Raw genomic sequence first — 57,671 nt, forward strand, 5'->3', positions numbered from 1 at the left:
ACCGGCTGGACGACGACGCGACGAACACGAACCGCAAGTTCGAGGAGATGTTCGGCACCGGTGGGGAGAAGAAGATCCACGGAGCGTCCTTCCCGTCCACCATCTGGCGCGACTACATGATGGAAGCCATGAAGGGCAAGAAGTCCCTGCCCTTCCCCAAGCCCGAGCCCTTCGGCGAGGCCTGGTACGGCGGCGGCGCCAGCCCCAGCCCCACACCGAGCAAGACCCCCTCGCCGAGCGAGACCCCCTCCGAGACGCCCAGCGAAACCCCCTCGGAGACCCCCAGCGAGACCCCCTCCGAGGACCCCACCCCGTCCGAGACCTGCACCAGGCTCTTCGGATGCGGTGACAACAACGGCGGGCAGAACGGCGGCGGGCAGAACGGCGGCAACAACAACGGCGGGCAGAACGGCGGCGGGCAGAACGGCGGCAACACCGGGACCCCCTCCACCACCACCTCACCCCCCGGTGACCCCGGTGGCGGCGCCGGCGACGGAGGCATCTTCGGCGGCCAGCAAGGCTGACCGCCCGGCCGACAGGGCCCGCCCTTCACCGCGGACCCCCGCAGCGCCCACGAGGGCCGCCGCACCCCGCGTACCCACCCGGTACGCGCGGGTACGGCGGCCCTCGCCGCGTCACAGGGCCGTACGGCAGGATGGGCGCCATGCCCAGCGCAGAAGAGACAGCCGTGCCCCAGGACCGACCGGTCGTCGCCCCCACCCGGCAGGACGAGATCGCCGCCGCCGGCAGCGAACTGATCGGCGGCCCCGCCGGGCGCTGGGCCTGGCACGGCAGCAGCCGCCTCACCCCCGTGCGCGTCATCGCCCTCGTCGCGATCGGCATGTTCGCCCTCGGCATGGCCCAGAAGATGCCCTGCTACGACTGGGCGTGGTTCCGCGGCGCCACCTCGCAGTACACCCACGCCTGCTACTCGGACATCCCGCACCTCTACGTAGGACGCGGCTTCGCCGACAACCTCGTCCCGTACTTCGACCGCCTCAACGGCGACATGCAGTACCTGGAGTACCCCGTCCTGACGGGCCTCTTCATGGAGGTCGCCTCCTGGCTCACCCCCGGCGGCTCCATGCAGTACCGCGAGCAGATGTACTGGATGGTCAACGCGGGCATGCTCATGATCTGCGCGGCCGTCATCGCCGTCTGCACCGCGCGCGTCCACCGCCGCCGCCCCTGGGACGCCCTGCTCGTCGCCCTCGCGCCCGCCTTCGCGCTCACCGCGACCATCAACTGGGACCTGCTCGCCGTCGCCCTCACCGCCGCCGCGATGCTCATGTGGTCCCGCTCCAGGCCCCTGGCCTTCGGCATCCTCATCGGCCTCGCGACCGCCGCGAAGCTCTACCCCGTCCTGCTCCTGTGCCCCCTGCTCTTCCTCTGCTGGCGCGCCGGGAAGTTCCGGGAGTACGCCATCGCCGTCCTCGGCGCGGCCGGCGCGTGGCTCGCGGTGAACCTCCCCGTGATGCTCCTCGCCCCCCAGGGGTGGGAGAAGTTCTACACGTTCAGCCAGGAACGGGGCATCGACTTCGGGTCCTTCTGGCTCGTCATCACCCAGCGCACCGGCCGCCCCATCAACATCGAGACCGTCAACACCGCCGCGACCCTCCTCGTCGCCCTCGGCTGCGCCGGCATCGGGGCCCTGGCGATGATGGCGCCCCGGCGGCCGCGCTTCGCGCAGCTCGCCTTCCTCGTCGTCGCCGTCTTCATCCTCACCAACAAGGTCTACTCACCGCAGTACGTCCTGTGGCTCGTCCCGCTCGCCGCGCTGGCCCGCCCCCGCTGGCGCGACTTCCTCGTCTGGCAGGCCTGCGAGGTCATGTACTTCCTGGGCATCTGGATGTACCTCGCGTACACGATGAGCGGCGACAGCCACAAAGGCCTCCCCACCGAGGGCTACCAGCTCGCCATCGCCCTGCACATCGCCGGGACCCTGTACCTGTGCGCGATGGTCGTACGCGACATCCTGCTCCCCGAACGGGACGGCGTACGGGCCGACGGCTCCGACGACCCCTCGGGCGGGGTCCTGGACGGGGCGGAGGACGTCCACGCCCTCGGGCTCACGGCGGGGTCGCCGTACGGCGACGAGCCGCCCGGGGACGGCCCGCGGGTCGACTGGGGAGCTCCGCCGCCCGACGCGGAGCCGGCGGGACGGCCGTCAGGGGCCGTCTGAGGCGGTACGGAGGCCCCGTACCGCTCCCTGGGTCGTACGAGCGCCTCTGGGCCGTACGAGCGCTCGTAGCGGCTCTCCGAGCCGTCTGACGGCTCGGAGAGGCCACGGCCCCCGCCCCCAGGACGGCAAAAAGGCGCCCGGAGGCTGTGAAAGCCCCTGGGCGCCCTCCGGGAACAGGCCGGATCAGCGCCTGCCGAGAACCGCCGGGATCAGCGGTCGACGATCCGGTCGAACTGCGTCGTCGTGTGGCGCAGATGCGCCACCAGCTCCGCCCCCACCTGCGGCTCCTGCGCGTCCGACGGCACGAACAGGATCGACACCTGCATGTGCGGCGGCTCCGCGAACCACCGCTGCTTGCCGTCCCACACGAACGGCGACAGGTTCCGGTTCACCGTCGCCAGACCCGCCCGCGCCACACCCTTGGCCCGCGGCATCACCCCGTGCAACGCCTTCGGGGCCTCCAGGCCCACCCCGTGCGACGTCCCGCCGGCCACCACGACCAGCCAGCCGTCCGACGCCGCCTTCTGCTGCCGGTAACCGAACCGGTCACCCTTCGAGACACGCGTCACGTCCAGGACCGCGCCCCGGTACTCCGTGGCCTCGTGATCACCCAGCCACAGCCGCGTCCCGATGCGGGCCCGGAAACGCGTCTGCGGGAACTGCTGCTGCAAGCGCGTCAGCTCCTGCGCCCGCAGGTGGCTCACGAACATCGTGTGCAACGGCAACCGCGCCGCACGCAACCGGTCCATCCAGCCGATGACCTCCTCGACCGCGTCGGAACCGTCCGTACGGTCCAGCGGGAGGTGCAGGGCGAAGCCCTCCAGCCGTACGTCCTCGATGGCCGCGTGCAACTGGCCGAGCTCCTCCTCCTTCACCCCGTGCCGCTTCATCGAACTCATGCACTCGATGACCACACGGGCGCCCACCAGGGCGAACACGCCGTCCACGGAGGAGACCGACCGCACCACGCGGTCCGGCAGCGGAACCGGCTCCTCCCCCCGCCGGAACGGCGTCAGGACGAGCAGGTCGCCACTGAACCAGTCCTTGATCCGGGCGGCCTCGTAAATGGTGCCGACAGCGAGCATGTCGGAACCGAAGCGGGTCGTCTCGTCCGCGAGACGTTCATGACCGAAGCCGTAGCCATTGCCCTTGCACACCGGGACGAGCCCGGGGAACTGATCGATGACCGACTTCTGATGCGCCCGCCAGCGCGCGGTGTCGACGTAGAGAGAGAGCGCCATGCCGGGCCGGAACCTTTCTCGTGGCAGCGGTGTGATGAAGGAAAGGATGTGATGAGGGAAAGGATAGGAACAAACTTGGCAATCCCGGCGGCATCACGGAAACTCCGCCCGCCCGCCGGTACGGTCAGCGCCGCGACATGTACATGTCGAGCGCCTTGTGCAACAACTTGTTCAGCGGGAAGTCCCACTCCCCGATGTACTCGACGGCCTCGCCACCGGTACCCACCTTGAACTGGATCAGACCGAAGAGATGATCCGTCTCGTCCAGCGAATCCGAGATGCCCCGCAGGTCGTAGACCGTCGCACCCATCGCGTACGCGTCACGCAACATCCGCCACTGCATCGCGTTCGACGGCCGTACCTCACGCTTGTGATTCGCCGACGCCCCGTACGAGTACCAGACATGGCCACCGACGATCAGCATCGTCGCCGCCGCCACGTTCTCACCCTCGTGACGCGCGAAATACAACCGCATACGATTCGGGTCCTCGGTGTTCAGGACACTCCACATACGCTGGAAGTACGAAAGCGGCCGCGGCCGGAAATGATCACGCTCCGCGGTGATCTCGTACAGCCGCTGCCACTCCTCCAGGTCCTCGTAACCGCCCTGGACCACATCGACACCGGCCTTCTCGGCCTTCTTGATGTTCCGCCGCCACAACTGGTTGAAGCCCTTGAGGACATCGTCCAGCGAACGATTCGCCAGCGGCACCTGGAACACGTAACGGGGCTGCACGTCACCGAAACCGGCGCCGCCGTCCTCCGCCTGCTGCCAGCCCATCTTCCGCAACCGGTCCGACACTTCGAACGCACGCGGCTCGATGTGCGTCGCCTCGACATCACGCAGCCGCTTCACATCCGGGTCCTGGATCCCCGACTTGATCGCACCCGCGTCCCACCGGCGGATCACCACCGGCGGCCCCATCTTCACCGAGAACGCGCCCTGGTGCTTGAGGTGCGCCAGCATCGGCTGCATCCACTCGTCCAGGTTCGGCGCGTGCCAGTTCAGCACCGGACCCTCCGGCAGGTACGCCAGATACCTCTTGATCTTCGGCAGCTGCCGATACAACACCAGCCCGACACCGACGAGTTGACCGTCCTTGTCGAACCAGCCCAGGTTCTCCGAACGCCACTCCGTCTTCACGTCGGCCCAAGCCGGGACCTGGCAATGACTCGCCGCGGGCAGACTCTGGATGTACGCCAGATGCTGCTCACGACTGATGGTCCTCAGGGTCAGGCTCATGCGGGGCGCTCCTCGGCAGGTGTGTCCCCATGGATACAGGGGCTCCGGCTCTCGCGCCGAAGCCTACTGCGCCCGTGAAGCGCCCCGACTGGCCGTGCGGCGCAGTGACCCGCCGGCTCCCGTCACCCCGACCCTTCGGCTCCTCGTCACCCCGACCCGTCGACCCCCGTCACCATCACCCGACCCGACCGACCCGTCAGCCGATCACCCCGCCGAACAGACCGCCGTGCGCCATGCCGATGAAGAACCCGACCCCCGAGGCCCCCAGACCCAGGACCGCCAGGAACCGCTCACGTGTCGTGATCGAGATGAACTGCGCGTAACCACCCGCCAGGATCCCCACCAGCCCCGCCCACGACGTGAGCAGATGCAGGTTGTGGAAGAACGCCGTCGTCACGGCCAGCACGCCCAGCACCCACGCCAAGGCGATCAGACTGTCCTGGAGCGGATGAACCTTTCCGTCCGAAGCGAAGAGGGACCTGCCCGCGTTCGGTCGCATTGCCTGTGCCATGAGGCACCTCCTGGCGTTGCCGGAAGGCGGCGCATCCTAGCGCCGCACACACCCGATGTGTACAGATTGTCCCCGCCCGGGGCCGGATTTCAACCGGAAGCCGCTCTACGGGTAGTCTGTACGGTCTGCACCGGTGTCTGCCCAGGCCAGAACACGATCCCCCGCTCACCGCGGCGGATTGTCAGTGGCGGCCGATACCGTTGCTACGCATCACGACCCTCCTGCCACGGAACGACCGTGGCCGCTGAGTCCAAAGGAGGTGGGTTCCACATGCGTCACTACGAAGTGATGGTCATCCTCGACCCCGATCTCGAGGAGCGCGCTGTCTCCCCGCTGATCGAGAACTTCCTCTCCGTCGTCCGCGAGGGCAACGGAAAGGTCGAGAAGGTCGACACCTGGGGCCGTCGTCGTCTCTCTTACGAGATCAAGAAGAAGCCCGAGGGCATCTACTCGGTCATCGATCTGCAGGCAGAGCCCGCGATCGTCAAGGAGCTCGACCGACAGATGAACCTGAACGAGTCGGTCCTCCGGACCAAGGTCCTCCGCCCCGAGACCCACTGAGCACCTAGCTCACACGTCATCGGGTTCGAGTAGCAGCAGCAAGCAGCCAGAAGCAATCCCCGCCGAGAGGTTCACCCATGGCAGGCGAGACCGTCATCACGGTCGTCGGCAATCTCGTCGACGACCCCGAGCTGCGCTTCACCCCGTCCGGTGCGGCGGTCGCGAAGTTCCGTGTCGCGTCCACACCCCGCATCTTCGACCGGCAGACCAACGAGTGGAAGGACGGCGAAGGCCTGTTCCTCACCTGCTCGGTCTGGCGTCAGGCGGCGGAGAACGTCGCGGAGTCGCTCCAGCGCGGCATGCGCGTCGTCGTGCAGGGCCGGCTGAAGCAGCGGTCCTACGAGGACAACCAGGGCGTCAAGCGCACGGTCTACGAACTGGACGTCGAAGAAGTCGGCCCCAGCCTCAAGACCGCCACGGCCAAGGTCACCAAGACCACCGGTCGCGGCGGCCAGGGCCAGGGCCAGGGCGGCTACGGCGGCGGTGGCGGCGGCGGCCAGCAGGGCGGCGGCAGCTGGGGCGGCGGCTCCGGCGGCGGCAGCCAGGGCGGTGGCGGGGCTCCCGACGCCGACCCGTGGGCCACCAGCGCACCGGCGGGCGGCAGCCAGCCGCCCAGCGGCGGCGGGGGCAACGGCGGAGGCAGCTGGGGCGGAAGCTCCGGCGGCGGCTACTCGGACGAGCCCCCCTTCTAAGGGCCCGGCTCGTTACCCCACTTCTTGATCAAAACAGGAGATACACATGGCGAAGCCGCCTGTGCGCAAGCCCAAGAAAAAGGTCTGCGCATTCTGCAAGGACAAGACCCAGTACGTGGACTACAAGGACACGAACATGCTGCGGAAGTTCATTTCCGACCGCGGCAAGATCCGTGCCCGCCGCGTCACCGGCAACTGCACGCAGCACCAGCGTGACGTCGCCACGGCCGTCAAGAACAGCCGTGAGATGGCGCTGCTGCCCTACACGTCCACCGCGCGATAAGGGGAGGGTGACCGAATCATGAAGATCATCCTCACTCACGAGGTCACCGGCCTCGGTGCCGCAGGCGACGTCGTCGAGGTCAAGGACGGCTACGCCCGCAACTACCTGGTCCCGCGCGGTTTCGCGATCCGCTGGACCAAGGGTGGCGAGAAGGACGTCGCGCAGATCCGGCGCGCACGCAAGATCCACGAAATCGCGACCATCGAGCAGGCCAACGAGATCAAGGCCCGCCTCGAAGGCGTCAAGGTGCGTCTGGCCGTCCGCTCCGGCGACGCCGGCCGCCTCTTCGGCTCCGTCACCCCCGCCGACCTCGCCTCGGCGATCAAGTCGGCCGGCGGCCCGGACGTCGACAAGCGCCGCATCGAACTCGGAGCGCCGATCAAGACCCTGGGCTCGCACCAGGTGTCCGTGCGTCTGCACCCCGAGGTCGCCGCGAAGCTCGGCATCGAGGTCATCGCCGCGTAACCGCAGCGCTCGACCGAGCACGCTCCACCACGCAACAAGAGGGCCGCATCCCACCCGGGGATGCGGCCCTCTCGCCATTCCACGACCCCACGCGATGTTTCACGTGAAACCGGACATCTCGCAGCCGTACGTCAGCGCCTTGCCTCACTGCGGCACGTCACCGCGTCGCACCCGCCACCTCGTACACCCGTCACCGCGTCGCGCCCGTCACCAACCACCGGCCCGACCGCGCCCGCACCCACAACGTCACCAACCGCACCGCCATCATCAGACCCATCGCCCACCACAACGCCGTCAACCCCCCACCCCACGACGGCACCCCCCACGCCACCGGCGCGAACACCGCCAACGTCACCACCATCGCCCCCGCCAGATACCGACCGTCCCCCGCCCCCATCAACACCCCGTCCAACACGAACACCACCCCCGAGACCGGCTGCGACACCGCCACCACCAACAACGCCGGCACCAACGCGTCACGCACCACCTGATCCCCCGTGAACAACGGAACGAACAACGGACGCGCCAACACGAGCACCACCCCGAACACCACCCCCGACACCACACCCCACTGCACCATCCGACGGCACGCCTCCCGCGCCCCCCGGACATCACCCGCCCCCAGATACCGGCCGATGATCGCCTGCCCCGCGATCGCGATCGCGTCCAACGCGAAAGCCGTCAGACTCCACAGCGACAGAATGATCTGGTGCGCCGCGATGTCGGCATCACCCAGCCGCGCCGCCACCGCCGTGGCGATCAGCAACACCGCCCGGATCGACAACGTACGGACCAGCAACGGCACTCCGGCCTGCGCACCCGCCCGTATCCCCGCGGGATCGGGACGCAACGACGCGCCGTGCCGGCGCGCTCCCCGTACGACCACCACCAGGTAGACGGCCGCCATGCCGCACTGCGCGATCACCGTGCCCCACGCGGACCCGGCGATCCCGAGCCCGAAGCCGTAGACGAACACCGCGTTGAGCGCCGCGTTGACGCCGAAGCCGCCGACGGCCACGTACAGCGGCGTCCTGGTGTCCTGGAGCCCCCGCAGCACCCCGGTGGCCGCCAGCACCACCAGCATGGCCGGGATGCCGAGGCTGGAGATGCGCAGATACGTGACGGCGTACGGCGCCGCGGTGTCGGAGGCCCCGAACAGGCCGACGAGCCACGGGGCGGTCGGCAGGGTGACGGCGATGACCGCGACGCCGAGGAGGAGCGCCAACCAGATGCCGTCCAGGCCCTGCTGGATCGCGGCCCGGAAATCGCCCGCGCCCACCCGCCGGGCGACGGCCGCGGTGGTGGCGTAGGCGAGGAAGACGAAGACGCTCACGGCGGTCGTCAGGAGGGCCGCCGCGATCGCCAGTCCGGCGAGCTGACTCGTGCCCAGATGGCCGATGATCGCGCTGTCGACCATCACGAAGAGCGGTTCGGCGACGAGCGCGCCGAACGCGGGGACGGCGAGGGCGACGATCTCGCGGTCGTGCCGGCGGCGGGTCGCCTTGGCTGCCAGGGGGGCCTGTGTCATGCGCTCAATCTAATCTTCCACAGGTAAGAGACGCAAAGGATCTGCGATCCTTACTTCGCGCGGGTTCCGGGGCGCGGTCCTGCGTCGTTTGTTCTGATCTTGGTCCAGTCGGGAAAGTTTTTCTCCCCCACAGCCGGTGGACGGAAAAAGCCCAGGTCAGGGTGGTCGCCAAAGGGTCTTTATGATTTTGTCCACAGCGCTGTCCCCCGGTCCGTACACAGGATCGGGGGAGTTCTCCACAGCATCTGGTCTCTCGTCCACATGGCCTGTGGATAACAAGATTGGCTGACGTCGCCGGCGGGCCTACCGTGGACCGGCGTCCGACGCGCCGGAACCGGAGTCAGGCCTCTCGTTTTGTCAGTGTCGTGCCGTAGAAAGAGTGGCACGGCGAGGTCCGCTGAGCGGACGTGAGGAGGTGGCCGGTGTCCATTCCCGAGCCATTGGACGACCCCTGGACCGATACCGGTCCCAGTGACCGTCTGCCTGTCTCCCGGCAGCGCCGTAGCGAGGGCCGGGGCCGTGAGGAGCAGCACGAGCGCGGTCGCGACGACAGCGCGTGGGACGGCGGATCGACCGGGTTCGAGCGGGTGCCCCCGCAGGATCTGGATGCCGAGCAGTCGGTCCTGGGCGGCATGTTGCTGTCCAAGGACGCGATCGCGGATGTCGTGGAGATCATCAAGGGGCACGACTTCTACCGGCCGGCGCACGAGACGGTCTTCCAGGCGATCCTCGACCTGTACGCGAAGGGGGAGCCGGCCGACCCGATCACGGTGGCGGCGGAGCTCACCAAGCGGGGTGAGATCACGCGGGTCGGCGGTGCGTCGTATCTTCACACGCTCGTCCAGTCGGTGCCGAGCGCGGCGAACGCCTCGTACTACGCGGAGATCGTCCATGAGCGGGCGGTGCTGCGGCGGCTCGTCGAGGCGGGCACGAAGATCACGCAGATGGGATACGCGGCGGACGGGGATGTCGACGAGATCGTGAACTCCGCGCAGGCGGAGATCTACGCGGTCACCGAGCAGCGGACGAGTGAGGACTATCTGCCGCTGGGCGACATCATGGAGGGCGCGCTCGACGAGATCGAGGCGATCGGTTCGCGCAGCGGTGAGATGACGGGGGTGCCGACGGGGTTCACGGACTTCGATTCGCTGACGAACGGTCTGCATCCGGGTCAGATGATCGTCATCGCGGCTCGTCCCGCGATGGGTAAGTCGACGCTGGCGCTGGACTTCGCGCGGGCGGCGTCGATCAAGAACAATCTGCCGAGTGTGATCTTCTCGCTGGAGATGGGGCGGAACGAGATCGCGATGCGTCTGTTGTCGGCGGAGGCGCGGGTGGCGTTGCACCACATGCGGTCGGGGACGATGACGGACGAGGACTGGACGCGGTTGGCGCGGCGGATGCCGGACGTGTCGCAGGCACCGCTGTACATCGATGATTCGCCGAACCTGTCGATGATGGAGATCCGGGCGAAGTGCCGCCGTCTGAAGCAGCGCAACGATCTGCGCCTGGTGGTGATCGACTATTTGCAGCTGATGCAGTCGGGCGGTTCGAAGCGGGCGGAGAGCCGCCAGCAGGAGGTCTCGGACATGTCGCGAAACCTGAAGCTGCTGGCGAAGGAGCTGGCGGTGCCGGTGATCGCGTTGTCGCAGCTGAACCGTGGTCCCGAGCAGCGGACGGACAAGAAGCCGATGGTGTCGGACCTGCGTGAGTCGGGGTCGATCGAGCAGGACGCGGACATGGTGATCCTGTTGCACAGGGAGGACGCGTACGAGAAGGAGTCACCCCGCGCGGGCGAGGCGGACCTGATCGTGGCGAAGCACCGTAACGGCCCGACGGCAACGATCACGGTGGCGTTCCAGGGCCACTACTCGCGCTTCGTGGACATGGCCCAGACCTGAGCCGGCTCGCCCTTCCGAGCTATTGGCCGGTCTTGTTTGATCGGTTGGATCGTGGCGCGGGGTGTTGATCCTGTCCGGGCGCGCTTTGCCGGGACGCATGCCTCGTGGACCTCGGAGGAGGCCGGGACGGAGGACCTATTGGTCAGCCTGGCCGACAAGATCTGGAAGAACAGGCGGGTCGCCGAGCTCGAGGATCTTGTGGTGGCCAGGCTCGCGGCGGCGAGTGGGAGGCCGGGTTGGGAGGAGTTCCTGGACCTGGACAGCGTGCTCGCGCGCATCGGTGACCAGGCCGATGAGCGCCTCGCGTTCCAGATGTCCTACTCGACGGCCGCGAGCGGCCCCGTGACGAACGGTTGATCGGTCGGGGTGGGGCGCGCGTTCGCCGTCAGTCCTGGGCGCGTTCCGCCGCGCTGCGTTCCACGTCGAATTCGTTGCCTTCGATGTCGGCGAGGGTGACCCAGCCTTTGCCGTCGGGGCGGCGGTGGTCGGCGAGGAGGGTGGCGCCGAGGGCGAGGAGGCGGTCGACCTCTTCGTCGCGGGTGCGGTCCTGGGGCTGGATGTCGAGGTGGACGCGGTTCTTGGTGGTCTTGGGGTCGGGGACCTGGATGAAGAGGATTCCGGTGCCTGGGGTGGTGACGAGTACTTCGGGGTCGCCGGGGTGGTCGTCCTCGCCGACGGTGCTGCCGAGGATCTGGGCCCAGAAGGTGGCGAGGGTGTAGGGGTCGGCGCTGTCGACGGTGATGTGGCGTACGAGTGAGGTCATGGGCGTCACTCTCTTCATGGTGGTGGCGGGTGTCCACCGGGTTTTCGGAGTAACGCCAGGGCTGTGGGCGGGAGTCGCGGGGGAATGAGGTCGACCGGGCGGCCCGGTGCAGGTAGATGTGGTCCATGACCTCTCCTGCTGAAGATCAGTTGCCCGAAGATCTGCTGCCCGCCACGCGGCGTGCCTTGTTCCGTCGTATCGCTGTCGCCCAGGCCGAGGGGCGGGTGCCGTCGGTGGTCGGGGCCGTGGTGCGGGACGGGCGGCTGGTGTGGACGGGTGCGCGTAGCTGTGTGGACGGGCATGCGCCGGACGCGGACACGCAGTACCGGATCGGGTCGATCACCAAGACGTTCACGGCGGTGCTGGTGATGCGGCTGCGGGACGAGGGGTTGCTCGATCTCGCGGACCCGCTGGAGAGGCATCTTCCGGGTACGGGGGTGGGCGACTCCACGATCTTCCAGTTGTTGGGGCACAGCGCGGGTCTCGCCGCCGAGGCGCCGGGCCTGTGGTGGGAGCGGACGCCGGGGACGCTTCGTCCGACGCTCGCCGACGTGCTGGGCGAGGGGCCGCTGTTGCACACGCCGGGGCGGCGTCATCACTACTCCAACCCCGGTTACACGCTGCTCGGTTCGCTCATCGAGGCGAAGCGGGGCGCGCCGTGGGAGGAGGTGTTGCGGCGTGAGGTCCTGGAGCCGTTGTCGCTGGACCGTACGACCGCTCAGCCGGTCGCTCCCCATGCGGGTGCCTGGGCGGTGCATCCCTGGGCGGACGTGATGCTTCCCGAGCCGGCGGTGGACCTCGGGCTGATGGCGTCGGCGGGTCAGCTGTGGTCGACCGCGGCGGACCTCTGCCGGTTCGCGGTGTTCCTCGCGGAGGGGGACGACCGGGTGCTGTGCGCGGCGTCGGTACGGGAGATGGCGGTGCCGGCCGCGCCGCCGGACCCGCAGGACGCTGTCGGTGGTTACGGTCTCGGGCTCCAGTTGGTCCGCAGGGACGGCCGGGCTCTGGTGGGGCACACGGGCTCGCTGCCGGGCTTCCTGGCCGGTCTGTGGGTGAGTGTGGCGGACGGGGTGGCCGCGGTCGCGTTGGGCAATGCCACCGGGGCGCCGTCGATCGGCTGGCTGGGGGCCGAACTCATCGCGATCGTGGCGGATGCCGAGCCCCGGATCCCGGAGCCGTGGCGGCCGCTTCCTGAGGTCGACCCGGCGCTGCTGGAGCTGACCGGGCCCTGGTACTGGGGGACCCAGGCGATGACGCTGAAGCTGGCGGCGGACGGCGGGGTGGAGTTGCATCCGCTGCGCGGCCCCGGCCGAGGTTCCCGCTTCGAGGCCCGGCCGGGCGGCGGTTGGACGGGGCTCGACGGGTACTACGCGGGCGAGATCCTGCGGGTGGTGCGGCGGGCCGACGGGTCGGTGCGCCACCTCGACCTCGGGTCGTTCGTCTTCACCCGGGAGCCGTACGACCCGGAGGGGGACGTGCCGGGCGGTGTGGACGCGGAGGGGTGGCGTGGCCTCGCACCGTGAGGCGGCCGATCGGATGTTTCACGTGAAACCGGACATGCCGCCCGTTTGATCGGGCGCGTGCCCGACGGGCCCGGAGCCGCCTGGGTCGCTGGCGGCTTCGGGCCCGATCCCGTAGTGCCGTGTACCGCGCCGGGCAGGCCTGGGGCGTGTCCGGCGCTAGTTCCGGAGCACTTGGAGTGCCGCCCCGGTGTTCCATGACTCCAGCAGACCGCGGTGGACCGCCGTCACGTCGTGCCGGGTCGCCAGGAGCAGTGCGTCCCGGGTGAACGGGCAGGTGGCGACCAGGAGCGCGATGTCGGCCTTGTACTCCAGCTTGGCCATGCCGACGAACTGCTGCACGTCGCCGCTCGTGATGGTCGCGGCGGGCGTACGGGACTTGCACTGCACGACGACGCGGCGGCCGTCCGGCGTATAGGCGACGATGTCGGCGCCCGTGTCGCCGTGGCCGCCGGTCACCGTGACGCGGTCGCAGCCGTCGCGCCGGCACAGCCACGCGATGTGCTGTTCGAATTGCCGGGGGTTCATCGCGTCGAGCGCGCCCATCGACCCGGCGGCCTCCCGTTCCCGCAGGACGCGGCGGAGCCGGGTGACTTCGGCGTCGAGCGCTTCGATGCGGCCGCGGTGTTCGCTGTCGTTCCGGATGGCGACGTCGAGGAGCGGGACCACCGTCCGGCCGATCGTGGTGCGGACCGCGTCCTCGGCGATCCGTGTCACGTCCGCGTCGACGCGCGTGGCCAGGTGGCGGACGAGGGCCTCGGAGATCCGCTCGTCGACCCACTCGGTCAGCCTGTGGAAAAGGTTGTCCACAGGTTCGCGGCGGCCGCTTTCCTCGTGGTCGAGGAGGTACGTACGCACCTGACGTGCGACAACGCTCTCGCGCAGGAGCATCGCGGTGTTGAGGACGGCCCGCCGGGAGAAGACTCCGAGGGACCGGCTGCGGGACTTGATCCCACAGACTTGCTTGAAGCAATGCAGTTGCTCGCCCTTGAGGACGCGGTATCCGTTGGACTCGATCTCTTCGCGGTGATCATGGATGACGGCCCAGATCACGGTCTCCCCGACCTCGAAGTAGGTGGCGACGTCCTTCGTGGTGGCGTGGAGGCCGTCCGGGGAGAGGGTCAGTTGTTTGACCTTGTCGAGGACTTCGTCGCGTTCCGCGACGCTCGCGCGCAGGGTCTTCGATTCGGTCAGCGCTATCTCGTCGAGCATGTGGGGGTCCGTCTCCTCCTGGGCCGGGTGGCCCGTTCGAGTCGGGGGACCTCGTCCGTACACATGACCGTCCCCCTTGCCGGGGGCAACGAGACGAATCGGAAAAGGGTGCGGTTTTCAGATACTCAGCTTGAATCCGACATGGGACGCGGTGAAGCCGAGGCGCTCGTAGAAGCGGTGGGCGTCGGTGCGGGTGGTGTCGGAGGTGAGTTGGACGAGTTGGCAGCCCTGGCGGCGGGATTCGTCGACGGCCCATTCGATGAAGCGGGTGCCGAGGCCGCTGCCGCGTTCGTCGGCGTGGACGCGGACTCCCTCGATGATCGAGCGGGTGGCGCCGCGCCGGGAGAGGCCGGGGACGATCGTGAGCTGGAGGGTGCCGACGACGCGTCCGTCGCGTACGGCGACGACGGCGTGCTGGTTTGGGTCCTGGATGAGCCGGTCGAGGGCCTCGGTGTACGGGGTGAGGTCGTCGGGGGATTCGCGCCGGGCGCCGAGGGGGTCGTCGGCGAGGAGCGCCACGATGGCGGGGAGGTCGTCGTGGCCGGCGGGGCGTATCTCCAGGTCGTCGCTCATGATCCGCAGCCTACGCGGGGGCGTGGGGTGTGCTACGCGGGGATGCGGAGGTCTTCGAGGGTTTGGACGAGGGGGGCGAGTTCGGGGTTCTTGACGGCTTCGTCGAGGGCTTCGCGCAGGGCGGTGTCGTTGGTGGGGCGGGCGCGGGTGACGAGGGCGAGGCCGGTTTCGGTGACGTCGGTGTAGATGCCGCGGCGGTCGGTGTCGCAGAGGTAGCGGCGGAGGAGGCCGCGGTCCTCTAGGCGGGTGACGAGGCGGGTGGTGGCGCTCTGGCTGAGGACGACGGCGTCGGCGACCTGTTTCATCTGGAGGTGGCCGCCGGGTCCGTCGTGCTGGCGGCTGAGGACGTCGAGGAGGGAGTACTCGCGGACGCTGAGGTCGTGCGCGGACTGGAGGGCGCGTTCGATGTGGGCCTCGATCTTCCCGTGGAGGAGGGAGAGGGCCACCCAGCCTTGGGCGAGCGCGGTGAGGGCGGGGTCCGTGGCTGTCATGCGGCTGTCCTCCGTCGTCGGTTCTCGCCTGTCCTGTGCCCAGGATAGGGGACCGGCGCAATATTCCGCGTCTGCAACTACTTTCTGGTCAGCCCATGGCCAGGTTCAGCGGGGCGTAGCGGCGGGTCGGGTCGCCGGGCAGGTCGGGGATGCCGCGGGTCATGGTGCTGGTGGTGGAGACGAGTTCGACGCCGCTGTGCTTGAGCCGGTCCAGGAGGTCGGTGTGGCGGGCGTCGATGTCGAGGCGGACGGGCCGGTCGGTCCCGGTAGCGAGCGCGTGGATCAGGGTGTGGGCGGTGTCGGTGTCGTGGGCGATGAGGGGGGCGATGACGTCGCAGGTGGTGGAGGGCCAGATGCCGGCGTATCCGGTGATGGTGGTGCCGGTCTCGGTGATCAGGAGGCGGTCGGTGAAGGAGGGGAGCCGGGCGAGGAGGTGGGTGCGGTCGATGCCGAACACCTCGTTGTCGAGCCGTACGAGGCCGGGGAGGTCGTCGGCGGTCGCGGGCCGGACGGTGGTGTTGCCGTTGGCGGGTGCGGGGCGGTCGTGGTCCGGGGGGTTGAAGTGTCCGCGGACGGTGTGGGTGTCGCCCACCGCGGTGAAGCCGAGTTGTTCGTAGAGGGGGCGGCCCTGGGCGGTGGCGTAGAGGGCGAAGGGGGTGTCCCCGGCTTCGTGCATCGCGTGGGTCAGGAGCCGGCGGCCGAGGCCTTGGCGGCCGAACCGTCCGGCGACGACCATCATGCCGAAGGTGCTGAGTGCGGGGCCGTACGAGGTGGTCACGCACATGGCGGCGAGGCCTTTGCCGTCCGGTGCGTCGATGCCGTGACCGGTGCCGGCTGCCAGGAGGAGACCCCATTTGTGTTCTTCGCGTGCCCAGCCGCGTTCCTCGGCGAGGTCGGCGCAGACGGTGAGGTCGGCGAGGGTCAGGCGGCGGATCGGCAGGGCGGCGTGCGGTGTCGGCATGGGAGTCAGCGTGTCCGAGCGGGTGATCGTCCGTCCACCGCTTTGTGGGAACTGCCCAGGTTCCGCAGGCGTCGGCCGCGCCGGGTGAGGCCCCAGGGTTTGAGGACGGAGAGGGCTGTCATGAAGAAGTAGGCGGAGCTGGCGACGGAGGGGGCGGCGACCAGGCTGATGTCGGGGGTTCCGGCGTCCGCGGCGGCGTTGATGGTGGGGCGCAGCGCGAAGGTGGTGGCGGTGAGGGTGACGAGGGTGAGCCAGAACTTGATCCAGATCCAGCGGTGCCTGGCCAGGCCCCAGGGGGTGCCGAGGGAGAGGATCACGCCGGTGAGGAGGGCGGCGAGGGCGAGGGGGAGGATCAGTGGGTCGATGAGGATCTTCATGGCCCGGTAGGCGGCCCGGGTGGTGTCGGGGTCGGCGGTGGTGTAGGCGGCGATGCCGAGGGTGAGCAGTCCCAGGGTGAGTCCGAGCCAACTGACGGAGGTCGCGACGTGCGCGAGGAGCAGCGCGCGGCGGGCGGGGCGCCTTAGTGGTTTCACGTGAAACACGGTGCCTCGCGCGGGCGCGGTGGGCGTCTGACGGCGGGAGTATCCGTATGTACTGGCTTCGGCGTACAGGGCGGTGGCGCGCTGTTCGTGAAGTGTGGGTGCGTATGCGGAGCATTGTTCGCGGTGGCCGGTGTCGGCCTTTTCGGAGCCGGTCGATCAGGCGGGCATTTCGAATCCGGTGGCGAAGGTGAAGATCGCGGACCGGCTGTGTGCAGAGTTCGGGGTGGGACTGGACGGCTGTGTTGTCCAGGGTGATTCGATGTCGGACGCGGAGATCTTCGCGGCGGTGCCGGTGGCGGCGACCTGCGCGGGGCGTATGAACTGGTGCGCCGGGAACGGTAATACGCTGGACCGTGGTGTCGCGAGTTCCGCGGCCGGACGGCGGCGAATGGGCACGGGAGCGATGCAGCATAACGGGAAAGCCGGTGTGGATGCCCGGACTTCGCGCTCTTTGTCCCGGGTGGTGACCCGGCCTGCCATGCTGCGGCGACGAGGACTGCGGGCAATGTCACATTCCTTCGCCTCCTGCTCCGGCCGGGGGTGGCACGGGGGCTAACGTGGGCTGCCAACAGTCCCAGCCAAGCGGGGAATTGCTCGCGCTTTCCGGGCCAGCGGAAGTGCGCAGACCGACCGAAAGATGTTCGAGGCGAGGCACACCATGGACGCTCCGACCACTACGTCGGCCGACAAAGGCCCTTCCGGAGACGGCGGGGGGAGCGGCTGGTTCACTCCCCGACGGGTGCCCAGCAGTGAGGGCACGCCGGACGCGGAGGCGGACGACGCCGCGGATTCCGTACCCCGGGACCGAATACCGGGTGCGGGCCGGTCTTTGGCGGCCATCCGCCTCGTGGGGTCGGGGGCCGACCGTGCGGGGTCGTCCCGGCGTGACGGCCCGGGGGCGCCGGGGGCTTCGGCGCCGGGGGCTTCCGGGCCTGCGTCGGGCGGGGTCTCCGATGCCTTCCGGCCGCGCAACAAGGGTGTGCGGGCCGGTGCGAGGCCGGCTTCCGGGGAGGCCGTGGTCGCGGCGGTACGGGCTGCCACGCCGGGGCCCGGGCCGGTAGCGCCGGGGGCCGGGCCCGCGGAGCCCGTACCGGCCGAGGGCGGGTCCGGGACGTCCCCGGCCGGGGCGTCCCGGGCGGTGCTGCCGTCGGCCGTACTGCCGGAGGAGGTCCCCGCCCCCGCGGAGGCGCCGGTACGTCACTCCGCGGCGGGCGCCGGTACGCCGCGGGAGCGCCCCTCCGCCGAGCTTCCGGGCTTGGCGCGGCCCGAACGTGGGCTCCCGCTTCCCGTGGAACCCGACCTGCCGCAGCACGCACGCGCCGAGGCCCCCGAGCGGGCAACGGCACCGGCCCCGGCGCCCGTGTCGGGCGCGCTGCCTCCCGAGGTGCCCGCTCCGGCCGCCGAACCGGCCGCCGGGCACCCCCAGGCCGCCTCGGCTCCCGTATCCGCGGCCCAGCCTCCGGCCGCCGCGCCGCCGCCGGCCCAGAGCCACAGCCCGGCTACAGCGCCCCCCGCCCCGGGCCCCGGGCCGTCCGCCGTTCCTCCCGCCGCCGGCACCCCGGGCGCCGAACTGCCCGCCGCCGTCGCCCCGGCGCCGGCCGCCGAGCCGTCCCCCGCCGCCGCGCCGCCTGCCGCGGACGCGCCGAGCGCGTCCGCCTCCGGGGACCGACGCCGTGAATCCCCCGCGCCTGCCGCGGATCCGTCCCTCGGGGCCTCCGCCCCAGCCGCGGATGTGCCCCGCGAGGCCTCCACGCCCGCTGCGGATGCGCGCAGTGAGGCCCCCGTGCCCGCTGCGGATGCCCCCAGCGAGGCCCCGGCGCCCGCCGCGTCCGCCGCCCCCGTCGAGGATCCGAACGCGTCACCCGACGCGATCCTCATCCGCCGGACCCTGGGCGAGATCGCACCTGTCGCCGATCAGGTGACCTCGTACTTCTACGCCCTGCTCTTCGTGCGCCACCCCGATCTGCGCAACCTGTTCCCGGTCGCCATGGACGCCCAGCGCGACCGGCTCCTCAAGGCGCTGCTGACGGCGGCCGAGCACATGGACTCGCCGGCCGTCCTCACCGACTACCTGCGCCAGTTGGGCCGGGGCCACCGCAAGTACGGGACGCAGGCGACGCATTACCCGGCGGTCGGCGAGGCCCTCATCGGCGCGCTCACGCGGTACGCCACGAACACGTGGGACGAGGAGACCGAGGGCGCCTGGGTCAGGACGTACACGACGATCTCGCAGATCATGATCGACGCGGCGGCGGAGAACGAGCGGCACGCGCCCGCCTGGTGGCAGGCAGAGGTGGTCTCGCACGAGCTGCGGACGTCCGACATCGCGGTGGTCACGGTCCGGCCGGACCAGCCGTACCCGTTCCTGGCGGGGCAGTACACGAGCCTGGAGACGCCGTGGTGGCCCCGGGTGTGGCGGCACTACTCGTTCGCCTCCGCACCGCGTCCGGACGGTCTGCTGGCGTTCCACGTGAAGGCGGTCCCGGCGGGATGGGTGTCCAACGCGCTGGTGCACCGGGCGGCTCCGGGCGATGTCCTGCGGCTCGGGCCGCCGGCGGGGTCGATGACGGTCGACCACAGCACGGACAACGGTCTGCTCTGCCTGGGCGGCGGGACCGGGATAGCGCCGATCAAGGCGCTGGTCGAGGATGTGGCCGAGCGGGGGCACCGGCGGCCGGTGGAGGTGTTCTACGGGGCGCGTCACGACCAGGACCTGTACGACATCGACACGATGCTGCGGCTCCAGCGGGTGCATCCGTGGCTGTCGGTGCGTCCGGTGGTCTCCGAGGGGCCGAGTCTGGGGTTGACGGGCCGGCTTCCTGAGGCGGTGCGTGACTCGGGGCCGTGGCACGAGTACGACGGGTATCTGTCGGGGCCGCCCGGGATGATCCGCAGCGGGGTGGACGCGCTGCGGGGGGTCGGTATCCCCTTCGAGCGGATCCGTCACGACTCGCTGGAGGAGCTGGTGGCGGCCGCCACCTGACAGGCTGGCGCGGGCGTTCAGCCGAGGTCGGGGGCGTGCATCGCGCGCACGCCCTCGATGTTGCCGTCCAGGTAGTGCCGCAGGGACAGCGGTACGAGGTGGACGGCGGCGATGCCGACGCGGCTGAACGGGACCCGGACGATCTCGTACTCTCCGCACGGCTCGTCGATCTCGGGCCCGTGCCGGCGGGTGGGGTCCATCGACGCGAGGCGGCAGACGAAGAAGTGCTGCACCTTGACGCCGGTGACGCCGCCGTCGGCGATGTGTTCCACGGTGTCGACGAAGCAGGGGACGATGTCGACGATCTTGGCGCCGAGTTCTTCGTCGACCTCGCGGTGCAGGGCCTCGACGACGGTGCTGTCGGTCGTTTCGACGCCCCCACCTGGGGTGATCCAGTACGGGTCCATCCCTGGCTTGGTGCGTTTGATGAGGATGAGGTCGTCGCCGTCGAGCAGGATGGCGCGTGAGGTGCGCTTGACCACGGGCCGTTGGGTCATGGGAAGAGGTTCGCCCGGGATCCCGCTTCCGAAACGCGCGGCGGCTCTCAGGTCACCAGTCCACCGCCGCGCGCAGCAGCCACTCGTGTGCCCGCGCGACCCGGGGCAGGGTGAGGGTGCCGGCGCGTACGGCGAGGAAGTAGGTCCGCAGCGGGGGTACGGGCGGGTCGAGCAGGGCGACGACTTCGCCTCGTTCGAGGGCGTTCTCGCAGAGGTAGCGGGGCAGGACGGCCAGTCCGGCGCCGGCGGCGGCGCATTCGAGGACGGCGCGCAGGTCGGGGGCGATGACGGCCGCGGCGGCCGCGGGGCGGGAGTCGAAGACGGCCGCCCAGTAGCGGGAGACGAGCGGCAGGGACTCGTGGACCTCGACGACGGGGAGCCGGCTGAGGACGACGTGGCCTTCGCGCAGGACGGAGTGGCCGAGGCGGGCGGCCCAGCGGGGGGAGGCGACGAGGACGTGTTCCTCGTCGCAGAGCGGAGTCGCGAGGAGGAGTCCGCCGCGCGGGCGGGCGGTGGTGATGGCCAGATCATGATGTCCGGCGGCGAGCCCTTCGAGGTTCTCCTCGGCGTTGGCGAAGAACGAGATGCGCAGGGAGAGGCCCTGGGCGATGAGCGGGGTGAGGGCGGGCAGGGCACGCTGGGCGGTGAACTCGGGGGGCCCGGCGAGGTGGAGGGTCCGTACGCCGGAATCCTCGGCGAGTCCGGTCTCGGCGATCTCGACGAGGGCGTCGAGGTGGGGCGCGGCCCGGTGGGCGAGTTCGTCGCCGATGGTGGTGGGGGTGACGCCGCGGGCCTGGCGCAGGAAGAGGGGGCGGCCCAGTTGGCGTTCGAGGGTGCGTATCTGGCCGGTGACGGCGGGCTGGGAGAGGCCGAGGAGGGCGGCGGCGCGGGTGAAGGAGCCGGCGCGGTGGACGGTGACGAAGGTGCGCAGCAGGGCCAGGTCCATGTCCGGTACTCCCGTCTCGGCCCCGTTCGTCCCTGGTCCTGTCTTCGTGAACCGGTCCCACTATAAATATGTCGATAGGCGGCTGTCGCTACTGTGATTGGACACTGACGCAGAGTCAACTAGCCTTGTGCGCGTGGTTCTTCGCGCGTGGAACCCGGGACGGTCCGAGCCACGAGGGGGGAGGCTCGGACCGTTCGACGTCCGGGCGGCGGGGTGCCGCGCGGCCGGGGTACGGCGGGTCAGCGGACCGCTTCGTCCAGGGCGCGCAGGACGTCGGCGAGGAGGTCCTCGGGGTCCTCGGCCCCGACGGAGAAGCGGACGAAGCCCTCGGGTACGGCGTCGCCGCCCCAGCGGCCGCGCCGCTCTGCGGTGGACCGTACGCCGCCGAAGCTGGTGGCGTCGTCGACGAGCCGCAGCGCGTCGAGGAAGCGTTCGGCGTGGTCCCGGTCGGGCAGGACGAACGAGACGACGGAACCGTACCGGCGCATCTGGCCGGAGGCGACGGCGTGCGAGGGGTCGCCGGGCAGTCCGGGGTAGCGCAGTCCGGCGATCCCGGGGTGGGTGCTGAGGGTCTCGGCGAGGGTGAGGGCGGTGGCGCACTGCCGGTCGACCCGCAGGTGGAGGGTGGCGAGCGAGCGGTGGGCGAGCCAGGCCTCCATGGGGCCGGGGATCGCCCCGACGACCTTGCGCCAGCGCCGTACGCCCGCCGCGAGTTCCGGGTTGGCGGTGGTCACGTGGCCGAGCAGGATGTCGCCGTGGCCGGTCATGCCCTTGGTGTCGCTGGCGACGGAGAAGTCGGCGCCCAGTTCGAGGGGGCGCTGTCCGAGCGGGGTGGCGAGGGTGTTGTCGACGGCGACGAGGGCGCCGGCGGCGTGGGCCTCCTTGACGAGCCGGCGGATGTCGCAGACGTCGAGCCCGGGGTTGGAGGGCGTCTCGATCCACAGGAGGCGGGCTCCGGCGAGGACGCCGAGCTGGGCGTCGCCGCCGGTGGGGGCGGCCCGTACCTCGATGCCGTACGCCTCCAGGCGTTCGCGCAGCAGCGGCAGGGCCTGGTAGCCGTCGTCGGGCAGGACGACGGCGTCGCCGGCCCGCAGCTGGGAGAAGATCACCGAGGAGATCGCGGCCATCCCGGAGGCGAAGACCAGGGTTTCGACGGTCTGTCCGGGGGCTTCGAGTTCGCCGATGGCGCGTTCGAGGTGGGTCCAGGTCGGGTTCTCGTCGCGGCCGTAGGTGTAGGGGCCGACCGGTTCGCCGGGGAGGTGGAAGTGGGCGGCGAAGACCGGTCCCGGCAGGGTCGGTTCGTACTTGACGGGGTCGGGCAGCCCGGCCCGTACGGCGCGGGTGCCCTCGCCGACCGTGCCACCGCCGGCCGTCGTGCCCACCGTGCGGCCGTCCGCCGTCGTGCCCCCCGTGGTGCTGTCCTTGCCGGTCATGCCGCCTCCTCGATTGCTGTGCGTACGGTGATGAGCAGGCCCTCGCTCGCGGCTTCGACCATCTCCAGGCATTCCTCGAAGCCCGCCCGGTCCCCGTAGTACGGGTCGGGCACGTCGAGATCGCCGGTCGATGGTACGGCGGGGTCGTACGAGCGCAGCAGCCGGACCTTCGCGGCGTCCGCGGGGGTGGGTGCCAGGCTCCGCAGGTCACGGAGGTGTCCGGTGTCCAGGGCGACGACCAGGTCGAGGTGGGCGAACCAGGACGCCTGGAACTGCCGGGCGGTGTGGTCGCTGTCGTATCCGTGGGCTTCGAGGACGGCGGCGGCGCGCGGGTCGGCTCCGTCGCCCTCGTGCCAGCCGCCGGTGCCGGCGCTGTCGACCTGGACGAGGGTGTCCAGTCCCGCTTCGGTGAGGCGGGCGCGGAAGACGGATTCGGCGACGGGTGAGCGGCAGATGTTCCCGGTGCAGACGAAGCACACGCGGTAGGGGGACGTCATCGGGGTCAGTCCTCGTCGGGGAGTGCGACGTTGAGGGCCCACGACACGACGGAGATGATCAGCCCGCCGAGTACGGCGGTCCAGAAGCCGTCCACGTGGAAGTCGAGGGTCAGCTTGTCGGCGAGCCAGGACGTCAGCAGCAGCATGAGGGCGTTGATCACCAGGGTTATGAGCCCGAGCGTGAGGATGAACAGCGGCAGTGTGAGCAGCTTCACGATCGGCTTGACGATCGCGTTGACGAGGCCGAGGACGAGGGCGACGAGCACCAGGGACAAGGCCTTGCGGCCGGTGCTGTCGCCGCTCAGGGTGATGTCGTGGATCAGCCAGATGGCGACCGCCAGTGCCCCGGCGTTGGCGATCGTCTTGACTAGGAAATTCTTCATGGTGTGATCGTGACATGAAGGCATTTCGACTTGATGAGCTGGAGGCGGAGCGCGCCGCCAACGACGGGGCGTATCTGCAGTTCGTGCGGGAACGCAACATGTCCGTGGGGTTGTACGCGCTGGACGCCGGTGAGACGGATCCGCAGCGGCCGCACAGTCAGGACGAGGTGTACTTCGTCGTGAGCGGGCGGGCGTCGATCACGGTCGGTATGGAGACGACCGCGGTCGGGCGGGGCAGTGTGGTGTACGTGCCGGCGGGGGTGGCGCACAAGTTCCACCACATCACGGAGGATCTGCGGGTGATGGTGGTCTTCTCGCCGCCGGAGGGCTGAGCGCGGCGGCGTCGCCCCGGAGTGCCGGATCCGTGGGGGCGGGTCTTCCGGGCCGGATCCCTCGGGGCCGGACGGCCGGACCCTCAGGGCGGGCTCAGGGTCGGATCAGGGGAGAGCGGGGGCTCCGGGCCCTCCGTCGGCGCGCCCGCGGATCTAGCATCGGGGATGTCAGGTCGACGCCTCGGGTGTCGATGTGCGAGGTACTGGGCGAAGCGAGGTAGGACGATGGCCGTGCGGGAGATATTCACGGGGATGCCGTGGTGGGTGAAGTGGATCGCGGTGCCCGTGATCGCCATCGTCGTGTTCGGCGGGCTGATCGCCACGGTGGTCGGCATTCTGATCTCGCTGCTCTTCAAGCTGCTGCTCTTCGTCGCGATCGTCGGCGGGCTCGTCTATGTCGTACGCAAGTTCCTGTCGTCCTCGTCGTCGTCGCGCGGCGACTGGTAGGCGCGGCGACTGGCAGGGCCGTACGGGCGTTAGCCCGCGCGGGGGAAAGGTGAACGGGAAACCACTCCTCGGCGTGGCCTGCCCCTAGAGTGACAATCCTCTGCCGCGCCCTCGGAAAGCACCGTGGGAGATCGTCCCGGCCTGCGGTTCATACGATCCTTCCGGGCGGGGCCTCAGGATTCCCTCGGGGGTGACCTCATGCCCACAGCCGCCACCGCTCCGCGTCCCGCGGCGCCCACCCTCATCGGGTCCGTCCGGCGGGCGCTGCGCCTGCTGGAGGCGGCGGCCTCCCACCCCGACGGCGCCCCCGCGAAACAGCTGGCCCGCGAGGCCGGGCTGCCCCTGCCGACGGCGTACCACCTGCTGCGCACGCTCACGCACGAGGGTTATCTGCGGCGCGAGAGCGGGGTGTTCGTCCTCGGTGACGCCGCGCAGCGGCTGGTGAGCGGCGAGGGGCTGCAGAATCGTCGCAGCAAGATCACGGACGCGATCGGGCGCTGGCGTGACGCGATCGGCGTCCCGGTGTACTTCGCGGTCTACCACGAGGGTGAGATCGACCTGGTGTCCGTGGCGGACAGCCCGGCGCGGCCGGCTGTCGCCGAGTGGGCCGACTTCCGCGAGACGGGCCATGCCCACGCGATCGGCCTGTGCCTGCTGAGCCAGCTCGACGACGCGTCGCGGGACGATCACCTTGACCGCCATCCCGTGAGCCCTCTCACCCCCCATTCCGTGCCCGACCGGGTCGCCCTGCTGGAGCGCCTCGGGTCGCTGGGGCGGATGGAGCCGGTCGTGGAGCGGCAGGAGTACGCGCTCGGCACGGTCTGTGCCGCGGTGCCCATCACCGCCGGTTCGACGGCCGCCGCGATGGCCATTTCCGTACCTTGTCACCGGGAGGATCAGTTGCTCCCGGCGGTGGAGCGGTTACGGAGAGAGATCAGTTCTCTGCTGACCTCGGTCGCCTTCTCTATCGGTATCTGAAAAATTACTCCTTGTGATCTGCTGGCCCGTCCAGGACTATGGCGTCAAGAGGGTCAGGGATCATTCCCAGCCACAGCTTCATCTACTCCGGAGTACATGATGCGCGAGTCGGTCCAGGCCGAGGTTTTGATGAGTTTCCTCGTCTCAGAGGAGCTCTCGTTCCGTATCCCGGTGGAACTGCACTACGAGATGGGGGATCCGTACGCGGTGCGGATGACGTTCCATCTGCCGGGTGATGCCCCCGTGACCTGGACCTTTGGCCGTGAGCTGCTGCTGGACGGCATCAACACGCCCAGTGGTGACGGTGACGTGCACATCTCGCCGACCGAGCCGGAGGATCTTTCCGATGTTCATATCCGACTCCAGGTCGGCGAGGACCACGCGTTGTTCCGCGTGAGTGCCGCGCCGGTCGTGGCCTTCCTGGACCGTACGGACCGGCTGGTCCCGCTCGGCCAGGAGCGCACGCTCGGTGACTTCGAGGGCAGCCTCGAGGAGGCGCTCGGCCGCATCCTGGCGGAGGAGAACGCGGGCTGACCGTCACGGGGCGACGCGGGCCGGCGCCGTCACTTCTTGCGGCGGCGGCCCCTGCTGCCGTGCGGGCGCAGCGGCAGGCCCTGTCCCGGCACGGTGGGCGCCGTCCGCGGCCCCGCCGTCCCCGGCCGGTCCGCGGACACCACGAGCGCCGCGAGGGCCGTGGTCACGGGCACGGACGCGACCAGGCCGATCGATCCCACGAGGGTCCGTACGATCTCCTCGGCGACCAGCTCGCTGTTGGCGACCGTGCCCACGCCGGACTGCGCGATGGAGAAGAGCAGCAGCAGGGGCAGCGCGGCGCCCGCGTAGGCCAGGACGAGCGTGTTGACGACCGACGCGATGTGGTCGCGGCCGATGCGGATCCCCGCCCGGTAGAGGGCACGTGGTCCCATCGACGGGTCTGCGGCGTGCAGTTCCCAGACCGCCGAGGTCTGGGTCACGGTCACGTCGTCGAGGACACCGAGCGACCCGATGATCACTCCGGCCAGCAGCAGGCCGCTCATGTCGATGTGCGGGTACAGCCCGTGGATCAGGCCGGTGCTGTCGTCTGTGTTGCCGGTCAGGCTCGCCCAGCCGATGAAGATCGACCCCAGCAGTCCGATGAGCATCAGGGAGACCAGTGTGCCGATGACCGCGACCGAGGTTCTCGCGGTCAGCCCGTGGCACATGTAGAGCGCGATGAGCATGATCGCGCTGGCCCCGACCACGGCGACGACCAGCGGGTTCGAGCCTTGCAGCACCGCGGGGAGGATGAAGAGTGTCAGCACTCCGAAGGAGACCGCGAGGGCGATCAGCGCCATCAGTCCGCGCAGCCGTCCCACCACGACCACCGCGAGGGCGAAGATCCCGGCGAGGAGGGCCATGGGGACGTGCCGGTCGACGTCGGTGACCGAGTACTGGAGATCGTGGGGCGCGTCGGGCGCGTACGCCAGGACGACGCCCTGTTTCACGTGAAACTGCCGCGGCGCGTCCGGCTGGACGACCTCGACGAACGTGCGGCCCTTCTCCTTGCCGCTGGTGACCTCGACCGTGGCCTTCTTGCACTTCCCGGTCTGGGCCTGCTCCGCCTCCCGCCCCTCGGGCGTCGAGGTGTCGCCGGTGGACGGGACCTGGGAGGCGTTCACGTCCTTGCAGTCGACCGCCTGGAGCTTCACCACCTGACCCTGCTCGGTCTGCCGGTCGAAGCCGACCCCCGAGCGCTCATGGGCGGGCGCGCCGCCGGGCCACAGGACGACCAGACCCACGACCACGGCCGCGGCGAACGGGATCAGCACCGCGGCGATGACCTTGCGGAGGTGCTGGGAGACCGGCTCGGCGGGCCCATGGCTGTGCGTGTGGCCGTGCGTTTCGTGGCTCTGCTGGGATGAGGTCACCCCCCGATCATCGCAAGAAGCCGGAGGCCCTCTGTTCAGCACGCCGGTCATGGGGCTAGCGTGGACACACCTTTGCACACGCGGGAGCTCGGAGCACCGGGCTGAGAGGGCGTTGACTGAGCGGTTCCGGGACTCTTCCCCGGGGCCCCCACGCTGCGCCGACCGCCGAACCTGTTACCGGGTAATGCCGGCGTAGGGAGTAGGTCTCATGACCGTTCAGGACGCACACACGCCTGCCTCGGAATCGGATTCCCCGAGCGAATCGGGGAAGCCGGGCGGGGCCGTGGATCAGAACGGGACCGAGAGGTCCATCGGCTGGCACAAGGGATACGTCCAGGGCTCGCGCCCCGACCTCCAGGTGCCGGTCCGCCAGGTGCACCTCACCAACGGCAAGGACGTGACGCTGTACGACACGTCCGGGCCGTACACCGATCCGTCGATCGAGACGGACGTCCGCCGCGGGCTCGCGCCGCTGCGGGAGAACTGGATCATCGGGCGCGGGGACACCGAGGAGTACGCGGGCCGGCCGGTCCGCCCCGAGGACGACGGGCTCAAGCACACCTCGCCGCGCGGGGGGCTGCGGAACCTCGACGCGGTGTTCCCGGGCCGGCCGCGCCAGCCCCGGCGGGGCCGTGACGGGCAGGCGGTGACGCAGCTCGCGTACGCGCGGCGCGGCGACATCACCCCGGAGATGGAGTACGTGGCGATCCGGGAGAACGTCGCGCCCGAGGTCGTCCGTGACGAGATCGCCGCGGGCCGGGCCGTCCTGCCGGCGAACGTCAACCACCCGGAGATCGAGCCGATGATCATCGGCAAGCGGTTCCTGGTGAAGGTCAACGCCAACATCGGCAACTCCGCGGTCACCTCCTCCATCGAGGAGGAGGTGGACAAGATGACGTGGGCCACCAAGTGGGGCGCGGACACGGTCATGGACCTCTCCACCGGCCGTAACATCCACACCACCCGCGAGTGGGTGCTGCGCAACTCCCCCGTCCCCATCGGCACCGTGCCGCTCTACCAGGCGCTGGAGAAGGTCGACGGCAAGGCCGAGGAGCTGACCTGGGACATCTACAAGGACACGGTCATCGAGCAGGCCGAGCAGGGCGTCGACTACATGACGGTCCACGCCGGGGTGCTCCTGCGGTACGTGCCGCTGACCGCTCGCCGCAAGACCGGCATCGTCTCGCGCGGCGGCTCGATCATGGCCGCGTGGTGCCTGGCGCACCACAAGGAGTCGTTCCTGTACGAGAACTTCGAGGAGCTGTGCGACATCCTCGCGTCCTACGACGTGACGTACTCCCTCGGGGACGGGCTGCGGCCCGGGTCCATCGCGGACGCGAACGACGAGGCGCAGTTCGCCGAGCTGCGGACGCTGGGCGAGCTGAACACGATCGCCAAGCGGCACAACGTCCAGACCATGATCGAGGGCCCCGGGCACGTCCCGATGCACAAGATCAAGGAGAACATCGACCTCCAGCAGGAGATCTGCGAGGAGGCGCCGTTCTACACGCTCGGCCCGCTGACGACGGATGTGGCGCCCGCGTACGACCACATCACCTCGGGCATCGGCGCGGCGATGATCGCCTGGTGGGGCACGGCGATGCTCTGCTACGTCACGCCCAAGGAGCACCTGGGCCTCCCGGACCGCGACGACGTGAAGACCGGCGTGATCACCTACAAGATCGCGGCGCACGCGGCGGATCTCGCCAAGGGGCACCCGGGGGCGCAGGAGTGGGACGACGCGCTGTCGGACGCCCGGTTCGAGTTCCGGTGGGAGGACCAGTTCAACCTGGCCCTCGACCCGGACACGGCGCGGGCGTTCCACGACGAGACGCTGCCGGCCGAGCCGGCGAAGACCGCGCACTTCTGCTCGATGTGCGGGCCGAAGTTCTGCTCGATGAAGATCTCGCAGGACATCAGGCGCCAGCACGGCGGTGACCTGGTGCCCGAGGAGATCGAGGCGGGCATGGCGGAGAAGTCGAAGGAGTTCGCGGCGGCCGGCAACCGGGTGTACCTGCCGCTGGCGGAGTGACTCCGTGAGGTGAGTGAGATGGGGTGGGCGGGGGACTCCGGCTGCGGCCGGGTGTCCCTTCGCCCACCGCGGTGGTGCCCCCCTGCCCCGGGCCCAGTGCGGCCGCGGATGGCCCGGGACTGTCCGGGATGGCCCGGGGTGGGTTACTCGGGCTTGTGTTCCGGGCCGCCGAAGTCGGGGCTGGTGAAGTCCGGGCTGCTGAACGTGGGGCGCTGGTGGGCCGCCGAGCCTTCGTCGGGGCTGGAGAAGCCGGGGTGGCTGTAGCCGATCTTGGGCAGGTGCCCCACCGTACGGGCCGGTCCCGGCGCCGCCCGGCCCGCGGTCGGGTCGGCGAGGGCCCTGCGCAGGAAGGGCAGGATGCCGCGCTCCAGGAGGGCGTGGCGCCAGGCCTCCCTGGCCCGGGCGACCTCGTCCGGCAGCTCGCCGCCGGACTCCTCGGCGGCGGGGACCTGGGTGGCCCCGTTGCGTACCGCCGTGATCAGCAGGCCGACTGCCGCGCCGAGGATCCCGACCACGGTGACCGCGCCGAAGAACCAGCCCACCGCGAGCAGGGAGTCGGCGAAGGCGGGCGCCGAGGTGACGGCCCTGAGGAGGTAGCCGACGAGAAGGAAGATCAGGGCCGCGGTGCCGCCCAGGACAGGGACCAGGACGGTGATGACGGCCGCGAAACCCGCGCCCGTGTCGTCATCCTCCTCGGTGGTGGCGGGCTCCCGGACGGAGCCGCTCAGCGCCGGGGAGGCGACCGGGGAGCGGAACTCCTCGCGCATCTTGGCGTAGTGCTCGTACTCGGCGGCCGCGGCGGTGGCTATGAGCGTGGTGGCGTTGAGGGCCATCGTGCGCAACTGCTCGGCGTTCAGCCGCCGGCCCACGTCGGCCAGGTCCGGGCGGTCGTGCGCGGTGCGCAGAGCCTCGTCGAGGATCCGCTCGAAATCCGCGCGATCCTCGCTCAGCAGGTGCGGAGCGCTTTTCATGTGCATCCCCCGATGCTCCGTAGGGCCGATGCGCCCGTGTGAACGGGCGGTTGGCGGAAACGGAAGGAGAGCCTGCTACGGATAAGCCGATGGTAGAGCTGTTTTGCCGCGCGGTGACAGGGGGTTTCCGGAAAACACCGGATCCATGTCGATCCGGTGGTGGGCGGGAGAGCGGTCAGTTGTCCAGCGGCAGCCGGACCACCAGCAGTTTCCCCGCCATGGTCACTCCGCCGTCCATGGCGATGGCCAGACCGTCCGCGTACACGTGGGGCCCTTCCACGACGGGGCCGCCGCCCTCGCCGTCCGACGCGTCCTCGGTGCCGACCTCGCCCAGGAGATACGGAATGGGGCTGTGGCCGTGGACGACGCGCTGTCCGCCGTACGTGGAGAGCAGTTCCTGTACGGCCTCGGGGCCGCCCTCGTCGCGGAACGCGAAGCGCTTGGTGAGCTTGCGGAACACGTCCCAGCATTCGTCCGCGTCGTTGCGGGTGAGGATCTGGTGGACGGTGTCGTTGACGTCGTCGATGGACGAGCCGTAGTCCAGGTAGGCCGTGGTGTCGGAGTGCATCAGCAGATGCCCGTCCTCCTCGACGACCGCGTCGAGCCGCGACATCCACTGGAGGTGGACGTCCTGGAGGCGCTCCATGTCGGACTTCTGACCCCCGTTGAGGAGCCAGGCCGCCTGGAAGGTGGCCGTGCCGGCCCCGGAGTTCACGGGGGTGTCGCCGAAGCGCTTGGCGCCCAGGAGCAGCAGTTCGTGATTGCCCATCAGGGCCTTGCAGTAGCCGCCGGCCGCCGCCGCCTCGGCGGAGAGCCGCATCACGAGGTCGATGACGCCGATGCCGTCGGGCCCGCGGTCGGTGAAGTCGCCGAGGAACCAGAGCCGGGCGTTGCCGGCCGACCAGTTGCCGGCGGCGTCGATGAGGCCCTGTTCGCCGAGCGCGGCGAGGAGTTGGTCGAGGTAGCCGTGGACGTCGCCGACGACGTAGAGCGGGCCGGGTCCGCCCGGCTCGGGGAGTTCGTCGGGTGCGAGGTGCAGCTGCACGGTCACCCCTTCCGGGCCGATCACCGGGAGGTCGCGCTCGGTCGGTGTGTAGCCGTCCGGGAGCTCGTCGTCGGGGATCGCGTTGCCGGGATGCCCGGACATGGAGATGTGCGCGGCCTCGTGGCCGTGCTCCCGCTGCCCGGACTGTTCGGGATGCCCCGGCTGCCCGGACTGCACGGGAACCTGCGCGTACGGCGGGACGCGGAAGTCGCGCAACGTCGCCGTCCGCACCGCGGGTCCCTGACCGGCCCCCTGTGTCATCGACCCCTCCACCACCGTCGCGCCGCCGTACACCTCTCGGGCTCGCCCTCTCCGGTGGGTGTGTGCCCACCGGAGGTCAGGAAAGGTCCATGGTGTCGTGGGCCCATCATAGGAATCCCGCTCCTCCTGTGTGACGCACCAGGGGTGGTGAATCCTGTCGCACCTCGGGTTCGCCGGAGGTTTGCACGCCGATCACCCCAAATGTGCCGGGGGCCCGCGCCCCGGCAGCGCCCCGTCAGTCCCCCGCCGGGGACCTGGGGGCACTGACCGTGGTGCGGGGCGGGCGGCGTTGGGACGAGGTCCTGACGACCAGCTCGGTCGGTATCACCTGCTCGATGGGCGCCCCGGTGTTGATTCCTTCGATGGCGTCGATGAGGAGCTGGATGACGGCGGTCCCGATCCGGCGCGGTTTGAGGGAGAGCGTCGTGATGGGCGGTTCCGTCGTGGCGTACACGGTGGACTCGCTGCAACACACCAGCAGCAGGTCCTCGGGGACGCGCAGCCCGTACCGCCGGGCGGCGGCGAGCAGATCGGTGCCGTTGGGGTCGAAGAGCCCGTAGACGGCGTCCGGGCGGTCCGGGCGGGCGAGGAGCCGGTCGGCGGCGACGGCCCCCGCGCACGGGTCGTGGGCCGGGTAGGACTCGTACACCGGGTCCTGGCCGACCCGTTCGCACCAGCTCAGGTACGCGGAGGTGGAGAGGCGGGTGTACGTGTCGGTGGTGGTGCCGGTGAGCAGGCCGATCCGGCGGGCGCCCGCGTCGGCGAGGTGGTCGAGCAGGTCGAGGACGGCCGCCTCGTGGTCGTTGTCGACCCAGGCGGTGACGGGGAGGGTGCCCGCGGGCCGGCCGTCGGAGACGACGGGCAGGCCCTGGCGTACGAGTTCGGTGACGACCGGGTCATGGTCGGAGGGGTCGATGACGACGGTGCCGTCGAGGGCGACGTTCGCCCAGACGTCGTGGCGTGAGGTGGCGGGGAGGATGACGAGGGCGTAGCCCCGGGCCAGCGCGGCGGAGGTGGCGGCTCTGGCCATCTCGGCGAAGTAGGCGAATTCGGTGAAGGTGAAAGGTTCATCCCCGTACGTCGTCACGGTCAGGCCGATGAGGCCCGATTTGCCGGTACGGAGGGTTCTGGCGGCGGCGGAAGGACGGTAGCCGAGGCGCTCGGCGACCTCTCGGACATGGCTTCTGGTGGCGTCGGGTAAACGCCCCTTGCCGTTGAGCGCGTCCGAGACAGTCGTGATGGAGACACCGGCTGCGGCTGCGACGTCCCGGATGCCCGCCCGACCCTGCCGGTTTCCCCGGCGGGTTGTGTCCGTCCGGCTCACCTGGTGTTTCCCTGCTGCTGTCATGGCCAGCCGATATTAGGGCGCGGGCGGGCGGTGGGGCCGGTCGCATATGCACCCCTCAGCAGGCACGTTTCTGCATGGTCAAAAGCACCCAATGTCCTTGGAAGAAGTGGGAGTTGTCCGTTCCCGCTGTGGTCTGGCATGCATCGGACGGCGTGTGCCTGTCGAAAGGTCCATGTTTCGAAGTTGTCTCAACTCACCTCTACGGGGGATGCGCGCCACGGCGCGGACCACGGGCGCGCGCCAGGGCGGCGTGCGCCCCCTGCTCCCGGGGCCTTCGCAAGGGCCCTGAATCCTCTTATGGTGAGCAGCATTGAAGTGCGACACCCGTGAACGGCCGAGGAGGACCTGCGGTGAGCAACACGAGCCCTGCGGTGGGCGGTACGGGGCCCCGGCTCCGCGTCGAGCTGGACGGCATCCCGACGTACAAGCCGGGCAAGCCCGCCGCGGTCGGCGGTCCCGCAGCCTTCAAGCTGTCCTCCAACGAGAACCCGTACCCGCCGCTGCCGGGCGTGATGGAGAAGGTGATCGCCACCGCGGGGCTCTTCCACCGCTATCCCGACCTGTCGTGCGCCGGCCTGGTGGACGAGCTGGCCGACCGCTTCTCCGTGCCGCCGGAGCACCTGGCGACGGGCACCGGCTCGGTGGGCGTGGCGCAGCAGCTGGTCCAGGCCACCGCCGGCCCCGGCGACGAGGTCATCTACGCCTGGCGCTCCTTCGAGGCGTACCCGATCATCACGCAGATCTCCGGCGCTTCCTCGGTGAAGGTGCCGCTGACCGGCGCCGAGGTGCACGACCTCGACGCGATGGCCGGCGCGATCACCGACCGGACGCGGCTGATCTTCGTCTGCAACCCCAACAACCCGACCGGCACGGTGGTGCGCAGAGCCGAGCTGGAACGGTTCCTCGACCGGGTGCCCGAGGACGTCCTGGTGGTGCTGGACGAGGCGTACCGCGAGTTCATCCGCGACGCCGAGGTGCCCGACGGGGTGGATCTCTACCGCGAGCGCCCGAACGTGGCCGTGCTGCGTACCTTCTCCAAGGCGTACGGCCTGGCCGGTCTGCGGGTCGGGTTCGCCATAGCGCACGATCCGGTGGCGGCCGCGCTGCGGAAGACGGCCGTGCCCTTCGGGGTGAGCCAGATCGCCCAGGACGCGGCGGTGGCCTCGCTGCGCGCCGAGACGCAGCTGCTGGAGCGGGTCGATTCGCTGGTCGCCGAGCGGACCCGGGTGGCCGGCGCGCTGGCGGGGCAGGGCTGGACGGTGCCGGAGACCGAGGCGAACTTCGTCTGGCTGCGGCTCGGGGAGCGCACGCTCGACTTCGCGGCGGCCTGTGAGAAGGCCGGGGTGATGATCCGCCCCTTCGCGGGCGAGGGCGTACGGGTCACGATCGGGGAGACCGAGGCCAACGATCTCTTCCTCCAGGCGGCGGAGGCGTTCCTCAAGGAGCTGTGACGGGCGGAAGAACCGGATGAGGGCGGCCTCCTGAGGGGGCCGCCCTTCGGCGTTCCCGAGGGGGGTCCGCCTGGCTTTCCAACCGGCGTTCGGAGGGGCGGGACCTGGCGTACCTCGTCGGGGGGACCCCCCGAACGAAGGTCCGGATCGGTGTGCGCAATAATGCTTGTGAATGTGAACGCGTTCACAAGCTTGCCTCGTTTGATCCACTACGTCCCGGATGCGTACCGGACCAAAGGGACAAGCCGCCGCTCGACCACGGCGATGTAAGGAGTAACGACGTGGAACTCGCTCTGGCGCCGGAGACCCTGGCGCGATGGCAATTCGGCATCACCACCGTCTACCACTTCCTCTTCGTCCCGCTGACGATCTCGCTCGCCGCGCTCACCGCCGGGCTGCAGACCGCGTGGGTCCGCACGGAGAATCCGAAGTACCTCACGGCCACGAAGTTCTGGGGCAAGCTCTTCCTGATCAACATCGCGATGGGCGTCGTCACCGGCATCGTGCAGGAGTTCCAGTTCGGCATGAACTGGTCCGACTACTCGCGCTTCGTCGGTGACGTCTTCGGAGCCCCGCTCGCCTTCGAGGCCCTGATCGCCTTCTTCTTCGAGTCCACCTTCATCGGACTGTGGATCTTCGGTTGGGACAAGCTGCCCAAGCGGATCCATCTGGCCTGCATATGGATGGTCTCGATCGGCACGATCCTCTCCGCGTACTTCATCCTCGCCGCGAACTCCTGGATGCAGCACCCGGTCGGCTACCGGCTCAACAAGAAGTCCGGGCGCGCTGAGCTCACCGACTTCTGGGCCGTGCTCACCCAGAACACCGCGCTCACCCAGTTCTTCCACACCATGACGGCCGCCTTCCTCGTCGGCGGCGCCTTCATGGTCGGCATCGCCGCCTTCCACCTCGCCCGCAAGAAGCACATCCCCGTGATGCGCACCTCCCTGCGCCTCGGACTGGTCACCGTCGTGATCGCCGGCCTGCTCACCGCCGTCAGCGGCGACACCCTCGGCAAGGTCATGTTCAAGCAGCAGCCGATGAAGATGGCTGCCGCCGAGGCCCTCTGGGACGGGCAGGCGCCCGCGCCGTTCTCCGTGTTCGCCTACGGGGACGTCCAGAAGGGCCACAACACCGTCGAGCTGGAGATCCCGGGACTGCTGTCCTTCCTCGCGAACGACAACTTCAGCTCGTACGTCCCGGGGATCAACGACGTCAACAAGGCCGAGCAGGAGAAGTACGGGCCCGGCGACTACCGGCCCAACATCCCCGTCGCCTACTGGGGCTTCCGCTGGATGATCGGCTTCGGCATGGCGTCCTTCAGCCTCGGACTGCTCGGACTGTGGCTCACCCGCCGCAGGTTCTTGCTGCCCCAACGGCTGCGCACCGGCGAGGACGAGGTGCCCCACCTGGTGCTCTTCCGGAACAAGGCCCTCAGCCCGAAGTTCGCCCGGTGGTACTGGCTCACCGCCCTGTGGACGCTCCTCTTCCCGCTGATAGCCAACTCCTGGGGCTGGATCTTCACCGAGACCGGACGCCAGCCCTGGGTGGTGTACGGCGTGCTGCGCACCTCCGACGCGGTCTCCCCGCACACGTCCCAGACCGAGGTGCTCATATCGATGATCACCTTCACCCTGCTGTACGCGGTCCTCGCGGTCATCGAGGTCAGACTGCTCGTCAAGTACGTCAAGGCCGGTCCACCGGAACTCACCGACGACGACCTCGACCCACCCACCCGGATCGGCGGCGACCGCACGGACGCCGACCGCCCGATGGCCTTCTCCTACTGAAGGGCTGAGGAACCATGGAACTCCATGACGTCTGGTTCGTCCTGATCGCCTTCCTCTGGACCGGCTACTTCTTCCTCGAAGGCTTCGACTTCGGCATCGGGGTCCTGACCAAGCTGCTGGCCCGCGACCGTACGGAACGGCGCGTCCTGATCAACACGATCGGGCCCGTCTGGGACGGCAACGAGGTCTGGCTGCTCAGCGCGGGCGGCGCGACCTTCGCCGCCTTCCCCGACTGGTACGCCACCCTCTTCTCCGGCTTCTACCTGCCGTTGCTGCTCATCCTGGTCTGCCTGATCGTGCGCGGAGTCGCGTTCGAGTACCGCGCCAAGCGGCCCGAGGAGAACTGGCAGCGCAACTGGGAACACGCGATCTTCTGGACCTCGCTGCTCCCGGCCGTCGTGTGGGGCGTCGCCTTCGCCAACATCGTCCACGGGGTGCGGATCGACGCGCACAAGGAGTACGTCGGCACCCTCGGCGACCTGCTCCACCCGTACGCCCTCCTCGGCGGCCTGGTGACCCTGGCCCTCTTCACCTTCCACGGCACGGTGTTCGCCGCGCTCAAGACGGTGGGGGACATCCGGGTACGGGCGAGGAAGCTGGCGCTCGTCCTGGGGCCGGTGACCGCCGTCCTGGCGGCCGGGTTCCTGGTCTGGACCCAAGCGGACAGCGGCAACGGCAAGAGCCTCGTCGCGCTGGTCGTGGCCGTGGCCGCGCTGGTGGGCGCGGTCGGGGCCATCGGGAGGCGCCGTGAGGGCTGGTCGTTCGCGCTCTCGGGGCTGACCGTCGCGGCCGTCGTCGCGATGTACTTCCTGACGCTGTTCCCGAACGTCATGCCCTCGTCCCTGAACGAGCAGTGGAACCTCACCGTGACGAACGCCTCGTCCACCCCGTACACCCTCAAGATCATGACCTGGGGGGCCGGGATCACCGCGCCCATCGTGCTGCTCTACCAGGGCTGGACGTACTGGGTGTTCCGCAAGCGGATCGGCACGCAGCACATCGCCGATTCCGCTTCGCACTGAGATTCCGGCTGAGTTTTCGGCACGCGTCAAAGGGTGGTGTTTCACGTGAAACCGATCGATCCGCGTCTGCTGCGGTACGCCCGGACCACTCGCCCCTTCATCGTGGCCGTGGTGGTCCTCGGGCTGGCCGGCGCCGGACTGGTGGTGCTCCAGGCGACGCTGATCGCCGAGATCGTCGTCGGCGCCTTCCGGCACGGGGACTCCACGGCGGCGCTGCGTACCGAACTCCTGCTCCTCGGCGCGGTCGCCGTCGGCCGGGCGCTGGTGTCGTGGCTGACTGAACTGGCCGCGCACCGGGCGAGCGCGGCGGTGAAGTCCGAACTGCGCGGGCGGCTCCTGGAGCGGGCCGCCGAGCTGGGACCCGGGTGGCTGAGCGGGCAGCGGACCGGTTCGCTGGTCGCCCTCGCCACCCGGGGCATCGACGCCCTGGACGACTACTTCGCGCGCTATCTCCCGCAGCTCGGGCTCGCGGTGGTCGTCCCGGTCGCGGTCCTGGCGCGGATCGTCACCCAGGACTGGGTCTCGGCGGCGGTCATCGTGGTGACGCTGCCGCTGATCCCGCTCTTCATGATCCTCATCGGCTGGGCCACCCAGACGCGGGTGGACCGGCAGTGGCGGCTGCTGTCGCGGCTCTCGGGCCACTTCCTGGACGTCGTCGCCGGGATGCCGACGCTCAAGGTCTTCGGACGGGCCAAGGCGCAGGCCGACTCGATCCGGCGGATCACCTCGGAGTACCGGCAGGCCACCCTCCGCACGCTGCGGATCGCGTTCCTGTCGTCCTTCGCGCTGGAGCTGCTGTCGACGCTGTCGGTGGCCCTGGTCGCGGTCGGTATCGGACTGCGCCTCGTCCACGGCGACCTCGACCTCTACACCGGACTGGTGGTGCTGATCCTCGCCCCCGAGGCGTACCTGCCGATCCGTCAGGTCGGCGCGCAGTACCACGCGGCGGCCGAAGGGCTGGCGGCGGCGGAGGAGATCTTCACGGTCCTGGAGACCGAGCCGCGCGAGGGCGGCCGGGGAGAGGTGCCGGCCGGTGCGGTGCGGCTGGAGCTGGACGGTGTGACGGTCCGCCACCAGGGCCGTGAGGAGCCGTCGTTGGACGCGGCCACGCTGACGGTCGAGCCGGGGGAGACCGTCGCCCTGGTCGGGCCGAGCGGGGTGGGGAAGTCCACGCTGCTCCAGGTGCTGCTCGGCTTCACGGTCCCGGACGAGGGGCGGGTCCGAGTGGACGGGCGGGACCTGGCGTCGCTCGACCTGGAGCGGTGGCGGGAGCGCATCGCGTGGGTGCCGCAGCAGCCGTACCTCTTCGCGGGCACGATCGCGGAGAACGTACGGCTGGCGCGACCGGACGCGGACGACGCGGCGGTACGGGCCGCGCTGCGGGACGCGGGGGCGTACCCCTTCGTGGCGGCGCTCCCCCAGGGGGCGCAGACCCCGCTCGGGGAGGACGGGGCGGGGCTCTCGGCCGGGCAGCGGCAGCGGCTCGCGCTGGCGCGTGCCTTCCTCGCGGACCGGCCGCTGCTGCTGCTCGACGAGCCGACGGCGGCGCTGGACGGCGAGACGGAGGCGGGGATCGTCGAGGCGGTGGGGCGGCTGGCGCGGGGGCGGACCGTGGTCCTGGTGGTCCACCGGCCGGCGCTGCTGGCGGTGGCGGACCGGGTGATCACGCTGTCGCGGGGGGTGGGGGCGGGAGCTGGGGCCGGGGTGGCTTCGACTTCGGGTGCGGGTGCGGGTGCGGGTGCGGGTGCGGGTGCGGCTGTGGGTGCCGGGATCGGTACGGATCTGGGTGTCGCAGGGGCGGTGGACGATTCCGGGGAGGTACGTGAGGGCTTGGCCGCCGGGGTCCCTGCCGGCCACCTTCCCGGCGCCGACCTTCCCGGCGGGCCGGAAAGCACCGCCGGGGTGCGGCCGCTCGCGCGGATGCGGGCCGCCGCCGGGGCGCTGCGCGGCCGGTTCGTGCTCGCGCTCGTCCTCGGCAGTCTCGCGCTCGGCTCCGCCGTCGGCCTCATGGCCGTCTCCGGCTGGCTCATCTCGCGGGCCTCCCAGGAGCCCCCGGTCCTCTACCTGATGGTCGCCGTGACGGCGACCCGCGCGTTCGGCATCGGGCGGGCCGTGTTCCGGTACGCGGAGCGCCTCGTCTCCCACGACGCCGTGCTCAGGATGCTCGCCGACCTGCGGGTCTCCGTGTACCGGGGACTGGAGCGCGTCGCGCCCGCCGGTCTCGGCGTGACCCGGCGCGCGGACCTGCTCTCGCGGCTCGTCTCCGACGTGGACGAGCTCCAGGACTACTGGCTGCGGTGGCTGCTGCCGGTCGGCACCGCGGTGCTGGTCGGCGCGGGGACGGTCGGGTTCACGGCCTGGCTGCTGCCGGAGGCGGGCGCGGTCCTGGCCGTCGGCCTGCTCCTCGCCGGTGTGGGGGTGCCGTACCTGAGCGGGGCCCTCGCCCGCCGGGCCGGGCACCGGCTGGCGCCCGCGCGCGGGCTGCTGGCGACGCGGGTCGCCGACCTGCTGCGGGGCAGCGCCGAGCTGACCGTGGCGGGGGCGCTCCCGGGCCGGCTGCGGCGGGCCCGGGAGGCCGACCGCACGCTCACCTCTCTCGCCTCGCGGGGCGCCAGCGCCACGGCGGCGGGCGGCGGCCTGTCCGCCCTGATCTGCGGACTGACGGTGGCCGCCGCGGCCGTGGTGGGGGTGCAGGCCGTACGGGACGGGCGGCTGGCGGGCGTCGAGCTGGCGGTCGTCGTCCTGACGCCGCTCGCCGCGTTCGAGGCGGTCGCCGGGCTCCCGCTCGCCGTGCGGTACCGGCAGCGGGCCGCGGAGGGCGCGCGGCGGGTCTGCGAGGTGCTCGACGCCCCCGTACCCGTACAGGAACCGGAACGGCCCGCCACCGCGCCCGGGTCGCCGTTCCCGCTGGAGGTGCGCGGGGTGTCCGCGCGGTACGCGGGGCAGGAGCGGAACGCGCTCACCGGCTTCGACCTGACCCTCACCGCGGGGCGGCGGGTCGCGGTGGTCGGGCCGTCGGGCGCGGGGAAGACAACGCTCGCCCAGGTGCTCCTGCGCTTCCTGGACGCGCACGAGGGCACATGGCTGCTCGGCGGCACCGACACCGCCACGCTCGACGGTGACACGGTCCGGCGGTCGGTCGGGCTGTGCGCCCAGGACGCGCACCTCTTCGACAGTTCCGTACGGGAGAACCTGAGACTCGCCCGTCCCGACGCGACCGACGGCGAACTCCGGGACGCCCTGCGCAGGGCGCGGCTGCTGGAGTGGGCCGACAGCCTGCCCGCCGGCCTGGACACGCTGGTCGGGGAGCACGGGGCGCGGCTCTCCGGGGGGCAGCGGCAGCGGTTGGCGCTGGCCCGCGCGTTGCTCGCGGACTTCCCGGTGCTGGTCCTGGACGAGCCGGCCGAGCACCTGGACCTGGCGACCGCGGACGCGCTGACGGCCGACCTCCTGGAGGTGACCGAGGGGCGGACGACGCTGCTCATCACACACCGGCTGCGGGGTCTCGACGCGGTCGACGAGGTGATCGTGCTCGACGAGGGCAGGACCGTGCAGCGCGGACCGTACGACCGGCTGGTCGCCGAGGAAGGGCCGCTGCGGCGGATGCTGGAGCGGGAACGGGCCGGTGATCTGCTGCCCGTATCAGGCCCGCCGACTTTCCCCATCAAATAGGACTTACTACGCTCAAGGGCATGACCGTGCCCGAATCGACCGAACACCTGGAGGCGGCCACCCGTGCGGCGCGCAGCCTCCAGGGCCTGTCCACCGAGCTCACCGCACGGGTGCCGCAGCTGCTGGAGGCCATGCGGTCCGTCGGGACGGGGCTCGAACTGCATTCCACGCTCGACCGGATCTGTGAGACCGCGGCGCACCTCGCGGACGCCCGGTACGCGGCGATCGGCGTGGTCGACGAGTCGGGCGACGGTCTGTCCGACTTCGTGACCTACGGCGTCGACACGGAGGAGGTACGGCTCGTCGGGGGCAGGCCGGACGGGCTCCGCGGGCTGCTGGGCGCGCTGATCCAGCAGTCGGGACCGGGACCGATGAGGCTCGGCGAGCACGGGCGCGAGGGCGGGCATGCGGGCGGGCACGGCCCCGGGCATGAGGCCCGTCCCGGCTCCGGCGACGAGGGGCGGGAGGAGGGGCCGCCGACGCGTACGTTCATCGGCGTCCCGATCCGGGTGCACGGCGCGCTCTTCGGGAACCTTTACCTGGCCGAGAAGCACGTGTCCAAGGAGGCGGGAGGTTCGGGGGTGGCTGAGCCGGCCGGCGCGGCCGAGTTCGACGACCAGGACCTGCACGTCCTGCGAGTGCTCGCCACGGAGGCCGGGATCGCCATCGGCCACGCCCGGCTGTACGAGGCGGCCAGGCAGCGTGAGCGGTGGATCGACGGCTCCGTCGCCGTCACCACCGCGCTGCTCTCCAACGGCGGGGCCGACGCCCTCGCGGTGGTCGCGGAACAGGCCCGGAGCCTCGCCGACTCGTCGGCCGGAGTCGTCATGCTGCCCACAGCGGCCGACGGGCTCGAGATCGTCGCGATCTCCTCCGACCGGCTCCACCCCTCCTCCCGGCTCGGCACCATCGCTCCCCCCGAGAGCCCGGTCGTGCGGGCCCTGCTCGCGGGCGAGTCCGTCTTCGTGGACGACGCCACCACCGACCCGCGCATGATCACCGACATGGCCGAGGGGTACGGCCCCTGCATGCTGCTGCCGCTCCACAGCGGGGGCCGGGTGCTCGGCGCGCTGGTCACGCCCCGGCCGCGCGGCGCGCGCCGCTTCACCGAGACCGAGCGCATCCTCGCCACCCAGTTCGCCTCCCAGGCCGCCCTGGCCCTGATGATGGCCGACGCCCAGCGCGACCGGGAGCGGCTGGCCGTCCTGGAGGACCGCGACCGGATCGCCCGTGACCTGCACGACCTGGTCATCCAGCGGCTCTTCGCCACCGGGATGATGCTGGAGAGCGCCCAGCGCGGCCCGCTCGCCCAGGAGGCCCACCAGGGCATCGGGCGGGCCGTGGACGAGCTGGACGTGACCATCCAGGAGATCCGTACCGCCATCTTCGCGCTGCAACGGGGGCCCGCTGAGGCCCCGTCGGGGCTGCGGACCCGCGTCCTGCGCGAGATCAAGACGGCCGCCGTGCCCCTCGGATTCCAGCCGGCCCACCGCTTTGTCGGACCGGTCGACGGCCGGGTCGGCGAACTCACCGGGAAGAACCTGATCGCAGCGCTGCGCGAAGCCCTCTCCAACGCCTTCCGGCACGCCCACGCCACCCGGATCGAGGTGGTCGTCGACGCCACCGTCCGCCTGCCCGACGGCCACGAGGCGGTCCGGCTGTCGGTGGCGGACGACGGCGTGGGCCTGCCCGAGGGAGGCCGGCGCAGCGGACTGCGCAACCTCCGGCGCAGGGCGGAGTCGCTGGGCGGGTCGAGCACGTGCGTGGCGGGTATCGGGGAGGACGGTGGCGGGACGACGGTGGTGTGGGAGGCGCCTCTTTAGGAGGCGGTCCCTTCTTCGAGAGGCGGGCCCTTCGAGGAGTGATCTCCACAGGGACCCTTCGCGGAAGGGCCTCGTCGTCAGAGGCGGGCCAGGATCTGCTCGATGACCACCGCGACGCCGTCCTCCTCGTTGGTGAGGGTCTCCCCCGAGGCGGCGGCCAGCACGTCGGGGTGGGCGTTGCCCATCGCGTACGACGTACCGGCCCAGGTCAGCATCTCCACGTCGTTCGGCATGTCCCCGAACGCGACGACCTCGTCCGAGGAGATGCCGCGTTCGGCGCAGCACAGCGCGAGCGTGCTCGCCTTGCTCACGCCGAGGCCGCTGATCTCCAGCAGGGCCGTCGGGCTGGAGCGCGTGAAGGACGCGAGGTGGCCCGCGGCGGTCCTGGCGACCGTCAGGAAGCCGTCCGGGGTCAGGTCGGCGTGGTGGGCGAGCACCTTCAGTACGGGGGCGGCCGAGTCCGGCTCGTCCTCGTGCAGGAGCTTCTCCGCGGCGGCGACACTCGCGCCCGGGTCCAGGTGGAAGGCCGGGTAGTCCGGTTCGTAGTGGATGCCGGTGCTCAGCTCGACCGCGAAGGTCGTGCCGGGGGCCGCGTCGCGCAGGGCCCGTACGACGTCGAGGGCGGTCGTCCGCTCCAGCGGACGGACGCGGAGCAGCTCGCCGCCCGCGCGCAGGTCGACGACGGCCGCGCCGTTGGCGCAGATGGCCAGGCCGTGGCCGTGCACGTACTCCCTGACGACGTCCATCCACCGGGCGGGCCGGCCCGTCACGAAGAAGACCTCCAGGCCGGCCCGCTCCGCGGCGGCGAGCGCCGCGATCGTGCGGTCCGAGACCGTCTTGTCGTCGTGCAGCAGGGTGCCGTCCAGATCGGTGGCGATCAGCCGGGGCCGGGCGGGGAGCGGGGAGTCGTCAGTGGAGGTCACCCGGTCATTCTCCCGTACGGAGGTGCACGGGCGTGCGGAGGGGCGCACATGTGAGTGCCGCGCGCCGCGGCGGGTGCGGTCGGAGGCTGCGGTCGGGAGGGGTGACGGGAGGGGTGATCGGAGGCCGCGGTCGGGTGGTCCGGCCGGCGGGGGAAATTCCAGGGGCATTGTCAGTGGTCGGCCCTAGGCTGGTTCCTGCTTCTCGATCGGTGAGGGGGGACCTCGCGATCGTCAACTCCCGTATGCGAGCACGCGAGGTGCTGCCCCATGACGTCCACAGCACGGGCCGGAATCCCTGATCCCGCCGTCAACACCTTCCAGGTCGACCTGCGTGGGCTGGTCGACCTGCTCTCCCACCACCTGTACTCCAGCCCGCGGGTCTACGTGCGCGAACTGCTCCAGAACGCGGTGGACGCCGTCACCGCCCGCCGCGCGCACGACCCCGCCGCGGTCGTCCGGATCCGGCTGGCCGCCGGCGGTGGCCAGGTCTCCATCGAGGACAGCGGCATCGGCCTGACCGCCGACGAGGTGCACACCCTCCTCGCCACGATCGGCCGCAGCTCCAAGCGCGGGGGTGAACAGGGCCTGGAGAGCGCCCGCCGCGAGTTCCTCGGCCAGTTCGGCATCGGCCTGCTCGCGTGCTTCGTGGTCGCCCGGCAGATCCGGGTCGTCACCCGCTCCGCGCGTACGCCCGACGCCCCGCCCGTCGAGTGGCTCGCGAGCGACGACGGGTCGTACACCGTCCGCGTCCTGCCCGACGAGGCCCGCCCCGAGCCCGGCACGACCGTCCACCTGGAGCCGCGCCCCGGCGCGGAGGAGTGGACGACCCCCGCGCGCGTCGAGGAACTGGCCCGCGACTTCGGCTCCTTGCTGCCGTACGACATCACCTTCGCCGACGACGCGGGCAACGAGAGCCCGGTCACCGACCGCCCCGCCGTCTGGGACCGCCCCCATCCCACACCGGGCGCGCGCCGGGTCGCCCTCGCCGGGCACTGCTCGCGCGTGTTCGGGTTCTCGCCGCTCGACACCATCGACCTGGACCTGCCCGTCGCCGGGGTGCGCGGCGTGGCGTACGTCCTGCCCGAGGCGACCAGCCCCGCGCACCGGGCCGGACACCGCGTGTACCTCAAGGGCATGCTGCTCACCGACCACGCGGACAACCTGCTCCCGGACTGGGCGTTCTTCGTCCGCGCCGTCCTGGACACCGACACCCTGCGGCCCACCGCCTCCCGGGAGAACCTCTACGACGACGAGACCCTCGCCGCCGTCAGGGACGCGCTCGGCACACGGATCCGCGACTGGCTGACCGGCCTCGCCGCGGGCGAACCGGAACGGCTCGCCTCCTTCCTGAGCGTCCATCACCTGGGCGTGAAGTCCCTCGCCCGGCACGACGCCGAGCTGCTCGACCTCATGCTGCCCTGGCTGCCGTTCGAGACCAGCGACGGACAGGTGAGCCTGGACGAGTTCGCCGCCGCGCACGGCGAGATCCACTTCACCAGGACCGTCGAGGAGTTCCGCCAGATCGCGCCCATCGCGGCGGCGCACGGCCTGGGCGTCGTCAACGCCGGGTACACGTACGACGCCGACCTGCTCGCCCTGCTGCCCGCCGTCCGGCCCGGCATCCGCGTCACCGAGCTCGACGCGGGGGCGGTCACGGACCGCCTCGACGCCGTGGAGACCACCGCCGAGCTGGCGCTCGCCGCCTTCCTCGCCACGGCGCGCGCCCGGCTCTCACCGCTGGCCTGCGACGTGGTGCTGCGCGCGTTCCAGCCGGTCACCGTGCCCGCGCTGTTCCTCGACGACCGCCAGGCCCGGCACGAACGGGACCGGGCGACCGCCCAGGAAGGCGCCGACGACCTGTGGGGCGACATCCTGGGCGCGCTGCGGGGCGCCGCGCCGCGCGCGCGGCTCGTCCTCAACCACAACAACCCGCTGATCCGGCGCATCGCCGGCCTGCCCGACACCGAGCTGACCGGCCTCGCCGTCGAGTCCCTCTACGGACAGGCCCTGTTGATGTCCCAGCGGCCCCTGCGCCCCCACGACACCACGTTGCTCAACCGCGCCTTCCTCGGGCTCCTGGAATGGGCGACCCACCCCACCGCCCCGCACACCGCCTCCGAGGAGGACCCGAAGTGACCGCCCTGACCCCCGCCGAGATCGAGCGCGGCCTCGCCGAGAACGCCTCCGCACCGCACGGCGCCGCGCGCATCGCCCACGCCGAGGCGCTGTCGGCGGCGGCCGAGTCGTCGGGCGACCGGACGCTGTTCCGCCACGCCCTGTCCGCCCTGATCGACGCGTACGAGTACAGCGCCGAGCGCACGAAGATGACGGTGCCCTTCGCGCGCCTCCTCCAGGAGTACGACCGCGACCCGTCGGTCTTCGCGGCCCACGAGACCCACGGCCTGTACTGGCGCTTCAAATGGGTCACCGGCAGCATCGTCGGGTCCCCCGAGGTCCCCCTCGACGCGATCGAGCGCTGGCTCGCCGAGATGGAGCGCCGCTACCGCGTCGCGGGCTTCAGCGAACGGGCCGTACGGCAGGCGGAGTTCTACCTCGCCGACTCCCTCGGCGACCGCGCCCGCGCGGACCGGGCCATGAGCGACTGGGCGGCCGCCGAACGCGACCGGATGAGCGACTGCCACGCCTGCGAGCTGAGCAACCAGGGCCGCTACTGGGCGCGGCGGGAGGAGGACACCAAGGCGATCGGCGTCTGGGAGCCCGTCCTCGCCGGGCAGAAGACGTGCATGGAGGAGCCCCACCGGGCGCTCGCCCACTCCCTGCTGTCGCTGGTCCGGCTGGGCCACACCGACGAGGCACGCTCCCACCACCTGCGCGGATACCGCATGGCGCGCGGCAACGAGAGCCTTCTCCGCGCGATCGGCGAGCACATCGAGTTCTGCGCCCTGACGGGCAACGAGTCGCGCGGTCTGGAGATCCTCTCCGAGCACACCGCGCACCTGGGCCCGCTCGCCGACGCCGAGGCGCAGTTGGGGTTCAACGGCGGGGTCCTCGTCCTGCTGCGCCGGCTGACGGACCTCGGGCACGGCGACCGGCCGGCCGTCCCGTACGAGGGCGTGGGGCGTACGGTCCGCGAGCTGGCGGACCTGCTGTACGGGCAGGTGTCGGCGATCGCGGAGCGCTTCGACGCCCGGAACGGCTCCGGGCATGTCTCGGGGCTGCTCGCGGAGCGCCTGGCGCGGCGGCCGTTGACGGACGCGCTGCCGCTGGGGGTGCGCAGCCCGGTGCTGCCGGGGGCGGGCACGGGGGCGGTGTCGGGTCGTGCCGGGGCGGTCGCGGGGGGTGGCGGGGCGCTGACGGGCGACTCCGTACCGTCCGGGGCTGCTGGGACTGTTCGTGCCGACGGGGCCGGTGGGGCCGAGGAGTTGGCCGACCTGGTCGAGCGGGCGCGGGCCTTCCGGAAGCGGGGGCATCCGGGCGCTGCCCTTCTGTGGGACCGCGTCGCCGACCTGGTCGACACCACCGGCGTGGAGCCCGACCCTCAGCTCGCCGCCGACCTGCTGGAGCGTCGCGCCCTGCACGCGTCGCGGGCCGGTGACGCGGGCGCCCGCGCGCTGTTCGAGGAGACCCTGGACGCGTACCGGACGAGCGGACAGCCGGGGCGGGCGGTTCTCGCCGAGCTGTACGCGGCGACCGCGGCGGTCCAGTTCGGGGCCGGAGCGGGCGAGGCGCGCGACCTGCTCGCCGCGGCCGCCGCGTCCGCGCGTGCGTTGGCGGAGTCCGACGAGTCGAGGCCGCGCCGTATCGCCACCGTCGAGTTCACCCGCATCCGGATCGAGGCCCACCTCCGCGCCAAGGAGGCCGGGATGCTCGGGGACGGCGAGCACGGCCACCCGGACCGTCCGGACGCCGAACTGCCGCGCGAGCTGACCGGTTTCATCGACCGCACGGACCAGGTCGACGGGCTCCAGGACCTCGTCGCCGCCGCCGAGGCCATGTTGGCCGGGCTCGCCCTGGAGGAGGGCGAGGAGGCGCGCGCCGAGCGGCTGCTCGACTCGGCGGCCGGCCGGAGCCTCGCCGCGGGGCGTCCGTGGGACGCCGCGGAACCACTCGCCCGACGCGCGGCCCTGCTGTTCGCCCGGGGCCGGGCGGAGGAGGCGGAGGAAGCCGCGCGCGCCGCCGTCGGTCATGCCGGGGAGGTGGCTGACGCCGAGGAGCAGGGCGCCGTACGCCTCACCCTGGCCGACATCCTGCTCCGCCGGGACGAGGGGGCGCGGGACGCGGCGGCGCACGCGCTCGACGCGGCGCACTGGTTCGACCAGGCCGGGCTCGGCGCGGGCGGGGGCGCCACGGCGCGGCTGGTCCTGGCCAGGGCGTACGGCGCGGCCGGGCGTACGGCGGAGGCCGCCGAGATCCTCCAGTCGGCCCTGCCCGACCTGTTGGAACACGGCGAGTACGTCGCCGTCCAGGCCCGCGAGACCCTCGGCAACCTGCTGCGGGACCTGCACGATCCCCGGGGGGCGTCCGAGCAGTACCTGCTGGCCGCCGAGACGGCGAAGGGCTGGGACGACCCGGGTGCCCAGGCGCACTTCGCGCAGCTCGGCGCCGAGGGGCTGGCCGCGGCGGGGCTGCGTACGGAGGCGGAGGCGGCGTACGGCCGGGCGCTGGAGCTGTGGCGGCGGGTCGGCCGCAACCCGGTCGCCGAGGTGCGGGTGCTGCGGTCGCTGGCGTGGCTGGTGGTCCAGGACAACGGCGTCCCGGCGATCGCCACGGTGCCGCGCGCGCGGCAGCTGATGGAGGAAGCGGCGGCGGTGCTGGAGGGTGCCGAGGAGCCCGGACTCCGCTACGAGCGCGGTCAGACCTGGCACCAGCTCGCCGACCTGCTGATGGAGCAGCTCTACGACTACGAGGATTACGACGAGGAGGAAACGGAGGAAGAGTCCGGTGACGACGCTTCCGTACAGGACAACGCTTCCGTAGAGGAGGAGGCGATAGCCCTGTGGGACCGCGCGGCCGCGGTCTACGCCGGACTGGGCCCCCACGCGCTGGACTCCCGCGTGCAGTGCCTGACCCGCGCCGCCTGGAACGAACGCGCCCTGGACCGGCCGGACGAGGCCCTGGCCCGCCTGACCACCCTCCGGGAGGAACTGGCGGCACAGGGGGGCGAGACGGCGAAGGCCCTGGTGGCCGAGGTGGACACCACCCTGGGCCACATGCGCTGACCGTTCGCCGCCTGGATCAACAGTTTCATCGACTCATCATTCGACCTGCCCGGAGGACTTGCGCGTGACCATGCCCGCTCCACCCGAAGACCAGAACCCTGGGGAGCAGGGGGCGACGGTCCAGGATCCGTGGCGTCCCGGCCCGCCGGCACCGGCACCCGCACCGCCGCCGGGACCGGCGGCTTCGGACTGGCCGGTGTATCCGGGGCCGGTGCCGGGGCCGATGCCGCAGCCCCGGAACGGGATGGGCGTCACGGCCCTGGTGCTCGGCATAGCCGGCGTGGTCCTGAGCCTGCTCATCATCCTCTTCTGGATGTCCTGGCTGCCGTCGTTGCTGGCCGTGATCTTCGGCTCCCTCGGGCTGAGCCACGCGCGCAAGGGGCTGGCGACCAACCGGGCGATGGCGCTGACCGGAGTGATCCTGGGCGCGGTCGGTCTGCTGATCTCGGTCGGCGGCGGGGTGGTCGCCGTGGTGACGGTGAAGAAGGTCACCGAGGACGCCCGGGCGAGGATTGACGAGGTGAAGGCGGCCGAGGCCGCGGAGGACAGGAAGGCCAGGGAGGAGGAGAAGGCCAGGCATCTGTCGTTCGGTGAGACGTACACGTACGAGAACGGTCTGAAGGTCACCGTGGCCGAGCCGCAGCCGTTCACGCCGGACGACTACGTGTTCGGTCACGCGAAGGGGAACGAGGCGGTCCAGGTGACCGTCACCGTGGTCAACAGCGGCAAGGAGCGGATCTCGGTCGAGACGGGCCTGCCGAACGTCAACGACGCGGACGGAGCCTCCACGGAGCTGGTGATCGACGGAAGCGGACGCCAGAAGGTGATCACCGGATACGTCCTGCCCGGCAGGAAGTCCGTCGGCAAGTACGCCTTCTCGCTCCCGCCTGACGCGGCCGACAGGATCGAGGTCGAGTTCAGCCCCGACGCGAAGGTGTGGCCGGACGCCTACTGGTCGGGCCCCAACTGATCCGGGGCGCACGCGGCCGGGTTTCCCGGGGCCGCCGTCGCGCCGACAGCCCGCGTATCGTCTGTGGCATGCGACTGAGCACGGTGATCCTTCCCATCTACCGGTGGCGCCAGGGACAACAGGTCTGGCAGCGAGCCGAGGAACTCGGCTTCCATGCCGCCTACACCTACGACCACCTGTCGTGGCGGGTGCCGTTCCGGGACGGGCCGTGGTTCGGGGCCGTCCCCACCCTGACGGCGGCCGCCCTCGCCACGTCCCGGATGCGGCTGGGCACGCTGGTGACCTCGCCGAACTTCCGGCACCCGGTCCCGTTCGCCAAGGACCTGCTCTCGCTCGACGATGTGTCGGAGGGCCGGATCACGCTGGGGGTCGGCGCGGGCGGTACGGGCTTCGACGCCACGGTGCTGGGGCAGGAGCCGTGGTCGCCCCGGGAGCGCGCCGACCGGTTCGCCGAGTTCGTGGCGCTGCTGGACCGGCTGCTGTCTGAGGACTCCGTCACGTACGACGGCACGTTCTACTCGGCGTCCGAGGCGCGTGACATCCCGGGATGTGTGCAGCGTCCCCGGCTGCCGTTCGCGGTGGCCGCCACCGGTCCGCGGGGGATGAAGCTCGCGGCGCGGTACGGGCAGGCGTGGGTGACGACCGGTGACCCGAAGCTCTTCGAGGCGGGGACGCCGGAGGAGTCGCGTGACGCGATCCGCGGGCAGGTCGACCGGCTGGGCAAGGCCTGTGCGGAGATCGGGCGGGATGTGGCCGGGGTCGAGAAGATCCTGCTCACCGGCTTCACCCCGGACCGGAACGGGCCGCTCCAGTCCGTCGACGCCTTTGTGGACTTCGCGGGCAGGCACGCCGAGATCGGGATCACGGAGATCGTGATCCACCAGCCCGTACCGGACACGGACTTCGCCGTGGACCCGGAGGTGTTCGAACGGATCGCCACGGAGGCCCCGGCGCAGCTCGGCCGGTAGCCGCCGTCGCGGCGGGCCGGGTCGGCGGCGGGGGCGTCGAGCGCGGTCAGCCGGGCAGGCGGAGGAAGCGGGGCGGTACGGCGTCGGTGAGCCAGACGCCGTTGGCGCTGACGTGGAAGACCAGCCCGGCGCGGTGCATCGCCCCCGCGTCCACGGCCAGCACGACGGGCCGGCCGCGGCGGGCGCCGACCCGGGTCGCCGTCTCCCGGTCGGCCGTGAGGTGAACGTGGTGGCGGTCCATGCGGCACAGGCCCTCGACGCGGATCGCCGGCAGGCTGTGGGGCGCGGTGCCGTGGTAGAGGTACGCGGGCGGCTCGGCCGGTGCCAGTTCCAGGTCGACGGCGACGGTGTGGCCCTGGTTGGCCCGGATCCGGCCGCCGTCGACGGTGAAGCGCTGCTTGTCGTTGACGGCCACCGCGTGGTCCAGGTCCGCGCGGCTCATCCGGAAGCCGTGGGCGGCGGCCGCGCGGAGCACGTCGTCGATCGCCACCCAGCCGTTCGCGTCGAGGGTGATGCCGATCCGTTCCGGCTGGTGGCGCAGATGTTTCGAGAGGTACTTGGACACCTTCACGGTGCGTCGTTCATCGGATACTCCGGTCATCCGAACAGCGTGCCGGTCGGGCGGTCTGTTGCGCCAATCATTTGAACCCCTTTCGATCCACAGGTTTGATCCACAGCCAACTCGACTTATCCACAGGCAATTTGATGATGCTGTGGACAACGGCCTCCCCTTTTAACCCTTTTGGGCAATATCACCGCTTTGTCGTGTGGTTGGGGCGAGCGCGTCCAAGGTCCTTGCCTGGACCTCCCGTTCGGTGGCCGCCGTGATGAAGGCCGCCGCGTCCGCCGCGCCAACCAGAGCCTCCACGGCCCGGATCGTGGAGCGAGGCAGCGCCACCGTCGACGTCTCGACCGGCTCCGGAGGCGTCACCTCGCCTGCCAGCCGCCGCCGCAGGTGGCGGGTGGCGAACAGCCGCATCGCGCGCGCCAGTTCCGCGTCGACGGACCGCTGGGCGAGCGGGCGCAGACGCCGTACGAGCGCGGCCGCCTCCGCCGCCTCGCCCTCCGTCGGGGGCCGGTGACCGGCGTACGAGGCGAAGACATGCTCCGTGGTGAACTCCACGAAGCGGGTGGCGATCTGCTCGATCTGACCGCGAAGCTCCCTCAGGTGGCCGGACATCGCGGGGAGCGGGACCCCGGCCGCGTACAACTCGGCCGCCACGGAGAGCTCCTGGGGACTCGGTACGAGGAAGAGGTCGTCACGGCCGGGAATCCGCTCCAGCACGCCGAGCTCCAGCGCCTCGGCGACCGCCCGGTCGTCCCGCTCGCCACCGAACCGCTCGTCCAGCTCCGCCCGGGAGATCCTGACCGCCTCCTCGTCCGTCCACGGCCCGTCCACCTCGGCGGCCAACCCCAGCACCCCGCCCAGGCCACGCCCCGTGTCCCACGCCTTCCGCAACTCCTTGACGGCGGCCAGCGAATAGCCCCGGTCCAGCAGGTCGGCGATCTCCCGCAGCCGGGCGAGGTGCGCCTCGCCGTACACGTTGGCCCGGCCGCGCCGCTCGGGCCGGGGCAGCAGCCCGCGGTCCAGGTAGCCGCGGATCGTACGGACCGTGGCGCCGCTCTCCCGCGCCAACCCCTCTATCCGGTACTCCGCGCTCACCCCTCTTTCCCCAGGGCCGCCCGGCCCACCGCCCCGGCGGCCGCGCGGGCCGCGGGCGAGGACGCGAGGTAGGCGACGGCCATGCCCAGCGAACCTTCCCGCGAGGGGTGGTACGACCGCCGGAGGTACCGGGGTATCGCGGCGGCGAGCCCACGCCAAGGGGGCAGCAGCCCCTTCCTGACGGCCCTGTCGTGCGCGAGCGGCGTGTAACGCAGCCGGCCCGCGAGCTGCGGATCGTGCCCGATCAGATAGGTGGCCCCCCGGATCCACAGCCACAGCAGCATCGGCGCGGTGACCGCCATCGTCCCCACCCTCCGTATGTACCGCAGCGGTTCCGGACCCCCGCAGTGCTGGTACAGGTCGAACGCCACGGCCCGGTGCTCGACCTCCTCCGCGCCGTGCCAGCGCAGCAGATCGAGCATCGTGGCGTCGGCCCCCGCCCGGTCCAGCGCCTCCGCGCGCAGGATCCAGTCACCGAGAACAGCCGTGAACTGCTCGATCGCGGCCACGAACGCCAGCCGGTAGAGCAGCCATCTCCCGGCGGGGAAAGGGATTCCCCAGGGGGGCCGTTCGCCGAGCAGCCGCTCGAAGAGGTAGTCCACCTGCCGGGTGTACGCCTCGGTGTCCAGCTCCTGCGCCGCCAAGTGGTCCAGCACGTAGGAGTGCTGCACGCTGTGCGTGGCCTCCTGGCCCATGAAGCCCTTGACGTCCTTGAGGAGCCGCGGATCGGTGACCAGGGGCAGTGCCTCCTTGAACACCCTGACGAACCACCGCTCCCCGGCCGGCAGCAGCAGGTGCAGGACGTTGATGACATGGGTGGCGGTCGGTTCGTCCGGTATCCAGTGCAGCGGGGTCCGCCGCCAGTCGAACGAGACCCGGCGCGGCACGATCACGTACCGCTCCCCCTGCCCCCCGGACTCCTCGGAGTTGTCCTCCCCCTTCCGGTCGTCCCCGCTCACAGCGGCGGCTCCACCCGTGCGACCGCGCGCAGCGCCCCGGGCGCGATCCGCGACAGGAACCGGCCCGCGCGGGCCTCGGGGGTGACCGGCACCACGGCCTGGTTACGGACCACCGCGCGCAGCACCGCGTCCGCGACCTTCTCCGGCGGGTAGTCGCGCAGCCCGTACAACCGCGCCGCCTTCTTCCTGCGCCGTGCCTCCTCCTCGGCGGACACCCCCGTGAAGCGCGCGGTCGACGTGATCCCGGTGTTGACGAAGCCGGGACAGATCGCGGAGACGCCGATGCCCTGCCCGCCCAACTCCGCCCGCAGGCATTCACTGAGCATCAGCACCGCCGCCTTGGACGTGCAGTACGCCGACAGCGCCTTCGACGGCTGATAGGCGGCGGCGGAGGCGGTGTTGACGATGTGGCCGCCCTGCTCGCGCTCCACCATCTGGCGGCCGAAGAGCCGGCAGCCGTGGAGGACGCCCCACAGGTTGACGTCCAGGACCTGCTTCCAGTCCTCGGCCGAGGTGGCGAGGAAGGGGCCGGAGAGCCCTATCCCGGCGTTGTTCACCAGGACGTCCACGACCCCGTACTCCGTGGCGACCCTCTCCGCGAGCTTCTCCATCGCCTCGCCGTCGCTCACGTCGGTCTGCTCCGCCCAGGCCTCGGGCGCACCGATCAGCCGGGCCAGCTCCACCGTCCTGGCCGCGCCTTCGGCGTCCCGGTCGACCGCCACCACCCGGGCGCCCGCCTCCGCGAAGGCGAAGGCCGTGGCCCGCCCTATCCCGCCCGCCGCGCCCGTGACCAGGACGAGTTGGCCACCGAAACGCCGTGCGTAGGCCCCGGCCGCCCCGGTCTTCCGCGCTGCGCGCACCACCCGGGCCGCGCCTGCCACCCCGGCCGCCGGGACCGCGGCTGCCCGGACCGGTGAGGCCCCGACCGGCTCCCCGCCGCCCTTCCGGCCCTCGTGGCCCTCCTCGCCCTCGTGCCGTGCGACGAACTCACCGATCCAGGACGCCAGCTGGGCCGGACGCGTGCGCGGCACCCAGTGCTTGCCGGGCAGCGAGCGCCGTACCAACTCCGGGACCCACCGCTCCAGATCGTCGTAGAGCCGCTCCGACAGGAAGACGTCGTCGGTCGGCATGATCAACTGGACGGGTACGTGCGCGTAGGCGTCCGTGCGAGGCCTGCGCAGCCGGGCCCGTACGTTGTCCCGGTAGAGCCAGGCGCCGTGCGCCGCGTCCCGGGGGAGCGAGGCCGTCGGGTACGGGGCGGCTCCTTCCGGGGTCTCTTCCATCCGCCGCAGGATCGCGGGCCACCGCCGGCCCAGCGGCCCCCGCCAGGCGAGCTCCGGCAGCGCGGGAGCGTGCAGCGCGTACACGTACCAGGACTTGGCTCCCTGGCCGAGGAGTTGAGCGGCCCGGCGGGGAGTCGGCCGCGACGCCCGCTGTGCGATCCAGTGCCCCAGGTGGTCCAGGGACGGTCCCGAGATCGAGGTGAACGACGCGACACGGCCCCGCGTGCGGGCCACGGTCACGAACTCCCAGGCCTGCACGGACCCCCAGTCGTGCCCGACCAGGTGCACCGGCCGGCCGGGGCTCACCGCGTCGGCCACCGCCAGGAAGTCGTCCGTGAGCTTCTCCAGCGTGAAGCCGCCGCGCAACGGAACCGGCGCCGTCGACCCGCCGTGGCCGCGCACGTCGTACAGCACCACGTGGAAGTCCTCCGCGAGCCGTACGGCGACCTCCGACCAGACCTCCTTGCTGTCCGGGTATCCGTGGACGAGCACCACCGTCGGCCGTGTCGCGTCGCCCGACTCGGTCACCGCCAGCTTGATCCCGCCGGTCCTGATCCGGCGCTCACGCGCGTCGCCCGGCCTGCCCGCACTCGTACCGTCGTCACTCGTACCGTCGCCGCTCATGCCGTCGCCGCTCGTACCTTCGTCGCTCATGCCGTCGTCCTTCATGCCGTCGTCTCCCAGCGCCGCACGTGAGGCAGATCGTCGTCCAGCCAGAACGCGCTCTGTTCCGGATCGGTCGAGTCGGTGACCACCAGGATCTCCTCGAACTTCGCTCCCGTACCGCGGAATCCGAGGTGGGGCTCGACCGCCCACATCCCCGGCGCGGGCGGATGGTCGGAGAAGCCGTACGGACTCCACAGCGGCGACCAGCCCTCCCGGTGCCCACGCAGGGAGTCGCTCGCCAGGCCTTTGAGCGCCTGCGTACCGAAGCCGAACACCCGCGGGGACCAGCGCCGGTCCTTCACCCGGTCCACCGTGTGGGCGACGACGCCGAACGGATACGCCCGATGGCGATTCGCGTACCCCTGCTGGACCATCAGCCGGTCCACGTCCTGGTAGATCGCACGCAGCGGACGCCGCTCGCGCACCTCGCGCAGGATCAGCTCCCGGTGCGCCCGAAGGTCGCCGAGGAGCTTGTCGTGCAGGGCGTTCTCACCGATCCGCCCCGAGAAGCCGACGTCCGCAGAGAACCCGCGGTACACCGGCGCCAGATCGAGGATGAACGGCATCCCCTCCTCCAGCCGGCGGCCGGTGGGGAAGAACTGGAGCGGTATCCGGAAGCCGGTGAACGCCGTACGGTCCCCGAACCACGCGAAGGGCAGATGGAACCAGTCCCGCACCCCACGGGCCTCCAGCCACCGCCGCAGCATCCGCGCGGCCTCACGCTCGGTCACCCCCGGCCGCAGCCGCGCCGCCACCTCCTCCGCGCACGCGTACGCCAGCCGCTGCGTCTGCCGGAAACCGTCCAGCTCGGCGGCCGGTCGGCCGTTCGAGCGCCTCCGCCCCCGCCCCGGCACCCGCGACCCCACTTGCACCCGCACCCGCACCCCGCCCCACGTAGCTGTGTGTGTTCGCTCTGTGACACTGACGAATGTGACAATCCCCGGCGGCTACGTCAAGGGTCGCGGTGTTACCTGTGGAAACCGGCAGTCGGCCAGGCCGAGGGGGCGGTGCGGCGGGCTCGACCCTGCCCGCCCTTACGGGTTCCGTACATCTCGAGGGGGAGACCGATCCAACCGTCTGGTCTGACGCTCTCCGAGGCCCGCGCCACTACCTTCGGAACGTGACTGTGATCGCGACTGAAGGTCTGAGCAAAAGGTTCCCTCGGGTAACCGCGCTTGACCGGCTCACCCTCGACATCGGGCCCGGCGTGACCGGCCTGGTGGGCGCCAACGGAGCCGGCAAGTCCACCATGATCAAGATCCTGCTGGGTCTGTCCCCCGCCACCGAGGGCCGGGCCGCGGTGCTCGGGCTCGACGTCGCCACCAGTGGCGCCGCCATCCGGGAGCGTGTCGGGTACATGCCCGAGCACGACTGCCTGCCACCGGACGTCTCGGCCACCGAGTTCGTCGTCCACATGGCGCGCATGTCCGGACTCCCCCCGACGGCCGCCCGCGAGCGCACGGCGGACACGCTGCGCCACGTCGGCCTCTACGAGGAGCGGTACCGCCCCATCGGCGGCTACTCGACCGGCATGAAGCAGCGCGTCAAACTCGCGCAGGCCTTGGTCCACGACCCCCAACTCGTCCTCCTGGACGAGCCCACCAACGGCCTCGACCCGGTCGGCCGCGACGAGATGCTCGGCCTGATCCGCCGGATCTACAGCGACTTCGGCATCTCCGTCCTGGTGACCTCGCACCTCCTGGGCGAGCTCGAACGTACCTGTGACCACGTCGTCGTCATCGACGGCGGGACGCTGCTGCGCTCCAGCTCCACCAGCGACTTCACCCAGATCACGACGACCCTCGCCGTCGAGGTCACCGACACGGACACCCACCCCGACGGCACGCGGACCGTCCGCGAGCGCCTCACCGCGGCGGGGCTGACACTCCACGCGGGCACGGAGGAGGGGCTGCCCGGCGCCGGGCACATCCTGCTGATCGAGGCCGCGGGCGAGGAGACGTACGACGTCGTCCGCGACACCGTGGCCGGCCTCGGCCTCGGCCTCGTACGGATGGAACAGCGGCGCCACCACATCGCCGAGGTCTTCCGCCCGCAGGCGGCCGACACGGCGAATCCGGCCGACACGGCGGACCCCGCGGACCCGGCAGGGACGCGACCCGTCGCACACGCGGGAGCCGCTTCCACTTCTGCTTCCGCTTCCGGCGAGCAGAACGAGCAGGACGAGCAGTACGTACTCCAGAAGGGAGGAGACCGAGATGAGCGCTGAGACCGAAGCCGGCAACGGAACCCGAACCGGCACCGCCCCCGGGCCCGACACCACCCGCATCCACAACATCGGCTACCGCAACTACGAAGGCGCCCGCCTCGGCCGCGCGTACGCCCGCCGCTCGCTCTACTCGCAGTCCCTGCGCGGCGCGTACGGCCTCGGCCGCTCGGCCAAGTCCAAGGTCCTGCCCATGATCCTCTTCGCGGTGATGTGCCTGCCCGCGGCGATCGTCGTGGCGGTCGCCATCGCGACCAAGCTCAAGACCCTGCCGCTGGAGTACACGCGGTACGCGATCATCACCCAGGCCGTCATCGGCCTGTACCTCGCGTCGCAGGCCCCGCAGTC

Annotated in this window: 50 protein-coding genes and 1 pseudogene (2 of these 51 cut by a window edge); 26 read left to right on the plus strand and 25 right to left on the minus strand. The window is 71.1% G+C overall.

The features are described 5' to 3' along the window. Positions 1-524 carry the end of a transglycosylase domain-containing protein gene (locus HA039_RS17170; RefSeq protein WP_167030435.1) on the plus strand. The gene continues 2,128 nt to the left of window position 1, outside the view, so 524 of the gene's 2,652 nt are visible here — the last part of the coding sequence; its start codon lies beyond the left edge, outside the window; it ends in the stop codon at positions 522-524. A gap of 140 nt (positions 525-664) precedes the next feature. Further along, positions 665-2,182 carry a glycosyltransferase family 87 protein gene (locus HA039_RS17175; protein ID WP_167030438.1) on the plus strand — a complete coding sequence of 506 codons (1,518 nt, stop codon included), beginning with the start codon at positions 665-667 and terminating at the stop codon, positions 2,180-2,182. Positions 2,183-2,391: 209 nt separating this feature from the next. Here the strand turns inward: HA039_RS17175 and HA039_RS17180 are convergent, their stop codons facing one another. The 3 genes from HA039_RS17180 to HA039_RS17190 form a co-directional block, all read right to left on the minus strand. Then, a complete protein-coding gene (locus HA039_RS17180; RefSeq protein WP_167030441.1) occupies positions 2,392-3,423 on the minus strand; it encodes an alanine racemase in 1,032 nt (343 codons plus the stop codon). A 124-nt stretch (positions 3,424-3,547) separates the two neighbouring features. Then, a complete protein-coding gene (locus HA039_RS17185; RefSeq protein WP_167030443.1) occupies positions 3,548-4,666 on the minus strand; it encodes a lipid II:glycine glycyltransferase FemX in 1,119 nt (372 codons plus the stop codon). Between the two features lie 196 nt (positions 4,667-4,862). After that, the gene (locus tag HA039_RS17190; RefSeq protein ID WP_167030446.1) at positions 4,863-5,177 is read right to left on the minus strand and encodes a hypothetical protein; all 315 of its coding nucleotides are present in this window, start codon (positions 5,175-5,177) and stop codon (positions 4,863-4,865) included. A gap of 270 nt (positions 5,178-5,447) precedes the next feature. Between HA039_RS17190 and rpsF the strand changes: the two genes are divergently transcribed. The 4 genes from rpsF to rplI all read left to right on the plus strand — a co-directional run bounded on the left by rpsF (position 5,448) and on the right by rplI (position 7,178). Next, on the plus strand, positions 5,448-5,738 hold the full coding sequence (gene rpsF / locus HA039_RS17195) for a 30S ribosomal protein S6 (RefSeq protein WP_073787253.1): 291 nt from the start codon (positions 5,448-5,450) through the stop codon (positions 5,736-5,738). Positions 5,739-5,815: 77 nt separating this feature from the next. After that, positions 5,816-6,430 carry a single-stranded DNA-binding protein gene (locus tag HA039_RS17200; RefSeq protein ID WP_167030449.1) on the plus strand — a complete coding sequence of 205 codons (615 nt, stop codon included), beginning with the start codon at positions 5,816-5,818 and terminating at the stop codon, positions 6,428-6,430. 46 nt (positions 6,431-6,476) lie between these two features. Further along, on the plus strand, positions 6,477-6,713 hold the full coding sequence (rpsR, locus tag HA039_RS17205) for a 30S ribosomal protein S18 (RefSeq protein WP_003967857.1): 237 nt from the start codon (positions 6,477-6,479) through the stop codon (positions 6,711-6,713). 18 nt (positions 6,714-6,731) lie between these two features. After that, on the plus strand, positions 6,732-7,178 hold the full coding sequence (gene rplI / locus HA039_RS17210; protein WP_167030452.1) for a 50S ribosomal protein L9: 447 nt from the start codon (positions 6,732-6,734) through the stop codon (positions 7,176-7,178). Between the two features lie 190 nt (positions 7,179-7,368). On the opposite strand, the gene HA039_RS17215 is transcribed toward rplI, so the two are convergent. Beyond that, the gene (locus HA039_RS17215; protein WP_167030455.1) at positions 7,369-8,706 is read right to left on the minus strand and encodes an MATE family efflux transporter; all 1,338 of its coding nucleotides are present in this window, start codon (positions 8,704-8,706) and stop codon (positions 7,369-7,371) included. A gap of 422 nt (positions 8,707-9,128) precedes the next feature. On the opposite strand from HA039_RS17215, the gene dnaB reads away from it, so the two are divergent. Both dnaB and HA039_RS17225 read left to right on the plus strand, forming a co-directional pair. Then, positions 9,129-10,607 carry a replicative DNA helicase gene (gene dnaB, locus HA039_RS17220; protein WP_167030458.1) on the plus strand — a complete coding sequence of 493 codons (1,479 nt, stop codon included), beginning with the start codon at positions 9,129-9,131 and terminating at the stop codon, positions 10,605-10,607. A gap of 138 nt (positions 10,608-10,745) precedes the next feature. Further along, positions 10,746-10,964, plus strand: a complete 219-nt coding sequence (locus tag HA039_RS17225) for a hypothetical protein (protein WP_425086354.1) — start codon at positions 10,746-10,748, stop codon at positions 10,962-10,964. A 37-nt stretch (positions 10,965-11,001) separates the two neighbouring features. Here HA039_RS17225 and HA039_RS17230 read toward each other — a convergent pair. After that, positions 11,002-11,370, minus strand: a pseudogene (locus tag HA039_RS17230) (VOC family protein); the annotation flags it as partial. Positions 11,371-11,495: 125 nt separating this feature from the next. Between HA039_RS17230 and HA039_RS17235 the strand changes: the two are divergent. Beyond that, positions 11,496-12,893, plus strand: a complete 1,398-nt coding sequence (locus HA039_RS17235; RefSeq protein WP_167030464.1) for a serine hydrolase domain-containing protein — start codon at positions 11,496-11,498, stop codon at positions 12,891-12,893. Positions 12,894-13,049: 156 nt separating this feature from the next. On the opposite strand, the gene HA039_RS17240 is transcribed toward HA039_RS17235, so the two are convergent. The 5 genes from HA039_RS17240 to HA039_RS17260 form a co-directional block, all read right to left on the minus strand. Next, positions 13,050-14,102 carry a restriction endonuclease gene (locus HA039_RS17240; protein ID WP_167030466.1) on the minus strand — a complete coding sequence of 351 codons (1,053 nt, stop codon included), beginning with the start codon at positions 14,100-14,102 and terminating at the stop codon, positions 13,050-13,052. 117 nt (positions 14,103-14,219) lie between these two features. Then, entirely contained in the window at positions 14,220-14,675 is a 456-nt protein-coding gene (locus tag HA039_RS17245) for a GNAT family N-acetyltransferase (protein WP_167030469.1), read from the minus strand. 32 nt (positions 14,676-14,707) lie between these two features. Continuing rightward, positions 14,708-15,166 carry a MarR family winged helix-turn-helix transcriptional regulator gene (locus HA039_RS17250; protein WP_167030472.1) on the minus strand — a complete coding sequence of 153 codons (459 nt, stop codon included), beginning with the start codon at positions 15,164-15,166 and terminating at the stop codon, positions 14,708-14,710. Positions 15,167-15,254: 88 nt separating this feature from the next. Beyond that, positions 15,255-16,127: a GNAT family N-acetyltransferase gene (locus HA039_RS17255; RefSeq protein ID WP_167030475.1), complete on the minus strand. Its 873-nt coding sequence runs from the start codon at positions 16,125-16,127 to the stop codon at positions 15,255-15,257. A 5-nt stretch (positions 16,128-16,132) separates the two neighbouring features. Next, positions 16,133-16,660: a DUF2269 domain-containing protein gene (locus tag HA039_RS17260; protein WP_167030478.1), complete on the minus strand. Its 528-nt coding sequence runs from the start codon at positions 16,658-16,660 to the stop codon at positions 16,133-16,135. A gap of 1,393 nt (positions 16,661-18,053) precedes the next feature. Between HA039_RS17260 and HA039_RS17265 the strand changes: the two genes are divergently transcribed. Then, positions 18,054-19,652 (plus strand): globin domain-containing protein, encoded by a 1,599-nt coding sequence (locus HA039_RS17265; protein WP_425086415.1) that lies wholly within the window; start codon positions 18,054-18,056, stop codon positions 19,650-19,652. A 17-nt stretch (positions 19,653-19,669) separates the two neighbouring features. Here HA039_RS17265 and HA039_RS17270 read toward each other — a convergent pair whose 3' ends face one another. The 5 genes from HA039_RS17270 to HA039_RS17290 all read right to left on the minus strand — a co-directional run bounded on the left by HA039_RS17270 (position 19,670) and on the right by HA039_RS17290 (position 23,408). After that, the gene (locus HA039_RS17270; protein WP_167030481.1) at positions 19,670-20,149 is read right to left on the minus strand and encodes an NUDIX domain-containing protein; all 480 of its coding nucleotides are present in this window, start codon (positions 20,147-20,149) and stop codon (positions 19,670-19,672) included. 52 nt (positions 20,150-20,201) lie between these two features. Continuing rightward, entirely contained in the window at positions 20,202-21,095 is an 894-nt protein-coding gene (locus HA039_RS17275; RefSeq protein ID WP_167030483.1) for a LysR family transcriptional regulator, read from the minus strand. Between the two features lie 239 nt (positions 21,096-21,334). Beyond that, positions 21,335-22,528, minus strand: coding sequence for a cystathionine gamma-lyase (locus HA039_RS17280; protein WP_167030486.1), 1,194 nt, complete (start codon positions 22,526-22,528; stop codon positions 21,335-21,337). Continuing rightward, positions 22,525-23,025 (minus strand): low molecular weight protein-tyrosine-phosphatase, encoded by a 501-nt coding sequence (locus HA039_RS17285; RefSeq protein ID WP_167030489.1) that lies wholly within the window; start codon positions 23,023-23,025, stop codon positions 22,525-22,527. The genes HA039_RS17280 and HA039_RS17285 overlap by 4 nt, the downstream gene beginning before the upstream one ends. A gap of 5 nt (positions 23,026-23,030) precedes the next feature. Continuing rightward, positions 23,031-23,408, minus strand: a complete 378-nt coding sequence (locus tag HA039_RS17290) for a phage holin family protein (protein ID WP_167030492.1) — start codon at positions 23,406-23,408, stop codon at positions 23,031-23,033. Positions 23,409-23,422: 14 nt separating this feature from the next. Here HA039_RS17290 and HA039_RS17295 point away from each other — a divergent pair, with 14 nt between their 5' ends. The 4 genes from HA039_RS17295 to HA039_RS17310 all read left to right on the plus strand — a co-directional run bounded on the left by HA039_RS17295 (position 23,423) and on the right by HA039_RS17310 (position 25,699). After that, the gene (locus HA039_RS17295) at positions 23,423-23,740 is read left to right on the plus strand and encodes a cupin domain-containing protein (protein WP_167030495.1); all 318 of its coding nucleotides are present in this window, start codon (positions 23,423-23,425) and stop codon (positions 23,738-23,740) included. Between the two features lie 231 nt (positions 23,741-23,971). After that, positions 23,972-24,187 (plus strand): DUF5326 family protein, encoded by a 216-nt coding sequence (locus HA039_RS17300; RefSeq protein ID WP_167030498.1) that lies wholly within the window; start codon positions 23,972-23,974, stop codon positions 24,185-24,187. Positions 24,188-24,385: 198 nt separating this feature from the next. Next, positions 24,386-25,165 carry an IclR family transcriptional regulator gene (locus tag HA039_RS17305; protein WP_167030502.1) on the plus strand — a complete coding sequence of 260 codons (780 nt, stop codon included), beginning with the start codon at positions 24,386-24,388 and terminating at the stop codon, positions 25,163-25,165. A 99-nt stretch (positions 25,166-25,264) separates the two neighbouring features. Next, complete coding sequence (locus HA039_RS17310) at positions 25,265-25,699, plus strand: SsgA family sporulation/cell division regulator (protein WP_167036980.1); 435 nt, start codon at positions 25,265-25,267, stop codon at positions 25,697-25,699. Between the two features lie 29 nt (positions 25,700-25,728). Here the strand turns inward: HA039_RS17310 and HA039_RS17315 are convergent, their stop codons facing one another. Next, positions 25,729-27,123: a YibE/F family protein gene (locus HA039_RS17315; RefSeq protein WP_167030505.1), complete on the minus strand. Its 1,395-nt coding sequence runs from the start codon at positions 27,121-27,123 to the stop codon at positions 25,729-25,731. 157 nt (positions 27,124-27,280) lie between these two features. Between HA039_RS17315 and thiC the strand changes: the two genes are divergently transcribed. Next, complete coding sequence (thiC, locus tag HA039_RS17320; protein ID WP_167030507.1) at positions 27,281-29,104, plus strand: phosphomethylpyrimidine synthase ThiC; 1,824 nt, start codon at positions 27,281-27,283, stop codon at positions 29,102-29,104. Positions 29,105-29,247: 143 nt separating this feature from the next. On the opposite strand, the gene HA039_RS17325 is transcribed toward thiC, so the two are convergent. From HA039_RS17325 to HA039_RS17335, 3 genes are all read right to left on the minus strand, one after another. After that, entirely contained in the window at positions 29,248-30,081 is an 834-nt protein-coding gene (locus tag HA039_RS17325) for a hypothetical protein (RefSeq protein ID WP_167030510.1), read from the minus strand. Between the two features lie 169 nt (positions 30,082-30,250). Beyond that, the gene (locus HA039_RS17330; protein ID WP_243870139.1) at positions 30,251-31,396 is read right to left on the minus strand and encodes a metallophosphoesterase; all 1,146 of its coding nucleotides are present in this window, start codon (positions 31,394-31,396) and stop codon (positions 30,251-30,253) included. A gap of 220 nt (positions 31,397-31,616) precedes the next feature. Beyond that, on the minus strand, positions 31,617-32,729 hold the full coding sequence (locus HA039_RS17335) for a LacI family DNA-binding transcriptional regulator (RefSeq protein ID WP_161312533.1): 1,113 nt from the start codon (positions 32,727-32,729) through the stop codon (positions 31,617-31,619). A gap of 371 nt (positions 32,730-33,100) precedes the next feature. Here HA039_RS17335 and hisC point away from each other — a divergent pair, with 371 nt between their 5' ends. The 5 genes from hisC (at position 33,101) to HA039_RS17360 (ending at position 42,487) form a co-directional block, all read left to right on the plus strand. Continuing rightward, a complete protein-coding gene (gene hisC, locus HA039_RS17340; protein ID WP_167036983.1) occupies positions 33,101-34,180 on the plus strand; it encodes a histidinol-phosphate transaminase in 1,080 nt (359 codons plus the stop codon). Between the two features lie 281 nt (positions 34,181-34,461). Continuing rightward, positions 34,462-35,970 carry a cytochrome ubiquinol oxidase subunit I gene (locus HA039_RS17345; RefSeq protein WP_167030516.1) on the plus strand — a complete coding sequence of 503 codons (1,509 nt, stop codon included), beginning with the start codon at positions 34,462-34,464 and terminating at the stop codon, positions 35,968-35,970. 14 nt (positions 35,971-35,984) lie between these two features. Next, positions 35,985-36,992, plus strand: a complete 1,008-nt coding sequence (gene cydB, locus HA039_RS17350; RefSeq protein WP_167030518.1) for a cytochrome d ubiquinol oxidase subunit II — start codon at positions 35,985-35,987, stop codon at positions 36,990-36,992. Positions 36,993-37,037: 45 nt separating this feature from the next. Further along, a complete protein-coding gene (cydD, locus tag HA039_RS17355) occupies positions 37,038-40,664 on the plus strand; it encodes a thiol reductant ABC exporter subunit CydD (protein ID WP_167030521.1) in 3,627 nt (1,208 codons plus the stop codon). Positions 40,665-40,684: 20 nt separating this feature from the next. Next, positions 40,685-42,487, plus strand: a complete 1,803-nt coding sequence (locus HA039_RS17360; RefSeq protein WP_167030524.1) for a GAF domain-containing sensor histidine kinase — start codon at positions 40,685-40,687, stop codon at positions 42,485-42,487. Positions 42,488-42,564: 77 nt separating this feature from the next. Here HA039_RS17360 and HA039_RS17365 read toward each other — a convergent pair whose 3' ends face one another. Then, a complete protein-coding gene (locus tag HA039_RS17365) occupies positions 42,565-43,410 on the minus strand; it encodes a Cof-type HAD-IIB family hydrolase (RefSeq protein ID WP_167030527.1) in 846 nt (281 codons plus the stop codon). A 267-nt stretch (positions 43,411-43,677) separates the two neighbouring features. Between HA039_RS17365 and HA039_RS17370 the strand changes: the two genes are divergently transcribed. The 4 genes from HA039_RS17370 (at position 43,678) to HA039_RS17385 (ending at position 50,528) form a co-directional block, all read left to right on the plus strand. Continuing rightward, complete coding sequence (locus HA039_RS17370) at positions 43,678-45,546, plus strand: HSP90 family protein (RefSeq protein WP_167030529.1); 1,869 nt, start codon at positions 43,678-43,680, stop codon at positions 45,544-45,546. Next, complete coding sequence (locus HA039_RS17375; RefSeq protein ID WP_167030532.1) at positions 45,543-48,590, plus strand: tetratricopeptide repeat protein; 3,048 nt, start codon at positions 45,543-45,545, stop codon at positions 48,588-48,590. Before HA039_RS17370 ends, HA039_RS17375 begins: the two co-directional genes overlap by 4 nt. A 223-nt stretch (positions 48,591-48,813) precedes the next feature. Beyond that, the gene (locus HA039_RS17380; RefSeq protein ID WP_243869520.1) at positions 48,814-49,560 is read left to right on the plus strand and encodes a DUF4190 domain-containing protein; all 747 of its coding nucleotides are present in this window, start codon (positions 48,814-48,816) and stop codon (positions 49,558-49,560) included. A 68-nt stretch (positions 49,561-49,628) separates the two neighbouring features. Then, on the plus strand, positions 49,629-50,528 hold the full coding sequence (locus HA039_RS17385) for an LLM class flavin-dependent oxidoreductase (protein WP_167030535.1): 900 nt from the start codon (positions 49,629-49,631) through the stop codon (positions 50,526-50,528). 46 nt (positions 50,529-50,574) lie between these two features. On the opposite strand, the gene HA039_RS17390 is transcribed toward HA039_RS17385, so the two are convergent. The 5 genes from HA039_RS17390 to HA039_RS17410 form a co-directional block, all read right to left on the minus strand. Then, positions 50,575-51,129: an RNA 2'-phosphotransferase gene (locus HA039_RS17390; protein ID WP_167030538.1), complete on the minus strand. Its 555-nt coding sequence runs from the start codon at positions 51,127-51,129 to the stop codon at positions 50,575-50,577. Positions 51,130-51,261: 132 nt separating this feature from the next. Continuing rightward, positions 51,262-52,191 (minus strand): MerR family transcriptional regulator, encoded by a 930-nt coding sequence (locus HA039_RS17395; protein ID WP_167030540.1) that lies wholly within the window; start codon positions 52,189-52,191, stop codon positions 51,262-51,264. Next, positions 52,188-53,084: a metal-dependent hydrolase gene (locus tag HA039_RS17400; protein WP_167036990.1), complete on the minus strand. Its 897-nt coding sequence runs from the start codon at positions 53,082-53,084 to the stop codon at positions 52,188-52,190. The genes HA039_RS17395 and HA039_RS17400 overlap by 4 nt, the downstream gene beginning before the upstream one ends. 62 nt (positions 53,085-53,146) lie before the next feature. Continuing rightward, complete coding sequence (locus HA039_RS17405) at positions 53,147-55,057, minus strand: SDR family oxidoreductase (RefSeq protein WP_167036993.1); 1,911 nt, start codon at positions 55,055-55,057, stop codon at positions 53,147-53,149. Between the two features lie 41 nt (positions 55,058-55,098). Next, entirely contained in the window at positions 55,099-55,953 is an 855-nt protein-coding gene (locus HA039_RS17410; RefSeq protein WP_243870141.1) for a M24 family metallopeptidase, read from the minus strand. 272 nt (positions 55,954-56,225) lie between these two features. Between HA039_RS17410 and HA039_RS17415 the strand changes: the two genes are divergently transcribed. Together HA039_RS17415 and HA039_RS17420 are read left to right on the plus strand one after the other, a co-directional pair. Continuing rightward, positions 56,226-57,326: an ABC transporter ATP-binding protein gene (locus tag HA039_RS17415; RefSeq protein ID WP_243870144.1), complete on the plus strand. Its 1,101-nt coding sequence runs from the start codon at positions 56,226-56,228 to the stop codon at positions 57,324-57,326. Then, positions 57,316-57,671, plus strand: the beginning of a protein-coding gene (locus HA039_RS17420) for an ABC transporter permease (RefSeq protein ID WP_167030543.1). The gene runs 574 nt beyond the window's last position; the window shows 356 of its 930 coding nt (coding positions 1-356); its start codon is at positions 57,316-57,318; its stop codon lies off the right edge, out of view. Before HA039_RS17415 ends, HA039_RS17420 begins: the two co-directional genes overlap by 11 nt.

Source organism: Streptomyces liangshanensis, assembly GCF_011694815.1.
Classification (GTDB): Bacteria; Actinomycetota; Actinomycetes; order Streptomycetales; family Streptomycetaceae; genus Streptomyces; species Streptomyces liangshanensis.

Bases quoted from the DNA above. Each gene is read 5' to 3' on its own strand.
- HA039_RS17175 (WP_167030438.1), top strand. From the start codon at position 665: ATGCCCAGCGCAGAAGAGACAGCCGTGCCCCAGGACCGACCGGTCGTC.
- HA039_RS17180 (WP_167030441.1), bottom strand. From the start codon at position 3,423: ATGGCGCTCTCTCTCTACGTCGACACCGCGCGCTGGCGGGCGCATCAG.
- HA039_RS17185 (WP_167030443.1), bottom strand. From the start codon at position 4,666: ATGAGCCTGACCCTGAGGACCATCAGTCGTGAGCAGCATCTGGCGTAC.
- HA039_RS17190 (WP_167030446.1), bottom strand. From the start codon at position 5,177: ATGGCACAGGCAATGCGACCGAACGCGGGCAGGTCCCTCTTCGCTTCG.
- rpsF (WP_073787253.1), top strand. From the start codon at position 5,448: ATGCGTCACTACGAAGTGATGGTCATCCTCGACCCCGATCTCGAGGAG.
- HA039_RS17200 (WP_167030449.1), top strand. From the start codon at position 5,816: ATGGCAGGCGAGACCGTCATCACGGTCGTCGGCAATCTCGTCGACGAC.
- rpsR (WP_003967857.1), top strand. From the start codon at position 6,477: ATGGCGAAGCCGCCTGTGCGCAAGCCCAAGAAAAAGGTCTGCGCATTC.
- rplI (WP_167030452.1), top strand. From the start codon at position 6,732: ATGAAGATCATCCTCACTCACGAGGTCACCGGCCTCGGTGCCGCAGGC.
- HA039_RS17215 (WP_167030455.1), bottom strand. From the start codon at position 8,706: ATGACACAGGCCCCCCTGGCAGCCAAGGCGACCCGCCGCCGGCACGAC.
- HA039_RS17235 (WP_167030464.1), top strand. From the start codon at position 11,496: ATGACCTCTCCTGCTGAAGATCAGTTGCCCGAAGATCTGCTGCCCGCC.
- HA039_RS17240 (WP_167030466.1), bottom strand. From the start codon at position 14,102: ATGCTCGACGAGATAGCGCTGACCGAATCGAAGACCCTGCGCGCGAGC.
- HA039_RS17245 (WP_167030469.1), bottom strand. From the start codon at position 14,675: ATGAGCGACGACCTGGAGATACGCCCCGCCGGCCACGACGACCTCCCC.
- HA039_RS17250 (WP_167030472.1), bottom strand. From the start codon at position 15,166: ATGACAGCCACGGACCCCGCCCTCACCGCGCTCGCCCAAGGCTGGGTG.
- HA039_RS17255 (WP_167030475.1), bottom strand. From the start codon at position 16,127: ATGCCGACACCGCACGCCGCCCTGCCGATCCGCCGCCTGACCCTCGCC.
- HA039_RS17270 (WP_167030481.1), bottom strand. From the start codon at position 20,149: ATGACCCAACGGCCCGTGGTCAAGCGCACCTCACGCGCCATCCTGCTC.
- HA039_RS17275 (WP_167030483.1), bottom strand. From the start codon at position 21,095: ATGGACCTGGCCCTGCTGCGCACCTTCGTCACCGTCCACCGCGCCGGC.
- HA039_RS17280 (WP_167030486.1), bottom strand. From the start codon at position 22,528: ATGACCGGCAAGGACAGCACCACGGGGGGCACGACGGCGGACGGCCGC.
- HA039_RS17285 (WP_167030489.1), bottom strand. From the start codon at position 23,025: ATGACGTCCCCCTACCGCGTGTGCTTCGTCTGCACCGGGAACATCTGC.
- HA039_RS17290 (WP_167030492.1), bottom strand. From the start codon at position 23,408: ATGAAGAATTTCCTAGTCAAGACGATCGCCAACGCCGGGGCACTGGCG.
- HA039_RS17295 (WP_167030495.1), top strand. From the start codon at position 23,423: ATGAAGGCATTTCGACTTGATGAGCTGGAGGCGGAGCGCGCCGCCAAC.
- HA039_RS17305 (WP_167030502.1), top strand. From the start codon at position 24,386: ATGCCCACAGCCGCCACCGCTCCGCGTCCCGCGGCGCCCACCCTCATC.
- HA039_RS17310 (WP_167036980.1), top strand. From the start codon at position 25,265: ATGCGCGAGTCGGTCCAGGCCGAGGTTTTGATGAGTTTCCTCGTCTCA.
- HA039_RS17315 (WP_167030505.1), bottom strand. From the start codon at position 27,123: ATGACCGGCGTGCTGAACAGAGGGCCTCCGGCTTCTTGCGATGATCGG.
- thiC (WP_167030507.1), top strand. From the start codon at position 27,281: ATGACCGTTCAGGACGCACACACGCCTGCCTCGGAATCGGATTCCCCG.
- HA039_RS17325 (WP_167030510.1), bottom strand. From the start codon at position 30,081: ATGCACATGAAAAGCGCTCCGCACCTGCTGAGCGAGGATCGCGCGGAT.
- HA039_RS17335 (WP_161312533.1), bottom strand. From the start codon at position 32,729: ATGACAGCAGCAGGGAAACACCAGGTGAGCCGGACGGACACAACCCGC.
- cydB (WP_167030518.1), top strand. From the start codon at position 35,985: ATGGAACTCCATGACGTCTGGTTCGTCCTGATCGCCTTCCTCTGGACC.
- HA039_RS17360 (WP_167030524.1), top strand. From the start codon at position 40,685: ATGACCGTGCCCGAATCGACCGAACACCTGGAGGCGGCCACCCGTGCG.
- HA039_RS17370 (WP_167030529.1), top strand. From the start codon at position 43,678: ATGACGTCCACAGCACGGGCCGGAATCCCTGATCCCGCCGTCAACACC.
- HA039_RS17380 (WP_243869520.1), top strand. From the start codon at position 48,814: ATGCCGCAGCCCCGGAACGGGATGGGCGTCACGGCCCTGGTGCTCGGC.
- HA039_RS17385 (WP_167030535.1), top strand. From the start codon at position 49,629: ATGCGACTGAGCACGGTGATCCTTCCCATCTACCGGTGGCGCCAGGGA.
- HA039_RS17390 (WP_167030538.1), bottom strand. From the start codon at position 51,129: ATGACCGGAGTATCCGATGAACGACGCACCGTGAAGGTGTCCAAGTAC.
- HA039_RS17405 (WP_167036993.1), bottom strand. From the start codon at position 55,057: ATGAGCGGCGACGGTACGAGTGACGACGGTACGAGTGCGGGCAGGCCG.